This is a genomic window from Halostella pelagica, assembly GCF_004762015.1.
Lineage (GTDB): Archaea > Halobacteriota > Halobacteria > Halobacteriales > Natronoarchaeaceae > Halostella > Halostella pelagica.
In genome coordinates this window covers 54,747-112,417 of sequence record NZ_SJES01000010.1, presented here as the reverse complement: position 1 = coordinate 112,417, position 57,671 = coordinate 54,747, and the positions used below count along the sequence as shown (strand labels likewise).

Here is a 57,671-nt window from a genome sequence, read left to right as displayed (position 1 = left end):
TCGATGGTGCCGTCGCCGTCGGTGTCGATTGCCTGACCGGGATCCGTCCCGTCGTTGTCAGACGTCTCGGTACCGTCGTCGATACCGTCGCCGTCCGAGTCGCTGTTCAGGAAGTCGGTGCCGAGCGTCTGTTCGGTCGCGTCGTCGACGCCGTCGCCGTCTGCGTCGGTGTCGAGGAAGTTCGGGTTCCCGTCGCCGTCGGTATCGGCGTCCGTCTCCTCGCGGTCGCTGATCCCGTCGCCGTCAGACTCCCGGTCCAGGTAGTTCGCCAACTCGTCCGCGTCCGCGTCGTCATCGGTCTCGGTGTTGTCGGGGATACCGTCGCCATCAGCGTCGGTGTCGCGATAGTTCGGTATCCCGTCGTTGTCTGCGTCCTTGTCGAGGTATGCCGGTGGGGTCGAGACGGAAAGGCCTGTGTCGCTTTCGGCTCTGTCCGAAATCCCGTCACCGTCGCTGTCAGTGTCCAGATAGTCCGCTGTCCCGTCACCATCCGTGTCGACCGACCGCCCACCGTCGGACTCGGCTAGGTCGGCAATGCCGTCACCGTCGGCGTCCTCGTCACGGTAGTTCGCCGTTCCATCGTCGTCGGGGTCTCCAGTTCCTTCTGTGCTGTCCGGGATTCGGTCGTCGTCGCTGTCGGTATCGAGCGCATCGATGGTGCCGTCGCCGTCAGTGTCGACTGATTCACCGGGCCCCGTGCCGTCTGGGCGCGTCGTCTCGACGTCGTCAGTGATTCCATCTCTGTCGGAGTCCTCATCACGCGGGTCGGTTCCGAGAGCTGACTCGGTGCTATCCAGAACCCCGTCGCCGTCCGAGTCGTCGTCCCTGAAATTCGGCGTCCCGTCGCTGTCGAGGTCGTTCGATCCTTCCGTTCCGTCTCCAATGCCGTCACCGTCCGTATCGCTGTCGAGGTAATCGGGCGTGCCGTCACCATCCTGGTCGCCGGTTCCCTCCGTGCTGTCGGGAATCCCACCACCGTCGGCGTCGGTGTCGAGGAAGTTCGGCGTGCCATCGCCATCGGCATCGCTCGCAGTTTCGGCACTGTCGTCGATACCGTCACCGTCCGAATCGAGGTCGAGGAAGTTCGGTGTGGTATCGCCGTCTTCGTCGGACTCGCCTTCGACCTCGTCGTCGATACCGTCCCCGTCCGAATCGGGGTCGAAGTAATTGGGCGTCCCGTCGTTGTCTTCGTCGTCCGTTCCCTCGACGTCGTCGTCGATCCTGTCGCCGTCGTTATCGATATCGGCGTTGTTCCCGGTCCCGTCGCCGTCGGCGTCGTCGCTGCCCTCAGTACTGTCCGGAATACCATTGCCGTCGGCGTCGGTATCGTGGTAGTTCGGGTCCCCGTCGCCGTCGGCGTCACCGAACCCATCGACGAGGTTCGGGATACCATCGTTGTCGTCGTCGCCGTTGGGATCGAACCCGCCCCCAACCTGGTTGTCGGGGTCGAGGTAGTTCGGCGCCCCGTCGTTGTCCGCGTCGTCCGTGCCTTCGTTGAGATCGAACGCGCCGTCGTCGTCGCTGTCGGCATCGAGGTAGTTCGGGATGCCGTCCCCATCAGAGTCGCTTTGTCCCTCAGTCGTGTCCGGGATCCCGTCTGCGTCGCTGTCCGTGTCGAGGAAGTTCGGAACCCCGTCGTCGTCGGTGTCCTTGTCGCTGTTACCGGCACCTGGGTCGTTGGTGTACTCGTCAACATCGTCGATACCGTCGCCGTCACTGTCGGTATCGAGGAAGTTCGCATCCCCATCACCGTCGGCGTCTGCTGCTCCTTCAATACGGTCCGGGATGCTGTCACCGTCGGCGTCCGTAGCCCGGTAGTTCGCCGTTCCGTCCCCGTCGGCGTCGCCGCTTCCCTCCGTGCTGTCAGCGATCCCGTCGCCATCGCTGTCGGTGTCGCGCGCGTCGATAGTCCCGTCACCGTCCGTGTCGACACTGTTTCCGTCGTTCGTCTCGACAGCGTCCGAGATCCCGTCGCCATCGGAGTCGCTATCCGTTCGATCCGTACCTAGATTCGACTCCACATTATCGGACAGTCCGTCACCGTCACTGTCGGTGTCCAGCGCGTCGATGGTCCCGTCACCGTCCGTGTCGACGGCCGTTCCGTCGGGTGCCTCCGTCCCGTCACTGATGCCGTCTCCGTCAGTGTCGCTATCCTGGGTATCGGTTCCAAGTGAATCCTCTTTGCTGTTCGTCAGTCCGTCACCGTCGGGGTCGCCGTCCGGCCCGTCCTGGTCGTCCGTGTCGAGGTAGTCCAGAACCCCGTCGCCGTCGTTGTCCCCGTCGCTGTCCCTGCTGTCCGGGACACCGTTTCCGTCGCTGTCGGTATCGAGGTAATTCTGCGTCCCGTCGCCGTCAGCGTCACTGGTCCCCTCCTCTGCATCGTTCCGGAAGTCGCCATCGCTGTCGAAGTCCGCGTAGTTCGGCGTTCCGTCGGCGTCAGGATCGCCAGTTCCCTCCACCGAGTCGTCAATGCCATCGCTGTCCGCGTCGGCGCTCAGGTAGTTCGCCGTGCCGTCACTGTCAGTGTCGCCGGTTCCCTCGGTGTTGTCGAGAATGCCGTCACCGTCGGAATCCTCGTCTCTGTAGTTCGCGGTGCCGTCACCGTCTGGATCGCCTGTCCCCTCCTCACTATCGGAAATACCATCCCCGTCGCTGTCCGTATCTTTTGCATCAAGCCTGCCGTCGCCGTCCGTGTCGACGTTGTTTCCATCGTTCGTCTCGACGTTGTCGGGAATCCCGTCGTCGTCGCTGTCGCCGTCGTTGGCGTCAGTACCGAGCGTTCGTTCCTGGCTGTTGGTCAGGCCATCACCGTCAAGGTCGCCGTCTGGACCGTCCCCATCTTTCGGATCGCGGTAATCGGGAGTACCGTCACCATCGTTGTCGCGAGTTCCCTCGTTCGTGTCTTCCGTGCCGTCGCCGTCGCTGTCGGTATCGAGTGCGTCAATGGTGCCATCGCCGTCCGTGTCGACTGCCTCGCCGGGGCCCGTTCCGTCTAGTCGCGTTGTTTCCACACCGTCGGGAATCCCGTCGTCGTCGGAGTCCGCATCGTACGGATCGGTGCCGAGGGCGTCCTCGTCTTCGTCGTCGATGCCGTCTCCATCAGAGTCGAGGTCTCGATAGTTCGCTGTCCCATCATCGTCGGCGTCTCCAGCACCTTCAGTACTGTCGAGGATCCCATCACCGTCACTATCGTCGTCTAATGCGTCGATAGTCCCGTCACTATCTGTATCGATAGCAGACCCATTGTTCGTCTCACCACTATCGTTGATGCCGTCCCCGTCACTGTCGGCGGCGTTGGGGTCAGTGCCGAGCTCGGTCTCAGTCTCATCAGTCAACCCATCGCCGTCAATATCAGTGGCAGCGACGGAACTACCGATTACGACACCAGTCAGGACCGAAAGTGATAGAGTGAGTGCCAAAAAAGCGACACCCAATCGTAGCGAAGTATTCACTGTTACGCGTTTAAAATGACCCCAAGCACATAAGTGTAATATTACTATAACTAAAGCCAGAACTAACACTTAGGTAAGTGGATCACATCGCAGAAACCATTCAGCGAAGTTGGCCGAATTGGTCTCCGTTTAGAGATAGTTTGATAGTTCCATAGTCTGACGTGGGTATCAATGGCGTTCCAGCTTACGCCGTCGCTATTGGTCAATATTCCTATTTTCCTGCTTGCGGCTTCACTGGCAGGGTACGGAGGTGTTCTGTACCTCCGAGAGGGACGTCGCCAGGAAGTGTTAGCATTCGCAACGCTAATGACCGCAACCGCGCTCTGGCAACTCGCAGATGTCCTCAGACGCCTCTTCACGGACCTATCGCCAACAGTGTGGGTGTTGCACCTTACTCTCGTGGTACTCATTCCGCTGTTTACGTGGTCGTTAGTGTGGTTTGCATTAGCGTATACTGACTCGAGCCAACGCCGTATTCGAGTGGTCTGGGGCCTATTTTTTGCCCACGTTCTCGTAATCGGCACGATGACGGCCCTCAACCCTGAATTTCTCCAGACAGTCGATGGGATCGTATATCAGGGCCCGATGACCGTGCTGAACGTGACATTTGAGAGATGGACTGTCCTAGACCGAACGTTCACGACAGCGGAAACGATACGCAATCTGTATCACCATGTGATCTGGGTGGTCAGCGGTGCTATCCTCGTTCAGTACACACTGAGGAAGCGGGCAGACGTCGCCGCCGGACAGGTGGCCTCATTGGTCGTTGGCATCGGGACCCCAATAGTCGTACGGCGTCTGATGTCTGTCGGAGTGCTTCCGCTGGTACTGCCCCTCACTGATGTTGCATTTGGCGTCCTCGCTGTCTGCTTGGCCGTCGCCGTGTTCCGATACCGGATGCTCGATCTCGCCGCCGTTGGCCGCCAAGAGTTCGTCGAGGGAATGGACGACCTGCTCGTATTCCAAAACGACGAGAACGAGATCGTCTATAGCAATCCGAGAGCACGGGAGGTGTTCGAGGCCGGAGAGGGATGGAGGAGAATGGACGAGAGCAATTTTTTTGCACCATATTACGACCGCATCGAGGCAGCCCGTGGCAATGAGACGACACGATACAACACGATCGAACTGGATGACGCGAGCCGGTATTTCAACGTCAAGAGGACCACAATCCGGACACGCGCTGGAGACATCGGGGGCCAGGTAACCACGTTTAGAGACGTTACAGAACTGGAAAAGACGAACCAACGACTCGATCAGTTCGCGTCGATGGTATCACACGACTTGCGTACCCCGCTAAATAACGCAGTAGTTCAAACGAATCGTCTCGCACAGGACCAATCCGACGAACGTGTCGAGGCCCTCCAAGAAGCGCTGGATCGAATGGAATCGATGATCGACGATATGTTGAGGCTAGCCCGCGCTGGAGCGGAAATAGAAACTGCTGAGGAGTGTTCTCTGGGCGAACTCGCCGAGGAAGTCTGGGGAACCGTCGAGACGAGTGGCGTAGAACTGGACTGTCACGTTGAGGATACGACTATCGAAGCAGACCCTGTCCGCCTGTTCCAAGTGCTGGAGAACCTCTTTCGAAACGCACTCGATCACAACGACTCACCACTGACTGTGCAAGTCGGGACGCTCGACGAGCGTGGCGAACTCGCTAGCGCCGACGAGTCCGTTGGCTTTTTTATCGAAGACGACGGGTGTGGCATCCCCGAAGATCAACGGGACGTGATTTTGGAACACGGATACACTACGAACCGAGATGGAAGCGGATATGGACTCTCCATCGTGCGACATATCGTCGACGCACACGACTGGGAGATTCAGGTTACCGACGGGACCGATGGTGGCACTCGATTCGAGATTTCCGGCATCGAAGCCAGATAACCATCGCCGCTTTTCGTGGGCTCACCTGGCTGATCGGAAACAGTGGAGTTCGGCGCAGTCGTCCGGTACAGTAGTGTCTCATCACCGCCGAGCGAACGTCATTCAGCGAATGGACGCAACTCGGTCGCTGTCTTGAAGAAGCGGTTCGAGCGTCTGTTTGTGATCCGTCGAAAGATCGAGTCCCTCAATCTTGGCTGTGCAATTTTTGTATCCGTTCATCTTCGTTGCAGCCTTCCCGTGCGTCTCTGTCAGTGCGAACTGCTTTGATCGGAGAGTCAGATACGTTCGCGCTGTTGAATCTAACGCTGCTCGATTGAGCAACAGCTCCACCCGTGTTCTCATTTCGTCTTCCTCGACCGGCTTGTGGATATAGTCATCATAGTCCAGTTCATAGAGATCGTTGTCAGGTTCGACACCACTAACGCACAACAGAAGTTGCTGTTCGTGCTCCGCTCTGATTCGAGCTGCGACAGTATCGCCTGACATCCCCTCCAATTTTCGGTCGATGATGACGAGATCGGTGTCAGCAGTATATGCTTCGAGTGCCTCTGTACCGGTCGAGACGTACTGTATATGGTAACTCCCAGAAAAATAGTTTGCAAAGATATCTGCGACCATTTGTTCATCTTCAACGATCAGAACTGTTGCTGCCTCTTCTCCATAGTGCTGTTCCCACGCTTCTAACACCTCTATGGCAGGGATAAGTGCCCGTCCTTTGCTGGACAGTATGTACACCGTTCGACCACCCCCTTCAACTGTCTCCGTCTTCGTTAAAACATTCCGCTCACAGAGATCAGACAGACCATCCGACAGCATTTTTGATGAGATACTTCCAAGGGAGCTTTCGAGTTCCGAATATCCCGCTCCTTCCAATTCGTTAACAGTATAAATGATACTCGGGTACCATTTATAAGCAAATATTTCTGTTGAAGCTTGTATCTGGCTCATTGTTATTTTGAATCCTCTAGTTAAGTCGATTACACGACTAATTGTATCTACTGGGTAAGAATCTCGCGGTTTATCAGAAGCTCTTTGAACCAGACTATCGCCAACCATCCTATTGTTCGACCACACAGTAGCCGAAGACAGGATAATCAATTGGGTGAAAATGAAGTTCTCAATGAGAGTACCAGCTAAGTAGTTAATCGAGATTAGATCTCTGGGAAGCTATGTGATATCCCCATCGTATGCATTGAGGCGGCCAGTCTCAACTACTCGCCGAGCTTGGATGTCACAGTTTCCGAGGATGGGCTAGTTTTGGGTCGAATCTCCGTCGATTTGAGATGCTTTCCACTGATCAAGCGTCGACTTCGGACCTTAGCGGGCGTGTCAACCAAGCGAGCATGAGAAACTACACGGATTTTGGCGCTACTGTACGGTGTCGCCACTCCCGAGCGGCGAACCCAGTAGGAAATCGGTCGCTCAGTCGGGTGGTATCAATGCCGAGACGACGACCTCGACACACTCACCGGCCGTCAGCACGGGCACGTGATTCATTTCCCCGTCGACGCCCGCTTTCAGGAGAAAGTCCGTCAACCGCCAGATATTATACAGCAACACCGCGAACACGAAATAAAACAGTCGAACTCGATAGTCCTCTGAGGACGTTTTCGCCAGAAAATCACTCTTGATGCTCATGTACTCGTTTTCGAATGGACCATCAACCCTCCGTATCGCATCACGGAGAGTAACCCCCTCACGAAGGTCGTTTCGGAGATCTATGTCGACCATGTACGCATGAGTCATTTGGCGGTCGTGTTCCATCAATCAGGGTATCGTTCAGAGCCAAAAACTAGATATTCTCTCGTCGAACGAGGTTCGTCGTTTGCACACCCTACTGCCAAGAGAGGCCCTGAGAAACCGTTGGCGGCGCGAGCGGACTCGGCGGGAGTTCGCCGCTCGGATCGGGGTCGTTGTATGCCTTCGGAGCCACGTCGTTCGGGGCGTTTGGATAGAACAACGAGGCAACGGCGTGGATGTGCTCGCGGCCGACATCGAGTTCGAACTGTCCACCTCCAAACATCTGGATATCATGCTCTCGGCAGTACTCGATTGTGTCGAAGAGCGACTGGACCGAGCCGAATCGGGATGGCTTGATGTTGAGCCACTCCGGTTCCCACGGGAGGTTTTCGACCGTCTCGACACCTCGAATCGGGTAGTCCCACGTCACACGGGCGTCCTCACCTTCGAACAGTGGTCGCGTTTCCTCGTTGAGTTCCGGGTCTTCGATGAGTGCCTCGGGAAAGCCCTCGATGATTCGCTCGTAAAGTTCTGGATCAGCAGGCTGATCCACTGTTGTCCCGTGGTATTGACCTTTGAGGTCGAGTGTTCGGACGGCGTCGGTTGCCGCGAGTCGCTCTATGACCGCTGTCGGCCACTCCGATGTCGGGTCGAGTTTGAACTCTAGTTCGGGGTTGCGGTCAAGCCAGTCGAGCACGACGTCGCCGGTCGGCGGCTCCTCCAGACGCGTACTCACGACGAATCGAACGGGGTCGTACGCGCGGCCGAGGCGATCAGCGAGGTTCGTATCGGACTGTTTTAATGCGAGGTCGAGCGCGGCGCTCTCGAACGCCCACTGTCGATAGTTGCGGAAGATCGATTGATTCGGTTCAGTACCGTGAAAGAAATCGATTTCGGACACCTGGCCCGAAAACTCGTCGAGAGTGTATTCACCCGTTATCGGGAAGTCCCCCGCGGAACCGTTGAGGGCTTCGTAGGCGTCGTTGTCGTACGTGACGTCCTCGCCACGCCCGGTTTCGCCATCGCCGTGTAACGAGACGATGGTCGTCGCTCGGGAGAAACCACTGGACGTGTCCCGCTCGCGCTGTTCGAGATTGTAGCCCTCGATTTCGAGTTCCAATTCGGAGACCTGATCGTACAACATGATGAGTCATCATTCGACCCGAGGCCGTTAATAAGTGTGAGTGACAGGCCTCGAACCTGATAACACTCGTGTCAGGAGTTCATCTTCCCTTTGGTCGGTGCTCGCTGAGGAAGGGGGCTTAGCGCCTGCAATCTGCTAATTCGACGGGCCTTGGCGAATTTGTTCCCGGAGGGTGAAACTGGAAGTGTCTCTTTCAGACCCGTCATCGGAGTAGAGTACGACGAGATCTCACGTACACCACCTTCGATCCAGAGCGCGATCCTGTTCGATACCCATATCCGTGACTACCGTTCCACCCTTCCCGAGATCGACGTCCCCATGCTAGTCTGTGCGGGCACCGCAGAGACACGAGACAGCGTCGACGCTGTTCGTTCTGTCGCGGAACGCGTTCCCGATTCGAGGGTCGAGCTGTTCGAGGCAAGCGGCCACGGTCCACACTACGAGGAACCCGAGCAGTTCAACCGAATCCTCGACCAGTTCGTCGATTCCCTTTGAGAGACACGGGAATCGCAACAGCGTCGAACATGTCTTTCGAGCGGTAAAACGACGAACGCCCTCGTTCTCAAACTGTTTCAGCCACGCCAGGGCGGAAACTGCTGATGAGTAGCTCAACTCATTCGTCTTCCCATGGAATCAGCTAATTTGAACGCGACCCCACGAACGCACCCGGAACGCGCGCAGCAAGACGTGCCGGGTAGTATTGATGGAGCCCGTGTCGACGCTGGCACTGAATCAGTGGGGCGCGGCCGAGTTCGATTATTCGCTCTGCTCGTGGTCAGCGATCCGGAACATCCACTCCTCGGTCTCCCAGTCGACGTCCGGTTCCTCGAGGAGTTTCGCCTCGTTGAGATCGAAGACTCCAACCTGTTCGTCTGTTCCGGGATCGCGGAGCACGAACTCGTGACTGACGTCGTTCTCCGAGAATCGCGCCGTGTCGTACAGTCCGGCATGGAACATCTGGCGCTGCGCCGCGCCGCCGCCGGGAGGGGTATCGGAAAGGACCAACGTGACGATCCTGTCGTCGACCTCACTGTCGAGGTTCTCCGAGAGCTGACCTGCACCCTCGAACTCCTCGATTATCGACCGCAGTCGCTCTCCTTCGACGACGAGAAGCCCGGCATCGATAGCGAACCCGCGCTCCGTCTCCTTGGGGTGGTCGAGGTACTCAGGATACGTCCGGAGCCCCGCATCCCAAGGCTCCTCAGTCCCGTATTCCGTCCATTCTGCGACACGTGATTTGACTGTGGTTTGGATCATAGGACCACCCCGTTAGTTGCTCTAATTAATTTTCGAACGAGACGAGCATCCGCTTCGTCGTGGAGTGCTTCATCCTACCCGATGGTCCATCTCGCAACTCAGTATACGGCGTCGACGGTGCCCGTGGCAGCATCGAGGTCGACCATGTCCCGTGCCTTGGCGAACAGTTCGCCTTCTTTCATGACGGGATACCGGTAGGCGTGTTCGCGGTCTGTTTCCTCGGCGACCCACTCGATCCCGCCTGCTGACGAAACGCGGACCAGATTCCGGGTCGGGGTCGCCCCGAACTCGTTTCCGGCGTCGAGTTGCTCTGGCTCTAGGACCACCATCAGGTCGTCCTCGAACGGTAGCACTGTCGAGACTGGTCCCGGGAGGGAGAGGCTCCAGCCGGCATCGTGAGACACCTCGCCGTCGTAATCGACCGTGAACCCGTCGTCGGTGAACGAGTGCACCCGCTTGCTTTCGTTTGGCATCGAGAGCACGTGGTCGTACTCGACCCGTACCCTGGCGTAGAGGTCGTCGTCCGGGAGTGCTTCGTGGCTATCGACGCCGGGCTTCCACTCCTGGTCGAGCCAGCTCAGGTGCAAGGAGACGATGGGGGAGTCGTACCCCGGGTGTGAGATGGTAGCCAGCTCGCCCGGTTCGAGCGGACCTTCAATCTCGAGCAGATCGCCGTCCCGTCTTACTGATAGTTCGGACCTCCCTCGTCGAATCTCGGTCACCGTGTGGAACCGCGCGCTGTTGTAGTCGCTCCCCTCTGGGAGGAAGTCCTCGTGAATCCGGATATCGCCGAAGTCGGGGACGGTGAGATATCGGAACATGTCGAACGGGTCGTCCCACGCTCGTACGACGGCATTCTCGAACAGCATCACCTGGTTCGTACGAAGCGTATCAATTGAAAGTTCGGGCGGTGAAGACATCGGCAATCTGGAATAACAGGCTACATAGAAGCTGGCTGGCGTAGCCGGTTCGGATGCAATCGACGGGACGGCTCGGCGAGACCCGTGTTCCAGTGTTCCGAGCGTTTCGGTCGTGGTCCCGTCGTCGCCGTTCCGAGTTCAGTCGAACCGTCGAACGAGGTGGCCCGTCGTAGCGTCGAACCTCGCATTCGGGCTGCTCCACTTCAGCGTGTACAGGTCGTCGTCGCAGATGAAGGCGTCGCGAATGCTGACAGTCGAGTCGTCGCCTTCGGCGTCGACGATCCAGTCGAGGTCGCCGTGCTCGTCGATCCTCGCGACCGGTCTGGCGTCGGGAACGACGACGTCCGGGTCGTCGACGCCTGCCTCAGATGGGTCGAACACGAGGATGGCACCGGAATCGTGTCCGTACCCGTATCGTATCGCGTTCGAGAACGCTATCTCCCGGCCGGAGTCGTGAGCGACTCGGCCGTCGTAGGCGAATTCGAGGGTCGTGTCCGGAAGGCGACGAACAGTCGGGGCGACCGACCGTTCGTCGGTTCGGGTTCCGTCGTACGTCCAGTGGACGACCACCGTCACGGTCTCGGTCGGCGTTGCGCTGGCGTCCGGAAGTCGATCCACCGGCAGGGTCAACGTCGTCTCTCCGTCCGCTCCGCCGGTGGGAGTGTCCAGGGATACCGTCGCCGTCTCGTCGTCGACCCGCTCGACGGTGCCGCGCCACTCCGAGAGCGACGCAGTGGCGAACTCGACGAACGAACGGTCGCTGGCCGCGATACCGGTACGCATCTGATACTTGGTTCCGACGAACGGGATCTCTTGCGGGAGCGCGTCGTGCGGAAGGACGACCCGGTAGTCGACGGCGGCGCTCTCGAACGTTCCCAATCCATCGTCGCTCACTGCCGAGAGCGTCGCGTCCCACGTGGCGACGGAGAGCGCCGGGTCCTCGAAGACGCGCTCGACAGCGGCCGCATCCGGCTGGTCCGAACGGGTTCGTTCGAGTTCGGCCAGCGATTTGTCGGTCCGCCAGAGTGCCCGTGCCGGGTCGTGTTCGAGCCGAACGGAGATCCCGTACGTCGATCCGTCCTCGAACCGGTCGTCAGGACTGTCGACCTCCGGAAAGCACTCCCAGTCGTAATAGGATACGATAGCTGCGAACAGGTCCTGGTCGACCGCCGGGTCAGGATGATCGACGTGGAGCGTATTGCTCCCGTAGGTCGCTGCCGACCGTATCTCGGTCCGCCGGAATCCAACGTCGACCGTCCTCTCCACCGGCTCGGCCGTGACCTCGTACTCGACGTAGAGCGGACCGGTACCATGCATCGACAGTGGCGTGTAGTCCCTGTGAACGTAGCACTTGAGCGCGTTCCAGTGTATGTCCGCTATCGGTCCATGATTCTTCTCCCACTCCGCGAACGTGCTTAGAGATGCAAGCATTGAGGACGCTCATTTATGCAGTGCTCGCCGTCAGTAAATATGACCACCGGAGGCCGGATGTCCGTTCCGGACATCTCTGAGCGATAGTGAACCAGGAGTTCGACGTGCACCCCGTCGAGTCCGTGTCACCGCTGGCACTGGATCGATGAGGCACGGCCGCGGTCGGTTATTCGCTCTGCTCGTGGTCTGCGATTCGGAGCGTCCACTCCTCGGTGTCCCAGTCGACGTCCGGTTCTTCGAGAAGCTTTGCCTCGTTGAGCTCGAAGAGCCCCACCTGCTCGCCCGTTCCGGGGTCACGCAGCAGGAACTCGTGACTGATATCGTTCTCCGAGAACCGCGTCGTATCGTACAGTTCGGCATCAAGCGTCCAGCCCTCCCTGGCGTCGTCGCCGACCAGACCGTCGCAGAGGGATAGCCTGACGGTTCTCTCCCCGACCGTCTTCGTCAAGGACTCTGATAGCTGATCTGTACCGTTGAAATCCCGGATAATCGACCGCAAGAGTTCCCCTTCGAGGATGAGTAGCCCTGCTTCGACAGGAAACATGCTGTCGTCCTCGTCGGGATGATCCGGATACTCGGGATACACCCGAAGTCCCGAATCTCCCGATTTGTCCGTCCCGTAGTCGGTCCACTCAGCCACTCGCAGTTCGACTTCTATTTCAATCATGCCGTGCCGATTCTCTTCGGGTTTCTTATTTTTTGGGGAGTCGCTCGGCCTCTTCGTCTTATTCATCGTCGACCGCTTCGTCTGGACCGATTAGCGCTCCTTGTTCGGTGACCACGAACTCGAGGTTCCCGTCTTTTCCAGTGATATAGATCGGCGTATCTCGGTCGCGCATCTCGTCGATTATCTCTTTGTCATCGATATATTTCGTACTCGCGGAAACGACCACGGTATCCGGATTGGTCTCCAGAAGTGCTTCGCCGTTAGCGGAGTCACTCCCATGATGACTGAGTTTCAGCACGTCGACGTCGCCGAAGTCGTCGGAGAGCTCTTCTTCGAGTGCCTCACGGATGTCGGCAGTGAAGAGGAAACTCTGCGACTTGTACTCTACCCGGAGCACTATCGAGTTACAGTCCAGTTTCTTCTGACATGTGATCGCCGATTCGTCCCTTGGTCGATCATTCTCGGGTGGGTTGAGTACGTCCAGTTCGACACCCGTACCTAACGCTAACTCGGATCCGTCACCGCGTGAAAGTCGCTCCACGGGGATGGACATCCCTTCGAGAGCTTGCCGCACTCGTTGTTGTGTCTGTCCGAGATCGCCGTCGTCGTCCTCTGCCCATGAGTCCATTTACATATAGTTTCCCGATGGTAATCTCGCCACTCTCGTGAGCATCAAGTAGCCCCGAAAGACCGCTGAGATGGTCCGAGTGATTGTGCGTAATCACGACGTAATCGAGACGGTCGACACCGAGTCGAGAGAGTTCATCTGCTACCCGATTCTTCGCCGGGCCAGTATCGATTAGCATATTTTTACCGTTCGGCGCCTCTAGAAGGATGCTCGTTCCTTGTTGTACGTCCAGATAGGTGACTTCGAGATCGTCGTCCGGACACCCGTCTCCTTCGTTATCGTCGTCGTCGAGAGCCAGCGAGAGTTGCTCCATGTTCGCGAAGGTGTCGGACGAGCGGGTCGCGACGCCGGCGGTGGTGCTGATGGAGTCGTTGTCGCCGGTGGGGAGGTCGCAGGCGTTGGTGAACTCCTCGTCGAGTGCGACCTCGGCGACGTCGTCGAGGTCGCCGCTGGCACCGGCGAGCAGGAGCTCGCTCATCCCACCGGGACTCCCGCCGCCGTTCGGGACGTTCCCGCTCATCGAGGGGTCTTGCGTGTTCGGCGTGAACCCGGGGCCGACGTGGCCAGGTCGTCGAGTGCCTGGTCCGTTCGTGCTTGCCGAGTGTGTTCGGCGATACCCGCTCACCGAAGCGCTCAGAACAGTGTAAAGTGGTCAGTGGCCGTATCGGTTCCACAGTTCGATCGCGTCGACCTCGGCCGCCGTGGGTGTGGCGTCGCGGTCGTACTCCAGCGAGAGCGAGAGGTGTCTCTCGTCCGCAGAGTCGACGAGCGAACTCGGCACTCCGTCGTCGGGTACGATGAGCGTCCCAGAGACTTCGGCTGAGTTCTTCCAGCGCAACGAGAACCGGGTGTCTCCATCAGATTTCCTCTCGTCGGTGATGGAGAACGTGGTCCGGTTCGACGCCGGATGGGCCTCGTCTCCTTCGAGTGCCTCCAGGTCGGGGTCGACGGCGGCGTACGTCTCGAAGTACGCGCCCTCGAACCGGCCGTAGTACGGGAGGCGCTCTGCTGGATACGTCACCGTCATCGTCGGGAACGCAGCGTCGGCGTCCACCGGGTCGAGCGCAATCGTCGCCGCGTCCTCCGCGAGAGCGACGACCTCCCCGTCGAACGCCCATACGTCCGCAGCCGTTGCGACCATCGCTGCGTCGTCGGACCTACCGACGTTCGGCGGGCGTTCCGACCCGAAGCGCAAGTCTCTGATTGTCGGCGCTGACAGGATGCCTTTCAGGGCCTGTTCGTGGTCGTACTGGATGGTCGCGGCGAGGTAACAGGATGCATCCTCGTCCCTCAACGGGTCAGGCACGTCTTCGAAGCGAAGCGCCAGATCTCCTTTGGTCTTCTCCGCGAACTTGGTCGATGCGTCTACAATCGAAATGTCGAACCAGCATTCCCCCTTGCTCGGCTTCCGGTCCGATTCCGCTACGAACGTACTCATCCCGGTGTCGGTCGGCACCGGTCTCTGCGGTTTCGACTCGTGGAACTCGAAGTCGAATACGAACCGTGCACCATCGTATCCGGCTCCCTCGGGAAGTATCCACGCCGGAATCTCTATCACTTGCCCTTCATCCTGAGGAGCACCTGGCTCTCGTGTGAGCCAGATCATGGCGATGCCTTCACTATACTCGCCGATTTGATGCAATAGACCGTATCGATCGAGTTCCAAAATCATGGAGGGTTCAGTGTTATACTGCGCTAAAGAGAACTTGATACTTCTGGTAGATCGTATCTGGTGTGGAATCCGGACGAGTTGGACGAATACTTTCACTGCATTCGTCCTCGTCGTCTTTGAATTCCTGCTCGATGAGTTCTTCCGGAACTGAGATTTCGATCCGGTCTTGGAGGGACTGGTAGAGTTGTCTTCCCCAGAATGTAGTATATCGACTCTTGCACGGCCGTCCAGAACGCAACGCGTTGCCGAGCAGTCCATCGATCCGTGTCTGGTGATTCTCGTTCGATACGTGATTCAACGCTAGACGTGCGGACCTTCGCCCCGCTTTACTCAACCGCTGTATCGATTCCACAGTTCGACGGGGTCAGGTTTCCCGTCCACCGGCGTCGAATCTTCATCGTATTCGAGAGAGACGGCGACGCGAACCGAGTCTCCGGTGTCAATGTCGCCGAAAGCGCCTGTCGGGACGGTTAATCGTTCCGCTGTGTCACCCGTGTCGAACTCGATGGTTGTTTCACCATCTTGGGTCCTCGTAACATCGCCGACATAGCTCCGTATCCGGGGTTCCTCGCGGTACTCGTCTGCTACGAACCAGTCTGTGCCATGGACTTCGATGACGACGTCGAATCGCGCTCCCTCGTAGCAGCCGTAGTACGGTACCGTTGCGTTCGATAATGTCAACCCTCCCTGTACGCCGCCGTCGTCGGCCTGAAGATGGAGCGTACTCGAACGATCACCGACGTCGGTTACTTCACCCAAGAACGCACGGGTCGGAACATCGGTCTGTTCTAGCGCATACACGCCATCCGCGGCTGCGACGTACACGGTCCCGTCACGATGACAGTGGTCAACGTAGCCTGCGGTCTCGTACCGCCATTGCAGTCGGCCGTCCGTCGCAGCAAGTGCCGTGGAGCCGGCGTAGAGATGGTTTTCGGTGGCGGTCACCTCGCCAAGACTGTGGTCGAATTGCCTGCGGACTTTACCGTCTGTCGTCGCCAGTTCGACGCCGTCCTGCCCGTGCTGTGAGACGTAGATGGAGTCGCCGGCGCTGGCGAGACTCCCGATACCCGGCCCCTCCACGTCGACGCGCCAGACTACGTCTCCGGTTTCGGCATCCAACCTGAAAACCGCTGGTTCGCCGGTCAGACAGACCACCGAATCGTCCAGCACGATGGGCTTGGCTCTGACGGGACTCTCCGCGTCGGACTGCCACATGAGGGTACCGGTCGCCGCATCGAGGGCATACACCGAACCATCGCGGGATCCAACGTAGACGACTTCGTCGCGAACGCAGGAGGTTCGTATATCGTCGCATCTGCTTCGAAGGTCCAGCGAACGGTTCCCGTGTCTGCATCGACAGCGACGAGCTCGGGCCCCTCTCCCGCGTAGAGCGTCCCTTCGTCGAACAATAACGTGGATGCAGCTACGTCCGCGAGTCGATGCCCAGTTCCGGTACGAGTCTCGAGGCAGTGTAAGCCATCCGTATCTCGGACGTAGAGCGATTCTCCGTCCACGGAGAGCGTCAGCGCCGAGACGTCACGCAGGTCCGTTCGAGACCACTGTGGAACGACTCCAGGCGTCGTCCCTGTCAACCCTCGTTGGCGTTCGTGGATACGCTTCGGCGACGGAGCCCGAGCCTCCGAGAGCGTGCGTTCGTGGTCGTACGCAATCTGGAGTGCAACTGTTGTCTGGGCTCCTTCCGCTAGCAGCGAATCAGGGAGCGCTGCACTATCGAGAGCTAGCTCGTAAACGTTACTCTCATCCGTTCCATCTGGGGTCCGGAACTTCCGAAGGACGAATGTACACTCTCCCCGACTGGACACTGCCAAATTCTCCGCCTGGCAATACGTCGTGGACGTGACGTCATCGACGAGGACGTCCACGTCAGGGTCGGACTCCGTGAACGTCACCGTAACGTCGAGGTACATTCGTTCGGCTCGGGCGACGGTCGGAAGGACGGACGTGGGTATACCTAGCGACGCGTGATCGAACTCCGTCTCCGACTGGAAGACGACCCGACCGCCTCCCGGTTCCACATCTTCCGTATAGCCTTCCAGATTGAGAGTCGTATCCATGCTGTTACGTCCGGACGGGTCCAGTTTCAACCTGGCGAGAGGCTGTGAACGCTTGAACGGCTCCGGTCGTGGCGCGTATCTCTCTGTTTCGCTTGGTCATCCGCTGCCGAACGTTTCCTCGATTTGCGTCTCACGTCGAAGAGCACCCGTTAGTTCGTGCTTGCAGAGTGTGTTCGTCGACACCCGCTCCCGAAGCGCTCGGCACAGGGGACAGTCGTCAGTGGCCGTATCGGTGCCACAGTTCGACCGCGTCGACCTCGGCTGCCGTGGGTGTGGCGTCGCGGTCGTACTCCAGCGACCACGTGAGATGCGTCTCGGCGTCGTCCACCGCGCTTGGGACCCCGTCGGAGGGGATCGAGAGCGTACCCGTGACGTCGTCCAGGACGGTCGCGTGCAGCGCGAATTCGGTGCGCTGGTCCGTCTCGTTCACGTCGGCGACCGTGAACGTGGTGCGGTTCGACGCCCGATGCGTCTCGTCGCCCTCCAGTGCGTAGAGGTCGAGGTCGACGGCGACGTACGTCTCGAAGTGCGCGCCCTCGAACCGCCCGTAGTACGGCAACCGCGCAGCCGGAAACGTTACGATCATCACCGGGACATCGACGTCGTCGCCGTTGTCGTCGAGAGCTTCAGCCTGCCCGATGGTTCACCTCACAACTCAGTAGAGGGCTTCGACGGTGCCCGTGGCAGCATCGAGGTCGACCATGTCCCGTGCCTTGGCGAACAGTTCGCCTTCTTTCATGACGGGATACCGGTAGGCGTGTTCGCGGTCTGTTTCCTCGGCGACCCACTCGATCCCGCCTGCTGACGAAACGCGGACCAGATTCCGGGTCGGGGTCGCCCCGAACTCGTTTCCGGCGTCGAGTTGCTCTGGCTCTAGGACCACCATCAGGTCGTCCTCGAACGGTAGCACTGTCGAGACTGGTCCCGGGAGGGAGAGGCTCCAGCCGGCATCGTGAGACACCTCGCTGTCGTAATCGACCGTGAACCCGCCATCGGCGAACGAGTGCACTCGCTCGTTCTCCTCGAGATCTTCGGGGAGTTCGCCCGGTCGCCATTCTCGAATCGTTTCCGGAGAGAATCCCGTCTTGCGGACCGAGAGCGCGTGGTCGTACTCGAGTTCCAGCTGAACGTGGAGTTCGCCGTCGGGGAGGTCGTCCGGGGTGTCGATTCCCGGCTTCCAGTCCAGAGCGAGAAAGGTCATATCGAGAACCACGATGGGCATCTCGTAGTCAGGGTGGTGGAGGTTCGCGAGCTCTCCAGGTTCGAGTGGCCCCTGCAGTCGGACGACACCGTCCCCCCGATCGACCGATAAACCGGAGCTACCACTGTCGATTCTCACTGTCGTGTAGAACTGCGCACCACAGTAATCGCCGCTGGTCGGGAGAAAATCCTCGTGAACGCGAACGCTCCCGAAGTCGGGGACGTTGATATGTCGATATACGCCAAAGTCCTTTTCGTAACTCCGGACGAGACTGTTCTCGAATAGCATCGCGATTTCCTATCTCTTAGAATAGACTTGAGCGTTGGGGAGATGATCGCTGATACAGGGGTTGTCCCGCCACTACAGTTCGACAACGTCGAAGTGAGTATCTCGACTCGGTGGCTTGGAATTTCTCGGACACGGAAACCAGCCTCATGCCCGTACGAGGAGATAGTCTTCGTCTAGTTCCGTGCAAATGCCACGGGGGATGCAGAGGCCGAGTCATGATGGACGTGCGTTGCCGATTGCGGAGTGAGGCGGTCAGTGGCCGTATCGCTTCCAGAGTTTGACTGGGTCCGGTTTCGCACCCGCTGGTGTCTCGTCTTCGAGATAGTCGAGGAACAGCGCGATGTACCCCGACCAATCACCAGACGAATCGAGCGGAGCAATTGGTTCGTCATTTAAACTCAATCTACCCTGGCGTTCTTCATCGCCGATGCCGGAGAGCGTGATAACTCCATCACCCGACTCTTGTGCGCGGTACTCGAAGGTCGTCGGCGACTGCCTCGGTCGTCCGCCTGTGACCGCCGACAGCGATTCGTCGAGTGCGAGGAAGACGTCGAAGGCGGCTCCTTCGAACCGACCATAGTAAGGCAGCGCCTCCACGGGAAGATCGACCCATCCGACATCCTCGCTGGAGGAGGACGAAAGCCTGAGCGAACCAGCGTTGTCGATCGAGTCGACGGAGCCCCTGTACGTTCGTCGAACTGCGCCCGTCGGTTCGAGCGCGTGCACACTACCGTAGTCCTCCGTGATGTGTTCGTTCGGTGAAAATACCGTCCCGTCATGGACATCGAACGGGGACCGGGCCATGTTCGGCACTTCGTGTCGCCACGACGGTGTTCCAGTCTCGAGGTCCAACGCACGGACGGTGTCCGCACCATGGGTCTCCTCCTTCGTGACGATGTACACTGTGTCGTCCTCGATGACTGGCGGTACGTCCCGAGCACTCCCGTTCGGGAGCGTCCGCGTCCACTCCTTCGTCCCGTCGCGAGCGTCGAAGGCGACGATGGTCCCGTGTAGCGTGATGACGACGACGGTCCCCGCGCCCGCGGCCGGTCGAGTCTCAACGGTGTCGTCCACGCTCGCAGTCCAGGAGTGCTCGCCCGAGCCGGTATCGACCGCTCGGATGTGTTTCCCGGCTGGGAACACGACGCTGCCGGTGGTCGCGACCGGTGGCGTCTCCACCCCGGTCGTCGAAACCGACGTGATTCGGTCGCCGGTCCGGGCGTCGAGTAGCGTGACCGTCCCGCCATCGGGACCGGCGGTCGCGAGCGTGTCACTTTCGACATCGAGCGCAAGCGCCGAAATCGAACCGTCGAACGGCTTCATCCACTCCCGGCGACCGGTCTCTGTGTCCACGGCGTGCACCTCGCCCGTCGACGTCGCGACGTACAGCGTCCCGTTTTCCCGGGGCGGGAACGTCTCCAGGGCGTCACTGACCTCATACGTCCAGTGCGTTCTGCCGGAGTCCGCGTCGAGCGCATGGACGCGCTCGAAGGACGGATACACCGTTCGCTGTGGATCGGCCTCACCACCCGACGCCGATTCGCTCTCTGACAGCGCTCTAGACCAGATTTGGGCTCCGGATTCGACGTCCAGTCCCACGGTCTCGCGAACGGTGGGAACGACGACGGTATCGGCGACGGCCGATGCCGCGAACCTGCAGCGGTCCGTCTCGAGTGGTGTCGCCCAGCGCTCGCGGGCCCCCGGCGTCGTCCAATCGAGCACGCCCGCGCTCACGTGAAGCCTCTTTGGCGTGTCGGTCGAACGCCGAAGAGTCGCGGCCAGATCGTAGTCCAACTCGATGATGACGTACCCGGAATCACCGTCGGTGGTCAACCAGTCCGGTGCCTCCTCGAGCGACCCCTCGACGAAGCGAGAGTCGCCGAGTTCGAACCAGTCGCCACAACACCGGATTTCGGTCTCCAGACGCGACCCGAAGTCGGTAACGGTGCCTTCGACGCCGCTTGGCTCCTTGCTGAACGTCATCTCGACGTCGCAGCGCGCGCCACCGTGCCTCGCCCACCTCGGCAAGTCGTCCGTTGGCAGGGTCAGGAACCCCTGTTCGTCGTCGAAATGCAGGTCCGGTGATCGCTCGGCGAACGAGACGACCGTCTCGAATCTAGTCGACTGAGTCATTTGTTGGAATCAAACGAATACTGCGTGTCCAGCACGGCCGAACGTTCCAACTCTGGTCACATCAAATCCCCTCCATTCGGATACTGGACGCCGTTGTCTCTTCCCGATTGTCTACAACATCGTCTTCGGGAGAACCACCCCCCATCGACGGACCAGTGTTCCCTCAGTCCAGACAGCTATCGCCCTGTATGTAGAGCTACTCGTGGCGTTTCTGCCGGAGTCTACTGGCGTCGGGTTTGGCAGCTTCTGGCGTTGCCTCGTCGTCGTATTGGAGGTATATCGAGAGGAACGCTCTGGTACCGGTCTCCTGAAGGGTCGCTGGCATCGTTGCTGTACTAATTGCTTCAACAACCGTCGCAACCGGTGCCGGTATCATCAGTAACGCAAATCGCGTGATGGCCCATGCCGGATGGCTCAAACGGCTCTCCGGCGTTGTGATGATCGTTGCTGGAGTCGGCCAACTCTATCTCTCGCTCATTGTATACTGAACAATTATCCAATGATGATCGATCGTCGAAGGATATGGCTTCTCTCTTCAGAGAGGACGTTGTTCAACGTATTCGCGTGTCTTTCCCTGCAACACGTATTCAGTCTGTTGGAGGTCTTCGATCGTCCCCGAACCAGTGATGAACATCGCCGTCTGTAGTTCAGCGATCAGGTCCTCGACTCGTTCGATGACAGCGTCTGGCCCGTCTGTAGCCGGTTTCAGGAACGGTTTCGCCAGCCCGCCGGCGAGGGCACCTAATGCAATTGCTTTTGCCACGTCTAATCCTGTCCGGACACCCCCACTCGCGATTACGCACTCGTGTTCGGCAACACACTCGATCGTGCTCACAGCGGTTGGGATACCCCATTCTCGGAATAGGGTGCCGATCCGTTTCTGTCGTGGTGCATTCGCGGCCGCTGCACGGTAGGCTTCGATCCCAGACCACGTCGTACCGCCTTTTCCAGCGACATCAATTGCGTCAACCCCTGCCGCGGTTAGCTTTCGGGCAGTCTCCCCGGAGATTCCGTTGCCCGTTTCTTTGACGATGATCGGCACTGAAAAGCCCTCAGATACTTGTTCGATCGCAGCTAAACAGTCCCGTCCATTGACATCCCCTTCTGGTTGGGCGGCTTCCTGGAGAAAGTTCAGGTGGACCGCGAGCGCATCGGCTTCGATCATCTCGACCGCACGTTCAACTGTTTCGATGTCGTACTCCCGGAGTTGTGCCGCGCCAAGATTTCCGTAGATGAACGCATCAGGCGCGGCATCGCGGACGACGGTATACGATTCAAGCACGCTAGTATCGTCGAGTTCGAGGCCAGCTCGCTGGCTTCCGAGCCCCATCGCGATGCCAGTCTCGCTGGCAGCACGAGCCAACGCCCGATTGATTTCTGTGGTGTTTTCGTGCCCCCCGGTCATACTCTCGATGAAGATTGGAGCGGATAGCTTATGTCCCAGAAATTCGATGGACAGGTCGATAGCGTCGTAATCGAGTTCCGGGAGCGCGTCATGGACGAGCTGAATGTCTTCGAAACCTGTGCCTGTGGTTTCGACGTCTCGCTCCTGTACGATCCGGAGGTGGTCGTCTTTTCGATCTTCAGTCTCCGATGGTCCCTGCCCTGTCATTAACTGAACTTGCAAAAGGAGTAGCAAAAGTACACTGGTATTTTGACTGTTCAGCGTATTGGGTACTCTTGGGATGTAGTAATCGCCCCCGCGATGTACTCTAAATCAGCATATTGGTCGGTACATCAAGTCGATGCACAGAGGAGCTGATCAGGAAGCATTTGATTGTGCAGCCGGTTCGGGGTGTCTAATGTAAAAATCGCCGATCGTTCTACACGGAACAACTTCTAGTCCATTGGAATAGATATTCTGTAGTTACAATGACGTGGCAACGCATATGCGTCGAGAACACCAGTCTCAACTACTGAGGAACTTAATCGAGTTGAGAGCTAGGACTGAATGCATTTGTCCTTGGACGGTTGTACTGAACGGACCTCTCGTGCTGAATACGCACACATACTGAACGCGAGCGACTCCGATTACTGTCAACAATGGCGGTCTCGCACTCGCTCGGGTAAGCCCATCGCCCACAGCTGGGGCACTCCGCGAGCCCTTTCGGCACCTCAGCGTCTAACTCCAGCAGCGCCACATGGATCTGCTCGCGGGCGGCTGTAGCGCCCGCGTGTAGGCCTGAGCCAGCGGGCGGATCGTGCAAGATGAACTGGCCTATCGAGTCGTATTCGTCGTGGTCAAACCAAATTCCGACACGACGCGTACGTCCGATTCCAGCCCAGTGAGCGATGTTCGGTCGTACAGCGGCGTCGAGTCGTACACGGGCCACTTAGCGTACGAACGCCGAGCGATACGTCGAAAGACAGTTCGCTGGAAATCACGAGCCAACGCCACGCTCAGAAATCCTCGGTGAAGACTCTCACCTCGCCTTCGTTGGTAATTCCGACATCAATAGTCGTCTTCAGTTCGTTCTGGTTCGTACACTCTTCGAGAACCCCATAGAGATGTGTATAGAGCTCTGGACGACAGTAGGCGATTTTGATGCCAGCTTCGTCTGCATGTGAATAGACGCTGGCGACCATCTTATCGAAACTTGTCCCCGAAGAGACGGAAAACTGGATCGGCGACCGTACCGTCCGGACGAGTTCCAATGTTCGACGAGCCTTTTCGATGTTCTGTTCTGCCGCTCGTTCGATAGCACTGATATTCGAGTCGGTTGTTCCCAGTCGGTCCGCAACTTCCTGCTGTGTCTGCCCTTGCTCTCGGAGTTCGAGTATCTCCACCTGCCGCTCAGTCAATGTCGTCGATTCTGCAGAGGTCATACAGGGTCAAACAGATGTGTTTGAGATAAGTTTTTCTCTCAAACGGGTCTCGATCTTGTATGAATGACTGATGGATCCCCTACTGCGCGACGACGATTTCTCCTGACTGCTGGCACGGCGGCCGTCGCTGGTATTGCGGGCTGTACAAGTTGGACCAATCAAGATGGGAGTCGATCGACGATCACCATCCTCGCGGCTGGCAGCCTCCAGAATGCACTAGCTAACGGGCTCAAGCCTGCTGTAGATGTCCCAGTTAACATCGAATCGCACGGCTCGGCGACGGTCGCTCGAATGATCGACGAGGGACAACGTGACCCCGACATCGTCTCGGTCGCCGACGTGGCGCTGTTCGAGGAGCCGCTGTCAGCTCCGTGGTACTCCGTTTTCACCAGCAACTCCGTCGTCATTGCGTACAATCCGGACACGGCTGGCGGGGAACGTCTGGCCGACGCCGGAACCAAGCGTTGGTACGAACCAATGGTCGACGGGGATGTGAACATCGGTCGAACCGACCCTGATCAAGACCCACTTGGATATCGTGCCCTATTCATGCTCGAACTCGCCTCACGCTACTACGACGATGCATCGAATCTCAGAGAACAGATCCTTCAGCAGGATCAGATCTATCCCGAAACATCGTTGATCAGCCAGTTCGAAACCGGTTCCATCGACGCTGCTATTGCCTACCGCAATATGGCCGTCGAACGCGATTACGAGTACATCGAGTTACCGGACCAGATCAATCTGAGTAATCCACAGTATACCGAGAATTGGTACTCTACAACCTCATACACCCTGCCAAACGGCCAGGAAGTCCACGGTGGGCTCATCAGTTACGGCTCGACCATTCGGCACATGAGCGACGCTGCAGTTTCCGTGTTCGACGTCCATACGACCGGGAGTTATCTCGAAGAGCACGGATTCCTCCTACGCGATCAATTCCTTTCCTATACGGGCGACGTGCCCCAGAGTGTCAGACAGGTAACCGACCAATCCAGCGAGACTGAATCCCGACTCGGCGGACCAGATAAAGAGCTATCGTCGACGGTCTCGGACATTACTGTCCTGGTTTGAATGGCGACAGGTTCACACTCGAACCGATCGGGAACGGACACATTCGGGTTCGACTGGCTCAGCGTTGCGCTCGTCCTCGGGGGCGTGCTACTCCTGTATTACGTTGTGCCGATGGTGTCGTTGTTTCTCTCGGTACCGGCCGGAGAGATCCTTGCTCAGATGAACAATCCGACCGTCGTGGATTCGGCGACGACATCACTTCTGTCGGCGTCGATTAGCACAGTCATCGCCACCCTGTTCGGCTTGCCGCTCGCGTACTGGCTCGCACGCACCAACGGGGCTGTAACGAAGATAGTTCTCGCAGTCGTGGTCCTCCCGTTGGTGCTTCCCCCGACGGTCGGCGGAATCGTATTGCTCACTGTCTTCGGCCCCAGCTCGCCGCTCGGTGAAGCCGCGATTGCTGCCGGGTTCCCACTCACACGGTCGCTCGCTGGGGTGGTACTGGCCCAGACATTCGTCGCGTCGCCGTTCGTGGTCGTCACCGCGAAAGCGGCGTTCGAGGGCGTCGACCAGACGCTCGAATACGCCTCTCGCTCGCTCGGAAAGAGTCGATGGACGACCGCCCGTAATGTGACGCTGCCCCTTGCTGGACCGGGGATTCTCGCTGGCATAACGCTTGCCTTCGCACGAGCGATCGGTGAGTTCGGCGCGACGATGATGCTGGCGTACTATCCACGGACGATGCCGGTTCAGATCTGGGTGGCGTTTATCGAGCTCGGCCTGGATAACGCTTATCCGGTGGCGATACTGTTAGTACTGATCGCTGCCGCGGCCCTGTTGATTCTCAATACCGTTGCCTCGAACCCATGGGAATGACACTCGAACTCTCTCGACTTCGAAAAGCCTACCGCCAGTTCGACTTCGGTCCGATGGATCTGACGGTCGAGGAAGAAGTACTCGCCGTCTTGGGACCGTCTGGCAGCGGAAAGACGACGCTCCTCTCGCTAATCGCCGGGAGCACCAGCCCCGATTCGGGATCGATTCAGCTCGATGGGCGAGAACTGGTCGGCTTGCCGCTCCAAGATCGACACGTGGGGATGGTCTTCCAGGAGGGAGCGCTCTTCCCCCACATGACCGCCCGCGAAAACATCGCGTACGCGGCCACAGCCAGCGATCGCGTCGACGAACTCGCGACGCTTTTCGAATTAGAGGACGTGCTCGATAGAAAGCCTCCAACCCTCTCCGGTGGAGAACGACAACGAGTGGCCCTCGCACGAACGCTGGCAACTGACCCTGACGTACTCCTCCTCGATGAGCCGTTGTCGAGTCTCGACGCGCCGATTCGGAAACGGCTTCGAGACGAACTGCACAGCCTGTTCGAATCGCTTGAAATCCCGGTTCTCTACGTCACGCATGACCAGCGAACCGCAACGGCACTCGGTGATCAAATCGCTATCGTTCGAGACGGTGACCTCGAACAGGTGGGCTCGCCGTCGACGGTGCTTACTCGACCGACGAACCGATTCGTCGCCCGCTTTACCGGGAATGAGAACCTCTTTGATGGGACAGTGATCGACCGAACAGCAGACGGAACAACGGTTCAGCTCAGTGATATCCAGTGCCGAACGACCGCGTCAGATATCCATACGTCGACGGTGACGGTCTGTATTCATCCATCGCGGGTAGAAATCGAAGCCCCCTACATTGCCGACGGTGACCGAACGGTAAATACGGTCACTGGAACAGTTGCTCGCTGGTTGAATGAGGGGAGCGAATACCGGATCGATATCGAGATTGAAGCGGGGTCGTTCACTCTCACGGCGAACGTTCGTCCGCCGACGTTCGAACGACTGGCGCTTGAGAATGGCTCAGAGGTCCAAGTACTGATTCCACAAGATTCGATACATCTGATCCCCGGACGTGACTAGTTTCGAGCCGAATACACGCTGATTCGCGCCTAGTCGGGCACTCATAGAGAGAACCATATGCATTGAGACGGCCGGTCTCAACTTTCATCGGGCCTTGTTCTGCACGAGGTCATTCGTCGCCGAGTTCCGAAAGCCGAGCCTGGATTTCCTCAGCATCTGCCTCAGAGAGCGCCTCAACACCGAACTGGACGAGAAGAGGGTAGAAGTGGCGGTTTTTCTTGAACTCATTCTGACCTGCCTTTCGTAGTTTCAGTTGGGACTCGAGGTAGGTATCCTCCATTTCGTCAAGCACATTGTCTGGGATATAGATCGTCCGCCCGTTCCACTCGTCCTTGATATTCTCCTTCGTTTTTCTCGTTTCGTTCGTTTCACTCGTTGAAGTCGGTTCAGTCGTTTCGGTTGACGAACTGGTTTCCCTCGTTTCACTCACCTCACTCGTTTCGCTGGAATCGACCTCATCATCTTCCTCTTCATAGTTGCCCTCAATTCCAGAAGCATCGCCCCAGCCGTCGGTCATGCTTCAACCTCCTCAAGAACAGTCTTCTCAAACGTCTCGTCGACCCGGTCGGCGATTTCGGTGAACAACTCGCGAGCATCCTCGACGCGCTTGTTTTCCTTACCGAAGTCGAAGACGGACACCCCATCACGGATCGACTGAGAGAGGTCCGTGCGCTTCGGGATCTCGAAGACGGGGAGCGAGTACGCTGATTTGATCTCCTCGATCGTATCTCGGTGCTCGGCGTTCTGTTCGACCCGATTGCACACGATCGCGAGTCTTTCGATGTCACCGTACGCCTGTTCGAGCGAACTCAGTTGCTTCGCGAAAATTTGGAGACTATTGGCGTTGAGTTTCTCGGGGATGACCGGGATAACGACGTTACCGGTCGCGACGAGAGCGTTATCGGTGAGGACGTTCAGGGAAGGCGGCGTGTCCACGATAATGTAGTCGTAGTCCCTGTCGAGTTCATCGAGAGTCATCTCTAGTCGCTCTCTGCTCTTTGGCGCTTCCAGCAGCGTCTGGATGTTCTTGTTGTTCGCGAGTTTCTCACTCGCGGGGAGGATGTCGAACTCCCCGTGCTCGACGATGATGTCGTTCACTGACTCCATCTGATCGAAATCGAGCACGTCGAAAAGCGTTGTGCGGTCGGTATCGTAGTACAGATCGTTGTAGCCAAGCGAGCAGGTAAGCCCTCCGTGATAGTCGATATCGACTAAGAGGACATCATGTCCCCGGGCGGAAAGCGCGCCGCCAGTATGAATGACGTCGGTCGTCTTTCCTGCGCCTCCTTTCTGATTCGCCACGGTAATTCGTGCGGTGTTAGTGTCGGTCATATTCTTCGTTTCCCTCAGTTAGTTCGTTTTGCTCGTTTCGTTCGTTTTGATCGTTGAGTTCGGTGCGTTCGGCGAGGGTGTTTCACTCGGTGAGAGGATTACTACGATGTTAAAACCAACTGTTCGTTGTACTCGTTGAAGCAAACACACTCGTTCCCATCAACTCGTTCGTTCTATTCGTTTTGTTCGTTCCTCTCGTTCTGTCCATCAAGTTAGGGTAGCCAGCTCATCCCTCACCAGTTCGTTCCTCAAAATGCGTTCAACACATTCATTTAGCTCATTCAGTTCGTTTTGCTCGTTCCATTCGTTTTATTCGTTCCTCATATTCTGTCACTGGGGTCTCCAAAACTATCTTGCGTAAGGCAGATCGCCGAACAGGAGGGACTACTACACCAGATCCATCATCCGACGAAGTTCAGATTCAATATCCGTCCTCTGACCCAACTCCCAATTAAATCGCTCCTCCACGCCAGTGTCAGTGAACCTGAGTGACGCCCGCACATCACGACTCCGGTCGTGTTGCCAGAGTGCGAGAGCGTACGCGAGCATTTGAGGTCGATAGTGCGCTACTAGCTCATCCGAGGTAGTCGATGAGAGGTCGTTAGTCTTGTAGTCAATAATGTGGTAGGCGTCTGGAGTAACGAGCAGCCGGTCGATATCACCGACAATTCGTGACGCACCAATTCGGGCGACGACAGAGTACTCGTCGTAGGTCTCTTGGACTCGGGCATCGGCCTCAACCTGGTCTACAAATTCGACTGCATCAGCAGCGTGATCAACAACATCGCAGAGGTCCGCTTCTGTCGGCTCTTCGCCAGCCATCCGACTTAGACGTCGAATCAGAGTGGGCCACTCGTCTCTCGGTGGGCGGAGTTCGTTGAGCCGGTGGACGACCGTCCCAAACGTAGTGGGACTCAGCCCGGCTGACTCCCCACTCTGGGTGTAACTGTGACCGTCTGTAGACGTCTCCGCTACCGCATTCACGAGAGTCGTGGCCGCGATCCGTTTCGCCGGCGTTAGCGACGGCGGCGAAGGAATCGATATCTTCGGTGCTGAATCAACAGCGTCGTCGTCGGTGTGCCAGTCTACTGGGCGCGGCGGCGTGCGAACGGTATAGCTGGCTCCATCCATTTCACCACGGGCCTGTCCGTCCCGAATCGCCTCGGCCACGAGGGCTCCGTCGAGGAGGACTGGCTGAAGCCAGTCCCGCCAGCGAACCGCATCGACGAAGGCTGCTGGCTCTCCGAGCTCGATTGTACCGGACTCGTCGACGTCGATGTCGTGCGTGCCGCAGAGAAGGAGGTGATCCCGCGTTCGTGTACACGCAACGTAGAGGAGCCGTTTCGACTCTGCACGCTCTTGTGGACGCGACCGTCGGTCCGCGTACTCGTGGACAGCGGTCTTCTCGATCGAGAACGCATCGTCCGGATTCGGCCCACCGACTGCCGGCACCGGCGGCGCGTCATCAGTTCCGTCCACGAGTCGAACGTAGCCATGGTCGTCGACGGAGCGACCGAAGTTGAGGTCGCTCCCGAGGTCGGGGACGGTGACGATCGGGAACTCAAGTCCCTTCGCGGAATGGATCGTCATAATCCGGACGCCCTCGGCGTCACCCGGAATATCTGCCTCCCCCTCCCGAGGGTCGATCTCGGCCTGGCGGTCGATGCGGTGGAGCAACCCGGCAGCAGTATGAACCCCGTTCTCGCTCCAGGTGCGGACCTGATCGCGGAACTTCTCGACGTTCGCGACGGCCTGCCGACCGCGTTCGTCAGCACTCACGCTCGCCAGATACCCAGTATCGTCGATCACACGAGACAGCAGTCGGTTCCACGAGAGCACACCATCCTCAGACGGCGTCGCGCAACCACTGAGAGTCCGCCACGTCGTCAAGAGGTCGAAGGCGTCCGCCAGCTGTGGGTCGTCCGTCTCGGCGAGCGCGTCCCACACTGAATCGGCCTCCGCGACCGCTGGTGCAAGGCGATCATCTGCGAATCCGAACAGCGGCGACCGAAGAACACCGTAGAGGGAGACGTCGTCCTGCGTGTCACCGAGCACCCGGAACAGGTTCGTGAGCGCCTGTACCTCGGGCGTATCGTAGAACCCGACGCCACCCACGACCGTGTAGGGTATGTCATACTCCTCAAGCGCCCGTTGATACCGGTCCAGGTGGGTTCGCCGGCGGAGGAGGATCGCAACGTCGTCAGGCGTCGCATCGCGATGCTCTCCCGAGTCTGGGTCTTGCACCGTCGGCGGGTCGTCGAACAGACGGGTCAGTCGAGCGGCAAGGGCTTGCGCTTCCGCCTCAATAGTGTGATCCAGGGCACCCTCGGCGACCGGATGGTCGTCGCCGAAAAGCGCCGCCGCCGTGTCGGCGTCGTCGGGCACCACGAGATACTCTACGCTGCCGGTTAGTTCCTCGATGTCTTCGATTCGGTCGCGCTGCGTGCTCAGCTCCTGTGGTGGCGCCTCGTAGGGTTCGTGGACGTTACCTTCCGGCTGGAACAGGTGGTCGAAGAGTTCGTTCAGGAAGGACAATGGCTCGTTTAACGTCCGAAAGTTCCCGGAGAGTTCGAGCGCAGTCGGGCTCTTGGCATCGCGATCCTGAACGTTGTCGACGCCACGGGTTGCGTTGACGGCCTGTAGTTCCGCCCGCGCGTCCCCGAACGTCGTCACGTCGGCACCACGGAACCCGTAGATACTTTGTTTCTCGTCGCCGACGAGAAAGGCGTTCGACGCTGTCCGCTCGCCGACGCCCGTGAGGAGCTTTACCAACTCCCACTGGCGCGGGTCCGTGTCCTGGAACTCGTCGACCATCACGGCCGCGAACTGCTCTCGAAGCCGCGCTGTGACCGCGTCGTTGCCTCGCAGATACTCGAGCGTCGTCTCGATCACGCCGGGGAAATCGAGCGTATCGCGCCGCTCCTTCTCGGCCGTATAGGCCGAGAGTACGTCGTCGAAGACACGCATCAGTGCGAGCGCGTAGTGAGCGCTGTTCGCTTCCAGTTCCCCAGGCGTCGTCTCGACCGCATCCTCGTGCTGCTCGACGGCCGCGATTATCGCGTCGATGGCATCTTTCAGGTCGTCGTAGACGTCCCCGTACTCGCCCCAGTCGTCTCGATCACCGACGACGTACCCGGAACTGCTGTACAGACCTCCGTTTTTCTTCTCACACGCCTCGTAGAGGTCGAGGATTGCTCGCTGGCACTTGCGGGGATTGCTTTCTTCGGGGTCCTCAGAGAGCGTCGTCGCGATTTCCGTGAGCGTTCGGTAGGCCCGAAGCCCATCATCATCAGAGACCGCGGCCTCGCGATCCACGCATCCCGCCACCGTGTCTATCTGCTCTAGGAGTCCGTCCGCATACAGGGTTCGGCGGGCGTCGACCACGTCCAAATCACAGACCTCCTTCCAGAGGACGTCGACGTAGTCGTCGACCTCGGCGTCGCGCCACTCCTCGAGAACTGCCTCGCTCTGCGGGCGTTCATCGAGCAGCCCCACGAGAACGTCGACAAGTTGGTCACGGCCCCAGAGATGGGCGAGAAGGGAAACGTCGTCGGCATCCTGGTTGCGCTCTAAGAACTCGGTCACTACCTCGCGCTGGAGTGTCGCGGCGCTGTCCTCATCGAGTACGTCGAACCCGAGCGGAACGGGAGCCTCGACCGCCCGTTCCCGTAACAGCCGAGTACAGAACGCGTGAATGGTGTGGACGTAGCCGTCCTCCAAGTCATCGAGGACGTTCCGCCAGCGCTGATACGTCGCCGGTGAGTCGGCGGCCTCGAGTCGATCGTAGACCTCCTCCCGGACGCGCTCAGTCAGTTCCGCGGCCGCCTTCCGAGTGAAGGTGATCGTGACGATGTTCTCCGGCGTGAGCGACGGGTTTTCGGTCAGAATCGTCACGTACCGCTCGGTCAACGTCGTCGTTTTCCCGGTCCCGGCGCCGGCGGTGATCGCGACGTTTCGCCCCTGAGCGAGGGCGTCCTCCTGTTCCTCGGTGAGCTGGATGTCCTCGCGCTCCTCAGTCATCGCTCATCACCGCCTCGATATCCTCGTCGTCGCGAACACGGAGCGGGACGTAGGCAGCGCCGTCATCGCGGACCTCGTCGACGAACTCTCGCTTGCGATGATGGCGAACGTCGCACGCGCGACGGTAGTCACAGTACCGGCAGTTCGCACCGCGAGCGGACAGGAGCGACGTATGGAACTGTCCGTTGGCGATCGACTCGTCGATCCGTCCGAGCCACTCAGGGACGATATCGTCCAAGAAGCGGCGGAGTTCGGCCTCTGAATCGAACTTCGACTCGACACCGCGTGGAACCTTGAGGTCGTTGGGAGGTCGCACCTGATAGTACGTCGCCGAGAGTAAACCCTGGTCGAACAGATCCCCGTCGACGACATCGTCGGCGGCGAGCAAATAGATAGGGAGTTGAAACTTCGTGCCGCCGGTCGTCTTCGTCATATACGGTGCCCGCCCGGTCTTGTAGTCGTAGAGCGTGAGCGTCGGTTGCTCGCCGTCCCGGCTTACGTCGACGCGGTCGATGTACCCGCGAACCGAGACAGTCGACCCGTTCGGACGTTCGACGGTGAACGGACCAGCATCCGAGTCGGGGAGCCCCTCGCCGAACGGAGCTTCGAACAGATGCGGACGGGCCGCACCATCCCGAGAACGTTCGTTGTCGAGAAACGTGGCGAACAATCCCTCTTCGGGGGCTTCGTGGGGCTTGACGCCCGATTCGTAGAGGGTATGCCCGCCGTCGTCCAGTCCCGCGAACAGTTCCGCCTTCCACCGCTCGTAGAATAGGCCGTCGTAGTCGAAGTCAGCGTTTCGAAGTTCCTCGACGGCGATCTCCTGAAGATGCGCGGTCAGTGTGGCCCGGTCAAACGCGGCGAGGTCGACACCATCTTCGGCCTCGTCCTGCAGGTCGGCGTAGAACCGTTCGAGGACGTCATGGACGTACGACCCGGTTTCGAGCGGCGTGGGGACGACCTCGACGTCGTCGGGGTCCTCGATCCCCAGCACGTTGTCGGCGTAGAACTTGAAGCCACACTCGACGTATCGCTCGATCCGACTCGCACTGTAGGGTTCTCGCTCTGACGGTGGATAGACCTCCGCGACGGTTTCGGGAGCCAAAACCCCGTCGTGGTCCGTGAGGCCTGCAGTCCCCCTGTTGGCCGCACATCGAAGACCGCGGTCCGTGCGCTTGGTCTGCTCAGGCGAGAGATCTCCTCGGTCGCCGGCACGACTAACCGCTGCACGCCGGTCGGTCGTTTCGGCGACGTGGCGGAAGAGGTCTTCACGAGAGCCCACACGGTCGTCGACACCGTCCTCGGGTTCGATGCCGGTCACGCGTTGGAGTTCATCGAGGACCGGCGACCGGATCACGGTTGATTCGTCGTCGCCGGTCTCGGGAGTAGTGATCGTGAGCGCGTCGACGTTCGCGAGCAGAGTCGCGAAGAGATACCGGCCTCGGAGTCGCTCGTCCCCCGTGTCGAACCTGGGATGGGCGTCCGTCATCTCCTCGAAGAAAGCCGGACGTTCCGGCGTCACCGGGAAATGTTCGCTGGTCAGTCCCACGAGGAACACCTTCTCGAAGGACCTCATCCGGGCGTCGAGCATCCCCATCACTTCGACGTGGCCGCCGGCAGCGCCTTGCGGAACCCGAATCGGCACGCCGTCGAAGGCACGAGTGAACAGTGCCAACGGGGAGAGATCACTACTGACAGCCGCCAGAGATTCGAACGAGGAGAGGACCTCGTCCACGAGGTCGTAGGCCCGCCCCTCGACGGCTTGCTCGGCGCCGCTGGCGTAGTCTTCCGTCGCTGTCTCCAGGTCGAACCGGTCGTCCAGCAGTCGTCGGAGCGTCTCGGTTGCGCCCTCGATGTCGCCCGTTCGGAGCGTCTCGAGCGTAGCTAGCAGATCCTGGATCAGCGCCGCCGCCTCATCGTCGACATCGTCGAGGAGAGGTGACACCGAAACCGTGTCGCGCCGGCGGGCAGCTGCTGTAACGGCGCTGGCCAGGTCACTATCGACGACATCGACCAGCGGATTCGCCAGTAGCGAGGTGAGGTCCTCAGCGCGCGGGTCGGGTTCGGCGAGGTTTAGGAGGTCGTGTACGACACTCCCGGTGAACGTCCGGTTCAGCTGCGAGGCGGCGGTCGTGACGTACGGGATGTCGAACGTATCGAACGTGTCCTCGACATACCCCGAATAGGCCTCGGTCCCCGGGACGACGACGGCGAGGTCGTCCGGGTCGCGGCCATCGGCCAGCTCGGTTCGGAGTTCGCGGGCGACGAAGCGAATTTCGCGTTCGGGCGTGGGGAGTTTCCGCCATCGGAGAGAGTCAGAGACCGAGATGACGTCTGGATCTGGCCGATAGAGGGCCTCAGTGATCGTTCCGAAGGCCTGTCCGGCCCCATCAGTGGGCTCTAGTTCTACCGTCTCGAAGTTCAGCGATTCGTAGACGTCTATGGCGTCTTCCGCGACCGCGTCGACCCCGGTCTGGCCCCCCTGATGGAGCGGCAGTAGCGCGATTATCGGGAGGTCGTCGACGAGGCGTTCGACGACGCGCCGTTCGACGGGGCGGAACTCGTGATACCCGGAGAGGACGACGACGTCCAGTTCCGGGAAAAGTTTCGAAAGCGGCTGGTCTGCCGTCGAGACGGCGTTGAACATCTCCCCACGGGTACAGACCCACTCGTCGACGTGGTCAGCATGGAGATCCCTATAATGGCGGTAGGCGTCGACGGTGGCTGTCGCTATACGGTCATCGAGAGGGGATCCCTCGAACTCCGCTGCCAGCGCGTCGGCGGTCCCGATGCGGGCGTCGTCGAAGAGTGAGAACCGGCTATTGAACGAATCAGCGAGTGCGGCGGATGCAGGTTCGCCGGCAAGAACACCAGTAGTCTCGGCTGTGGTTCTGTCTAATGCGAACTCGGTTAGCCGGCGGTTCAGCTGTCCGGTGAGTGGTTGAACCGGGCCGTAGAGGTTCTCGTACCACTCGCGAACGACCGCATCAAGCGTCTCGGCGCGAAGGCGAAGGGGATCGTGGGATGCGGCCCAGCTATCCTCGACCATACTCCGGCGAGCGTCGTTCCGCGTTATGTAGAGTATACTCCCCAGCGAATCGGTTGCGATGTCACCAGCCCGCTGAAATGCCCGTCGTTCCAATCGGGCGTGTTTCGGACCGGTGAGAAGCGTTGAAATCATCGATACTCCCTACCAACATATCGGCCATACTTCACTCTTGGTGTGACTGACAGCTTCGGGTTCCTGTACCGGGAGCGGGCAGGTGAAATAGGGAGGACCCGGCAGGTCAGTCGACCGTAACACTCGAACATCAGCCGTTCTAACCGTCATCCACTTCCAGTTGAAACGTCCATTCGAGCAACCAGTGAGTGTACCCAGGGTTTGGGTCTCGGTTTCATCGCTCTGAACGCTAACCCGGGCAGTCTCTTTTGGGTGTTTCTTTCCCAATGGGCCTTGTTTAGACGCAGAGTGAGTGAGTCATTGTCTCACTTACTACTACGAAGCAGGTGGTTGATCTCTCTGTGAGGTACAGTCTTTCGCTCACAAAATACATCGTCTCCGAGGCGAAATGGGCACTCATATGCCCTCCAGACGAGCGTTCCTGAGTACGGTTGGAACTAGCGTGTCGCTCGCCCTTGCTGGGTGTCTAAACTCACCTCAGCGAGTCGAGGGGTATGTACAATTCAAAGTAATTGATGGTCTCATAGAGGATTCAGGTCATACTACAGAGATTCCGATAATCAATGTGGATGCTAGCTATGAAAACGATACACCCCCAGATCTCGTTTACCTCAACGAGAAGTGGGCAGATCAATTTCCGGTACCCCGAATGCCGACCGTTTCGGATTCCCTTCATCGCACACTCACTGAACGGTTTGATTCTGTGCGCTATGTAGTCGGAACAACCAGTCCCGGATGGGCCGAAGACGACGAGTCGGTCGGTAGTTTTAATGTTTCCACAACGCGAGAGAATTTTAATCGAGTACAAGTTCACTCCAAGGTTACAGCTTCGTCCGATGGTACATACCTAACAATCCACTCGGTTGACGGACTATGGAACTTTGATTCGAATGAGTAATTGATGTTCTATGTTGCACGGCCTTAGAGAGCGAGTTCGAGATTCCGCACACTTGCTTTCAACACAAGTTCACGGAACTGACCGAACCAGGTTCGTGCCCGAAGGGTGTCGCCATACCGCTGCTTGAGCGCAAAGAAGACAGCCTCAGCCACTGATCGACGGTGATAGACATCATCGTCATGGCGAGCGTTGTGTGCTATATCAAGCGGAGAGAACTCCCGGTTTTGATAACTGGCCGAACACCGGACTCCCGGAGTTCCGCACGTAGATCGTCCCAGTCATACCCTTTGTCAGCGGCGATGGTCTGTAGTTGGTTGATATTCCGCGTGAGTACCTGCCACCCGACGTGGGTGTCGTGAGGCTGCTTCATCGAACAGTGAATATCCAAGACAGTACTGGTTTCGCAGTCCACCAACGCTGTCGTCTTGACCGATCTGAAGGTGTATTCTGTCCGGTTTGCGTAATGACGGTTGGCCGAGTGACGGTCGAAGGCCGTTGCATCGATAGCCTGTACATCACCGGTATCGTGGAGAGTAGCAGAAAGCCTCAAAAGAGTTCACCAGATTGCAATCTTGAGCTGCTGCTTCCGGACACATACGGTCGTAAAGTCTGGTAGCTCACTCGTTTTGAGGTTCATTTTCTCGACAATACCGGGCATCTCATGAAGAATATCGAGGAGCCGTCGATAGGGAAGGTCAAGATATTCGCGGAGACCGTGGATTACCACGATTACCCAGTCAGCGTACCCGCCGTCACCTTTCTTGACTGCTGGAGAAGGATCGCCAGAGACAGCCCGTTGCGCTAGTTTTACGAGGCGATCTGTGAAGCGTGAGAGACGAGAGGCCACACTACTCAGGTTGACTCAGAGGGAAGTTAGATCACCGAAATGGATGGTTTTCCCGGCATCTAAACAAGGCCTTCTCAATGTAAAGACGTCGTCGTGGTCAGGAGAGTGATGCCGACAGCCATGACGTAGCCCGTGGCGAACCAGTGAACCAGGCCAGCGTCAAATTCCTGGGGACATTACCTGATACGCTACTACTCGCACTAAAACAAACATCCGATTGGGTCCAATCTCGTCTACGCGTCCGGGTTGACAGGGCCTTTATATTGGGATCGGACCTTTTCGCCATCCCGCCACTGCCAGTAGTAGTAGCGGTTGTCGTTTATCTCCTTGATCGTGATCGTCGCTTTCGACGGGACATCATCTGGGAGGTCATCGGGGCGCTCGTCGATCTCGTCCTCCTCTGACTTTTCCTCGAGACGGGCCTCGCGAGCTTTGTGTTCTGCGAGTTCCTCGGCGTAGCGTGCGACGTGTTGGAGTTGGTCTGGAGAGTAGCCGCTGAGTGTGTTGACGATGTCTGTCGGGAGTTCCGCCGGCGGCGTGGGTGGCTCGTCGGACATCAGCAATTGCCTCGTGTTAACCAACAGAACGCCTTCAGATAAAGTTTTGTTGGTTAATCAGATATCGTCTCGCCGCTGGCTGAAGAGTACGAATAGCAAATTACTCAGAAATAGACCGTGCCGCTAGACATCGTCCGGGCGGGGCGCGTGCGCAGTACCGGTCAGGGTTTCGAGTCCGAACATCTCACGAGTTCCGCGTTGTTTTGCGTTGCCAGTTCTCTACTCAACAATACTACTGGCGCGCAATTACCAACGGGGTGCGTTGAAACACCATCGTTAGTTGGCCTTTGCGTCGCTCGTGGACTCAGCGCTGTCTGTGCCGAGCGAGCGCGCGTACCCCTGGGCATAGGCGCCGAGGAACATTCCGGCGATTGCCCAGAGGATAGGGTAGTTTCCGATGCCGACGCTCGCGTATGCTGCGCCCGGACAGATTCCGGAAAGGCCCCAGCCGACGCCGAAGATTGCACCCCCGAGGATGACGTTCCGATCGAACGATTTCAGTCGTCGTTTGTAGGCGTCACCCGTGAGAGGCGCGCGGTCGAGGGATCGCGTTGCGACTGCGAACGTGATTCCGGTGACGACGGCTGCACCGCCCATCACGAACAGCAGGCCGAAGTCTTCGAACTGGAGGAAGTCCAGGACGATCTCGGGCTTGGCCATCCCGCTGAACGCGAGCCCGAACCCGAAGATGAGGCCCCCGACGTAGATGAGCGGGAGGAACAGCGGGTTCCGTTCGCGGTCGCTCATGGCGACACCCCCAGCGCCTGCACCAGTTGCGCAGTGCCGATGGCGAAGGCGAGGAACGTCGCGACGTTCACCAGCGACGTGTTCGACAGCGAGCCGACGCCACAGACGCCGTGGCCGGACGTACAGCCCTTGCCGAGGCGTGTGCCGACACCGACGAGGAAGCCGCCGCCGAGCAGCCGCCACCACTGGACGTCCGTCGTCCAGATGCCGTCACCTGCAACGAGCACATACACTGCGGCACCGCTGATAATGCCTGCAGTGAACACGAGCCGCCATCCGCGAGACTGAACGTACTTGAAGCGATTGAACCGTGGAATCGCCGAGACGTACGATAGCGTCGATTCGAGGAACGTGCTCGCACCCGCGATAATTCCCGTCGCGAGGTAGATCGTGGCGGCTCCCAGTCCGACGAGCAGACCGCCAACGAGATACTGCGTTACCCCGCGCGGAAAGAGTTCTCCGAGTGCGAGAAACGGTGTGAGCGTCTCTATCATTAATCTGTTAGTGCTTCCTCGCTCGCCGCGCAGTTGTTCGGCCCGAGCTCCAATTCGAAGGCTTCCTCGTCGTCGGGGGAGTCTCGACCGAGGTTCGTGGCGATGATCTCCTCGTAGTTCGCTGGTCGCGGCGGCATATCCGCGACGATGAACTCGACGAACTCGTCTTCGTCCATCGTGAGTGCATCCATCCGCTCAATCAACACCCCGAGTTCAGCCGTATACGTACCGTCGTCCTCAGATGTCGCCGCGTCGCTGAAGTGAGCGGGGGCGATGATCGTCTCTTCGGATAGCGATAGGACCTTCTCGTGGAGGCTCTCGTAGAGCGTTCGTGCGGCGTCCCTCGCCGCCTCGGGATCTTCGAGGTCCGGTCGAGCGACGCTCTCGGTGAACACTCCATCGCCGGTTAACAGGACGTCGCCGACCTTGTACGCGGTCATCCCGGTCGTGTGACCGGGTGTGTGGACGACCTCGATGTCCACGTCGCCGACGGTGAGCGTCTCACCGCCTTCGACGGTCTCGTAGTCGCCGTCGTACTCGATGCTACGCTCGGCGGCTGGTTCGGGAAGCACCGGCGTTGCGCCGGTCTCCGTGGCGAGATCACGAATGCCCGAGATGTGGTCTGCGTGGATGTGTGTATCTACTGCGTATGCGAGTTCGACTCCGAGCGTCCGAACGTCCTGAACGTATTCGTCGGTGAACGCCCGTAGCGGGTCGATGACTGCGGCCTCGCCGTCGGAGGCGATGAGATAGGCGAGACAGCCACTCGACGCTCGTTGATACTGTGCAACCGTCGCGTCAACGTTCGTGTCTAATTCCTGGGACTGGTAAATGCGCGCCCAGCCCTTCATACCGCGTTCGAGGTGGTCGACGTCGTAGCCTCCCGCTTCGAGGAGTTCGGCGACCATCTCACTGGATCCGCCCTTCGCACAGAGGACGGTGATACGCCGGTCGTCCGGAAGGTTCCCGTGTAGGTCCTCGGGAATACCGTCGAGCAACTCGAAGTACGGATAGTTCACGACGTCAACGGTCTCACCGTCGATACGCCACTCCTCGAAGTCGCCCTTCGAGCGCACGTCGAGGACGAACACGTCTTCGCCGTTGTCGATGCGCTGTTTCAATTCCTCGGGTCTGGTCGATTCGACCGCCTCATCGGTATTCGTATTCGGGTGGTTCCCTTCGGTCATCTCACCTCCTTCTATCGGCTGCTGCCAAATAAGGGTTTGTATAGTGATTCACACAACACACAATATTAAATCCCCTATTCTAAGGCCATACAGCCTGAAAATAGTATTCAAGTGCTATTTAGTGAGCCCAGTTGTGTTCTAAACGGGAACTACTACCGACACGCTTTTCATAACGGAGCCAATATTGGGTAGTGAATCCAATACTATGACCGAGTACGAAACCACCGATACGCTCGACGTGAAGGGTCAGAACTGTCCGATGCCGGTCGTCAAGACCAAACAGAACGTCGACCAACTCGCCGAAGGAGACGTCCTCGAAGTCCTCGCTACCGACCCCGGTAGCATGAGTGACCTGGGCGGCTGGGCTGATACAACTGACGGCGTCGAACTCCTCGACCAGCAGGAGGGCGACGACGTGTACAAACACTACGTCCGGAAGACGGAGGCATAATGAGCACCGACACCACGCAGACAGCAACGTCCGGCGATGAGGAACCTTCGCGTGCGGAACTCGCCGCGCGTGTCACAGAGCTGGAAGAACAGATTGCCGAAGCCACAGGTGAGGACAGCCAGCCGAAGATGTCCATTATCGCGACGAAAGGCACCCTCGATATGGCGTACCCGCCACTCATCTTGGCGAGTACCGCTGCCGCGTTCGACTACGAGGTGACAGTCTTCCATACGTTCTGGGGGCTAGACATCCTCCACGAGAAGCGCTCGAAGGATCTGAAGCTGAGCTCCGTCGGCAACCCCAACATGCCCATGCCGAACGCCATCGCTGCGCTTCCTGGCATGGACCGCATGACGACGAAGATGATGGAAAAGAAAATCGACAATAATGACACGGCGACGATCGAGGAGCTCATCGACACGTCGCTCGAGATGGGCGTCGAGTTCCAGGCCTGTCAGATGACCATCGACCTGATGGATTACGACGAGGACGACTTCTACGACGGTGTGACGACCGGTGTCGGTGCCGCCACGGCGATCCAGGATATGGCTGACGCCGACATCCAACTCCTCATCTGATTCTCCTGATCCTATTGGAGCCCGATTCTGTAGACACTATACGGGATCGTACAATATGCCCAAGATGACATCCAACGGCACTATGAACAAATACGAGACGGTCAGTGACCGAATCACGAATACGTTCCTCCACATCGGGGAGATCACTCGCAGATGACTTCACCATCGGACGACGATATTGGGGAGAGTCCTGAAACAACGGCGTCACCGTATATCGGTGCGGGCCTGCTCGACGAAGACATGGGACCGAGTTCTGCGATGGCTCACCTCTATCGTGGTGAGATCCATCGGATGAAACTCTGGCGCGAACGACTCGACAGGACGACCAACTGGGCGGTCATCGTGATTGCAGCGCTCCTCACGTGGGCATTCTCGAGTCCGAACAACCCCCACTACATCATCTTTGTCGGTGTCGCAACGTTGACGGTCTTCCTTGTTATCGAGGCACGACGCTACCGCGGCTACGATATCTGGCGGTCGCGTGTCCGCACACTTCAAGAGAACGTCTGGGCGTATGGCCTCGATCCTGATGACGGCCTTGCTGATGATAACTGGCGGGAGACGCTCGGCAACGACTACAGGACGCCGACACTCAAAATCGCCGCTGAGGAGGCTATCGCTCACCGTTTGCGGCGCATCTACCTTCTTCTGTTTATCGTACTTCTTGCCGCATGGATCGTCCGTATTACGGCGTTCGCTCCCGAACCGTGGACCGAAACAGCGGCAATCGGGACGATTCCGGGTCCGATAGTCGTGGGATTCGTCGCCGTCTTCTATGCGGCAGCATTTGTCGTCGCTCTCCGGCCGCGTACTTGGCATGCGAGGGGCGAACTCCGCTCTGAAGACCTCCGAAAACGATGAGACCCGGGTCACTGATTGACAATAGGGGACGGTCTCCATCACAACCCTGCCGCAGTAGCGCCCGCAGATATGGTTGGCTTCTGTGAATCCGTTGCTGCCAACGCCACACACACAACAGTAATCAACGTCGAACGAGTATTGTACAGTATGGGTTACACAACACAGAGCCAGATTGACGGTGCATTCGACGATGTCGTTGAGCAGACGATAAGCGCCCTCGAGGATGAGGGATTCGGGGTTCTTTGTGACATTGACGTTCAAGCGACGTTCTCGAAAAAGCTCGACAAGGAGTTCCGCCAATATCGAATCCTCGGCGCGTGTAATCCGGAACTGGCGTATGACGGGCTCGAAGACGAAATCGAACTCGGAGCCCTCCTTCCGTGTAACGTCATTGTGTACGAGGATGACGATGGAACGGTCGTAGTGAGCGCAGTCGATCCATCAAAACTCGTCGGAATCACCGACAACCCCGCCCTGGACTCGATCTCCGAGGATGTCTCGGATCGGTTTGAGCGCGTCCTCAATTCCCTGTGAGTGGGCTCCCGACGACACGAATGCGGTTCCTCCAGGCATTGGGGGATCCACTATCGGAGGCATGATGGCCGACCAACGTCCACCATACGCTGGCCTGCTCATCGACGGTAGACTGCCGACCGATTCACGGACGTTCGGCGTCCAAGAGGGACAGCGTATCCGCTTTCGATATTGTTACGGTGGGAAATTAGCCGGTGGGTCCTACGTCGAGGATACTTGGCCTGGCATTCCCGACGCGGAACGTGATTACATGTTTGTTACTGGTACCCGACCAGTGAAGAGGGTACAGGCTTCGGGTTAGCGATCGTAAATCGGTGGCTGACGCGTACGGATGAAACATCGACAGAAGATCTAATTCGAGCCAGCGCATCGCACGGCACAGTTCGGGTCTTCCCGAAGATGACCCCATGCCTACGGCGAGACGATCAGAGTGTAGCAACGGTCCTTCACAGTGGTCTTATCGGTCATCTTTACCGGAGTCACCCGGCTGGGAGTCCGGCGAATTTACCTCGCCTTGGGGGGGTGTGGCACTACCCTCTCTCGAGACACGTTCCGTGATATCGATGCTAGCCGCGATCTCCTTTCGATGACCGAGTATCCCGGTCGGTTGCTTCAACATCAGATAGATCAGAACCAGCCCGACGATCACGAACCGAAGGCTGGCCAAGTTGCTGAGTGTGTAGGCGAGCAGCGGCTCGACTCTCAGAGCGGCGAGCCCGGCCACAGCGTCAGGGAAGGTATTGGGCGCAGTACCGAGTGAGAAAACCGTTTCGACGATCCGGCTGACGAACACCGGGCCCTGAAACAGCAGTCCGGCGAACAGTGCCCCGCCGATGACACTGCCGGTGTTCGAACCGGCACCGCCGATAATCAGCGCGATAAAGATATAGAACGTGAGCATCGGCGTGAACTGGGTCGGGGTTATCAGCGACTGACTACCTTGCCACAGAATACCTGCAAACCCCATTAACGCACAGCCGAGCATGAACGTCTTGATCTTGAACCAGCGAGTGTTTTTCCCGAGCGAGCGCGCGACGAGTTCGTCGTTTCTGATCGCTTTGAGAACTCGCCCGAACGGGGAGTTAGCGATCCGTGACAGGAGGACGTAGTACAGGACCAGAAAGCCGATGAGGATCAGTGTGTACGTGATATCCACCACAAGGGCCTCGTCTAATCCAATGGCACCGAACGCTCCGAAAACCATGCTTCCGAACGCCGTCGTTCCCGCTGAGTAGTTGGAGGGATCAGTGTAGTAGAGAGACAGGACGGGGTTGGTCGGGGCGGGAATGCCCCGCGAAGCGCCGGTACCCATCTCGAATCCGGCTACCGAAAACGTCTGGAACAGCTGCGAGTTGTACGTGATTCGGATGATCTCGGCGAAAGCGAGAGTAACGATAGCGAAGTAGTCGGCCTTCAGACGGAGGGCGGGCAGTGCGACGACTCCACCGGCAACTGCTGCGACGGTCATGCCGCCGAGGATACCGACCCATATTGGAAGCCCGAGCCCGGGGACACCGCCAGCAGGCGCATTGACGGGCGCAGTGAGCATCGCCATGGTGTACACTGCGACCGCCATGAAGCCCGCTACGCCGATGTTGAGTAGTCCCGCGTACCCCCACTGTAAGTTGAGAGCCAACGCAAGCAGGGCGTACACCGCCGCGAAAAAGGTAATCTGCTGAAGGGTACTAACAATGCCTGCGAAGTTGAGACCCAAGACGGTGCCGAAGACGGTGAACAACGCGTACAACCCGGCCATCACACCGAGCATCAATGCGGCATCGTCGGTGAGGAGCCAGTCCCGAATCCGGTCAGTGTACGACATTAAAGCGCCCTCCGTTGGATGAATCCGGTGGGTTGCTCCGGCGTGACGCCGAGAGTTCTCGCTATTCGGTTCAGCCTGACTCTCCGTTGGTTTTCCATCGGTGATGACCCCGAGAGCAGTTTCATCATGCCGTGGTCACCCCCCCGAACAGCCCGTTCGGGCGAACGATCAATACGACGATCATGAGAGCGAACGCGGCCGCTTGAGTGAACCCGGAGGGCAACCAAACGAGCGAGACGGTGCTCGCTACCCCGATCAGTAGCCCGCCGAAAATAGCCCCGTATATCGAACCGATCCCGCCGAGTATCACGGCTGCGAAGATCAACAACAGCAGCGTCCAGCCCGTGTTGAAGGCGAGCGTTCCGGATTCAAGCGTCATGAGGTAGCCGGCAGCGCCGGTTAGTCCACCGCCGATGACCCACGTCGAGCGAACGATTCGGTCTGTCGGTATCCCGGTAACAGACGCGAGATCGCGGTTGTCCGCCATTGCCCGCATCGCGATCCCGAGTTTCGTGTACTGCAACAGGTAGTGGACGGCGAACATCAACAGCAGAGAGCACACGGCGACCGTGATCTCGTGAGCGTTGATCTGTAGCCCGATACTCGAGATGCTGAACTTCGGCTCTGCAGTCGAAGTGAGTCCAGTCGAATTCTGCCCCCAGACGAACGCGATCAGATATCGCAACACAAGCGCCACGCCGAGACTCGTGAAAACCAGCGTGATCCCCTCTTCGTCGCGCAAACGGCTGTAGATCAGTCGGTCGATCGCCACCGAAAGGAACACGGTAAATACGATCGCGACGAGGAGACCGGCGAGGATCGCGATGGGCGTCGTAGCGACGCCGGCACCGACACCGACAGTAGTTGCGTCTCCGGCGATACCGATCAAAAAGAGATCTCCGAGTCCGAACGCACCGAATCCGGCGATCATGTACGACGTGATCCATCCTGCGAACGCTCCTGTCGTGAGGTAGTCTCCGTGTGCGAAATTAGCAAACCCGAGAATACTGTATATCATCGAAAGACCGACCCCGGCTAATCCGACGATGAGCCCGAGTACGATCCCGTTTTTGAGAAATATCGCCAGATTGCGTGCGGGCAACGCGCCGCTACTCAGTTGCCGGACCAGATCAATTAGCAGAATGAGTACGCACACCCCGAGGACAACGAGAAGGGGGCGGTCGCCGACACTGTCCCGTAAGCCGGAGTAAAAATCACTCATCTGCATCTACTTGCTCTGTACTGAGGCACTCATTTAATCTCTATAAAACTTGGGGCCACGGCACTGTTGCGAGCGGTGAAATAATCCCGTGGCGCCCGGCGCTTAGTCCAGTGGTAACGACGTCGGTACGGGGAAAGCATCTATACGGTATCCGGCACAGACCAATCAGTCGATACTGATCTGGTCTCCAGTTTCGAGGGCACCGTCGGAAGTGAACCAGTACTCCGAATATGTCCCCGATTCCACGTCACCGTTGTCGTCGAACGTGATATCGCTGGTCACGCCCTGATAATTGATATCGTCCCCGTTCATGGCCATTTCGACGCCTTCGGCCAGATTATCAGCTGTGACTTCCGTCCCCTCGGGATTCGCTATCTGTCTCATGTTGTCCTTGATAGCGGCCCCGTCGTTGGAGTCAGCAGCGGCGTTCGCGAGCATCAACGTCGCCGTCGCATCGTACGCTTGCCAGGTGAACTGCCCCGGTTCGCTCCCGTACTCGTCGTTGAAAGCCTGATTGAAGTGGTCTAACGAGGGACCGGTCCCGACAGACGTGACTCCTGTGATGTTGGTGAGATCCGCGTTGACGTTCTCGGGAATCGCCGGATTGTAGATCCCGCTCGTCGCTAAGATCTCCGTGTCGGAACTGAAATCGGAGTAGAAGTCGCGGAGTATTTTGATCCCGTTTTCAGTGAACGCGACGATAAACAGCGCGTCAGGGTCGCCCGACAGCGCTTGAGTTAACTTGGAAGTGTACGAGGACTGGCCGCTCTCGAAGGAGACCTGTTCGAGAACGTTCCCATCGAACGCGTCCGCAAACGCGTTAGCGAGTGACTGCCCGTACGAGTCGTTAATGGCAAACGTGGATATGGACGAAACGTCCATCCCTTCGTTTGCGAGTTGGGCGACGGCCTGAGACATGAGCGCGTCGCTCGCCGATGTCCGGAACAGGAGATCGTTGTCGTCGACGTCGGTTATCGTGGGCGCTGTAGCGAGCGTACATTCGGCGATCTGATTCGGCTTGCAGACGTTCTGTAGAACTTGGAGGGTAGTTGCCGTGGACAGCGGGCCGCTGATAGCCGGATAGTCAGCGTCCACGAGCGACTGTGCGGCGCTGACTGCCGCTTGCGGGTCCGTCTGAGTGTCTTCCGTTTGGATATCGATCTCGGCCTCGATATCGGCGTCGTTGACTTGTTGAGCGGGTAACACTGCTGCGTCGCGAGCGGGCTCCCCGACGGAACCGAGTGGTCCCGTGAGCGGTTGCATGACTCCGACTTTGATCGTGTTTCCGCTAGCGTTTTCGTCACCGCTCAAACAGCCTGCGACCCCGAAAGCACTCACAGCCCCAACAGTGGCTATGAACTCGCGGCGCTTCTGATTCGCTACCATAACCCATGAGATACTGTGAAGGGATATATAATTAATGGGCGACGAGCCCTGCTTTCGGTTGCAAGAAAAGCGCTGCTCGCCGCTTCCGCCGCCCGAACGACCGAAACGGCCTGAGTTTCTGATGAGAGTTTTCGGTGCCGGCGTCGGTCAGGTTCGATTCACCAGCGGTTCGTTTCGTACGGTCGCGTCGAAGCGTTCGTTTTGGTACTCTACCGTAACGCTAGTTCCGGCCGCAGTGTGCTCCGGTTGCAGGTACGCGTAGGCGATACAGGCGTCGATATCGTACCCGTATCCGGCGCTCGTCACGTGACCGACCCGACGTGTTCCATCAAACACCGGAACTCCATCCATCACGACGGCACTGCGATCATCGAGCGTGAGACAGGTCAGTTCGACACTCGAATCGGTCTCTCCAGTCGGACGCAGCGCCGCACGACCGACGAACTCGGTGTCGAAGTCCACTAAGTCGTCGAGACCGGCCTGGAACGGTGTGAACTCCGCGTGTACGTCGGTTCCGTACGCTCGTTGCCCCGCTTCGAGTCGGAGGGTGTTCAACGCGCCATCGCCGACTGCGACGATACCGTGATCTTGGCCGGCCTGCCAGAGAGTATTCCAGAGGTTCCCGCCGTATTCTGTCGGAGCGTGGAGTTCCCACCCGTCCTCACCCGTATCCGAGTCCCGCACCGCCGTGACGGGGACGCTCTTCACGTGGGTGTCGCGCGCTGTCGAGCGACCGAACGTACTGAGGTCGGCGTGCATAACGGATTCAAGCGTCGCTCGGGCGTTCGGTCCGTAGATTCCAATCACACAGCTTCCGGATACGTCGTCCGAAACGGTCACCGAACTGTCGTCCGGTGCACGCTTTCGGAGCCGATTGACCTGGCACATGCCTGCAGCGCCACCGTCGAACGAGACGCGGAACCGGTCCGGTTCTACTCGCGAAACCGTCCCGTATCCGACTACACCTCCACGTTCGTTCAGCATCGTGGTCTCCGCGACACCTCCGACCTTGAGATCCATGTCGTTCGTGAAGACCCACTGTAGGAACGGAAGCGCGTCTTCTCCAGTGATAGTGACGGTCGTCTCGCTCGTTCGGTCGGCGATACCGACACGGTCTCTGACGGCCTGGTGTTCGGCACCTTCTATTCGCGACCAGTTTTTCGCCTCCCACCCTGATCGCGAGGGCACTGCGTAGTCATCTAGAAGAGAGTCGTTCGCACCGTACCAGCGGGGCCGTTCCCAGCCGGCATCCTCGTAGAACTCCGCGCCGAGTTCCTTTTGGTGCCGGTAGACCGGGCTCTGCCGGAGATTACGGTGGGTCTGGAAAGACCCGCGGGGATGGTGGATATCGTAGACGGTGTCGTACACTTCGTACGCGCGGTCGTGAACGAACGAGGGGCTTTCGGCGTGGGACCCGAAGCGCGTGATATGCATATCGTCGATATCGAGGTCAGTCTCGCCGTCCTCCAGTAGATCAGCCATCACTCGACCGGCACCGCCGCCGTGAGTCAACCAGATAGCGGCCGCAACCCAGAACCCATCGACGTCGGGGGATTCGCCCATGATAGGCATGTGGTCGGGTGTGAACGAGAACATACCGTTGAACCCTTTGACGATCTCCTTCCCCTCGAAGTCGGGGAAGAGCCGCGTCGCCTCCCGCCAGGCGTCTTCGAAATCCGACTCGGTGAAGGAACGCGACGACGGCTGTTTGAACGGGTCGTGTCGAGAGCCCTGATTCGGAACGAAATCGTACACCGGTTCAGTCTCGATCGCGTCGTCGAGGCTTGGGATATCAGACGAACCGACGATTATCGGGTCGTGGTTGTAGTTGCCTATCCCGTAGCCATCGCCGTGCTGTCGGAAGTACAGGTCGCCGTCCCAGTGGCGAACCCAGGGTTGCTCGACGTCGTGTTCCCAGCCGTCGAGTGCTTCGATGGAGTCGGTTACTCCATACTGGTGGGCACAGGGAACGAGCGGGATCGGAACGTCGACCATCTCGCCGATCAACGGTGCCCAGATGTTCCCCGCGACGAGGATATCGTCTACCCGTACCCGTCCCCGGTCCGTGACCACAGTCTCGACGGCTCCGTCCGTCGTTTCGATATCCGTTACTGTCGTTCGCTCGTGGAACGATACTCCCCGGTTCTCGGCGTCCGTTTTTAGCCCGTCGAGCAGCGAGACTGTATCGATACGACCGTCGGTCGGGACGTGAAACCCGCCGATGAGGTCCTCCGTCTCGATAATCGGCACGTGTTCTTTCACCTGGTCCGGGGTCAGCAGCTCCGCCCCGTCGATATCATTGGTACGTGCTTGGTCCATCCGACGGTTGAGATACTCCCAACACTCGTCAGTCGTCGCGATTTCGATAGCCCCGTTCTCCTCCCATCCTCCGGCGGCATCGTATATCTCGCGGGTCTCCTTGGCGATCGTAGCCAGGGTGCGGTCGGGGCTCGTCTGGGTCAACCCGGCGGGGGCGTGGACGGTCGAGCCGCCTGTTTTCGGGATCGGCCCCTTGTCGACGACGACGACATCCGAACTCCCTTTCTTCGCCAGGTGATACGCGGTGCTACAACCGACAACACCCGCGCCGACGATGAGGGTCTCTGCTCGGTCGGGGAGCTCGCTCTGCTCGTTCATGAATGAAAGCTATTTTCCCCGTATCGATAATAAAACTAGCGCGTTCCGTTCGGTCCCCCGACATTTGTAAATTGGCTTCACTCGGAGTTGATAATCGCTATCGGCACAGTGCCTGCTCAAAAGCGGTCCAGTGAAAAGAGATCGATATCGTGAGAGGTGGTCCCGTCAGCGGCGAGGTCGGCTGCGATCTCACCGACGACGCTCGCAAACTTGTAGCCGTGTCCGGAGAAACCACCAGCCACGACGACATTGGAGTGGTTCGGGAGTCGGTCGATGACGAAGTTCTCATCCGGGGAGTTCGTGTAAATACACGTCTTTAGACCCATCGTCGGGCCTGCACCGTCTCGGAGATAGCTGTCCGCGAAGTCGCGAAGGACTCGTTCGTCGCGGTCAGTCGGCTCGCGGTCCATCTCATCAGGGTCGACGTCCTGTTCGAAATGGTGATGGCGGCCGATTTTTACGCCGGGGACACCGTACACCGGGGTCCCATAGTGGAGGTTCTCCCCGTCGGACACACCGAACGCAGGGAACGAGTCTATCGAAAACAAGTCGGGCTTTTCGGGTTGGATCCAGGCGAGTGCCTGGCGCTCCGGAGAGAGGCTGAAGTCGTCAGTCTCGACCAGTTCCCCGGTCCATGCACCAGCGCTAATGACGAGGCGGTCGGCGGAGTACGACCCCTTCTCGGTCGTGACGCGAACTCCGTCCGTGGTTGACTGCCATCCTTCAACTGCCTCTCTCCCGTGGATTTCTGCGCCATGAGCGTGCGCTCGTTCGACGTGCGCAACGACGCTGTTCTGGGCATCAACGAACCCACCGTCGGGCTGGTACACCGCCTCGAATCCGTCCGGAAGCTCGAACCCCGGAACCCGCTCGGACAGTTCTCCGGCCGATAGCTTATCGTAGGGGAGGGAGTGTTCCTCACAGGCCTCGGTCGCTCCGGTGACCAGTTCAGACGTCGGTGGACCCGCGGAAACGGAGCCGGTTTTGTACAAGAGGCGTTCGTCGCGTTCCGTCTCTAGCTGTTCCCAGAGTTCGTATGCACGGTGCAGAAGGGACACGTAGGACGCATCCTCGTGGTACGCCTTCCGGATCACTCGCGTACTCCCGTGTGATGACCCTTTGGAATGCGGTATATCGTACTGTTCGAGCCCGAGAACGTCGATCCCTCGCCGCGCCAGGTGATACGTAGTTGCAGTTCCCATGCCACCCATACCGATAACGATGACTTCGAATTTATCTTGGTGACGGCTCATCTCTGCATAAGTAAATTTGGAAGTAGCAATAAAAATTGTGGCACCAAGGCTACGTCCCTCTACTGCCGCTACTTCTCCTTGCGACCCGCTTGGTATCGGGGTACCTTGTCCTGATCCACACGTTCGTTCGGAACACCAGAACACCGTAAACGCGAGGTCATAGATTTGGGCTCTAATATAGCGGTTTCCTCGTTTCGGACCGGTTTCGTTCACGAGAACAAAACACGCCTGGCAGTAGTAAGAGAGTCAAGTGCAACTAACACTCACCGCAGAGCGTGTTTCTCGATGTCGCACACTCCGTATCTGCGTCACGCAGTGTAGTTCGATCAGATCGGCAGGCTAATTTACACTTCTATGGCTGTAATTCAGAGCAGTCATCCCATTCGGGGGATCGTCTCAGATATTCGTTCGTTCGTATTCCTCGATCTTTTCTTCGAGTTCAGCGGCTTTGTCCCTGAGCGCTGTCGGAATCTTTTCGTGCAACAGATCACCCTGGATTCGGTACGCAGGTCCCCCGACAGACAGAGCCCCGAAGATGCTTCCGTCCGGGTTATTGACGACAGTACCGACACCTCGCAGTGAGTCTGCCGCTTCCTGGTCATTGTACGCGTATCCCCGCTTTCGCACCTCCTCTAGCGTGGCGTAGAGTTCCTCCATCTCTGTGATCGTGTGTTCCGTGAATTCGGGGGTCCCGTGCCTCTCGATGACGAGTTCTACGTCCTCGCGCGGAAGAGCCGCGAGGATGGCTTTCCCTGCCGCTGTGCTGTGCATGTGAAAGTAGCCCCCGGATTTGAACGGATCGTTCGGATTCGTTGAATTGTGAATCGTCAGTAGCCTTCCGTTCTCCACGACGGTGAAATCCGCGTTCTCGTTGACCATTTCGGCCAGGTCTTCGACGGTCTCGCCCGCTAACTCGAACTTCACGTTATCCCCACGAACGTGCTGTCCAAGATGGAATAACCGCAAGCCGAGATGATACCTGTTGTTCTCTTTGGCCAGTAAACCGTGCTTCTGGAGCGTCGACAGGTGGGCATGGACAGTACTCTTCGCGATTTCCAGTTCCTGAACCAAGTCGGAGATAGTCGCCCCATCCATCTCTTTTACGGCTTGAAGAACGGTGATCGATCGCTCTGTCGTCTCCAGGACCCTTCCGATTTCCCGTGTTCCCTCGTCAGCCATGAGACTAACCACCATCCATCACGTTAAGAATGTTCGGGTCTCGTGAACGGGTAGTTATCGATCGAGGAGACGAGTAACCGAATCGGTCTATTACTTTTCACGGACATCCCGCTGTTCTACGAAGATAGTTCGTAGGGGGGTACGAGAGGGGCAATCTGGCCCCTTACGCCGGCAGATTCTATCACAGACTCTCGACTTTTCCCCACTCTGCACCGTGGTTGACCCTCGTTAGAGACTATGGGACGCGGAATCTCGTTCCTACATTTCCTCGATCACAACGTATATTTGGTTGAGTGTATCATACTTATTTGACGACGGTCAGTGACTCATTCACACCCACAGTGATCGTCGTCGTTTGCACCCCAACGACGTGACAGTTGTACCGCCTCCCCTACGTACAGTACTCCGTGACTGTAGTAGAGACGTAGGGGACTTACGCTATTTACTGCAAGCCACAAGTACATACGATTACGTCGATCGCAAACTCCGGAGTTCGCTGAATAATCGAAGGAAAAACTATCGGTGTGAAGGAGAAACTACCGGTGAACATTTCCGGCCGAGACGGAGACCAGGGTAGGGGACAGATGGTCGCCGGGACGCGTATCCAGAGTTTATTCGGACATTGATGTAATCAGAATCACAGGACTCCCAGTCAGCAGCACCGGGGTCCCTCCGTGTCTTACCTTGGCACGGGACAGGACACGCAGGGTGATGGCAGACGGGATCGCCAATGCCGTTGTGGTGCACTTGAACGACGGCCTCATTACTGGCAGTCGGTTTACTGTCCGCCGTTCACTGCGGTATGGTACCGCAACCCGTATGAAAGTTACGTTAGAGGCAGTCTTGTGATCGTGACTCCTGTATTTCTGAAGGGGAGACGGAAATCGGCGAGATGCCTTGCGGTATTCTGGTCTGCTCACCGACAACTAGCCAGTCTGTTACAGCAAGTCATCCGTACTGCTAAGGGGGATCAGAAAGAACTGGTGCGTCCACATAACCGAGAGACCTTAGACAGAGTCTACTAACTCCGAAGAAGTGGAGTCATACCACCGCCGTAATCAAAAACCGCTGTAGTCAATAACAGGTGTAAGGAACGCTTCGGAGACTTTACCCCGGTGGTCGCATTCGCGTGGTAGGGTCAGTACTTACTCGGAGTGATGTAATAGAAGAAGTGATCCCCGGGTAGTGGTTACAGCCCGGAGCTACTCTTGAAGAACTCGTCTCGATAAAGACGGACATGACGGAGTTGCACCGGTCTGCCGAGAATGAGTAATTATCGTTCGAAACTGGCCTCACCCCCTCCCCCCGTGATCGATGTGTAAAACCATGAGGTGGGAGTGGGGGGCAGAGTGCGAAGACAGTATACACACCCCAGAAACCCGGTATACGCGGCGGACAAGCTATTAGACCATAGAATAGCGTCCATAACTTTACTTGCTTCTAGTATACCCTAGCTTTATGTATCAGGCGTAATAACTAAATCCGTAGTAGGCCTAGTTGCGAGGGTTGAAGGAGGGTAACTCCATCTACCCGAGTGCTTGTCTACCCTTTCATAGAAATCAGCTACCGTGTGTTCTCTCCGATTACACATGTTTCGTGGCCTCTATCTCCAACTAAACCTCTCACTCCGCTTTCGGGTACCCTCCTCACCTTGGCGTTTACACTTCGATCACGGGGGGAGGGTGTCCCACAAACGTCACGCCTCAGTCTTCGCTCACGTTTCTAGGCAGTCCGACCAAATACGTCCCGTTTCTCGGTTTTTTCTTGTGTCAGTCGCGCTTCGCAGGCTTCGAGAGACGCTCGTATCGGTTAGAGTTTGAATCTACACCTGATTAGAGACTGAGTTTGCACATCGACCACGGGGGGTCCCCAGACGTTCTCTCCGGAACCGTCGGTCCACGAACCCGACCGTTTCCTTACTGATCGTGGAACTCCTTCAGTTGGGAGTTAACGACGGTCCGGAGGAGTTCATCTTGACTGGCTATCGCTTCTAACCTGGTGTCGTCGACTATCCGGTCCATCATCGCTTCGGGATCGCCCGTGAACGTAAATTCCATGTACATCCCGCCGCCACGCCCTCGGCTCTTCCGGGAGGTCGAGATGAGACCGTACGTGGAGAGCTCTTTGACGTACTTGACGTAGGTTTCGCGAGTCATCTGGTCAGCATCGAGTTGATCGGTCACCCATTGATAGACTTTGAAGCCGACAGGACTGGGAACTGAACTCCGGGAACGGTTCGAGTGACAGGCGACGACAGCTGTCGCATACAGCGAGATCTTTTTCTGCGTCGTCAGTCCCTCTACGAGTTTCAGCGACCGGTCTTTGTCGATTTCTTCCTGGGATTCCCGAACGTGATCTTCGGTAACTCTCCCATCACGGCGATCGTCGGCGAGATCGCCTGCGCCCCGGAACAGGTCGATCGCCTTCCGGGCGTCGCCGTGGCTCTGTGCCGCAAACGCCGCTACGAGCGGGATCACGTCGTCTTCGAGCGCATCACCACGGAATGCGTCTCGGCGATTTTCGAGAATTTCCCGCAGTTGCGTGGCATCGTAGTCGGGGAAGTAGACGTCTCGCGGATTGAACGAACTCTCGGCACGGCCGTCGATGTCTTCCATAAACTTCGGATCGTTCGTCAGGGCTGCAACCGACACGCGGCCTTCGATATCGTTGGTGTTACTCGCTCGCGATAGCTGGTACAGGAGTTTCGAGTAGGCGGGTTCGTCGTTCGCTCGCCGGCCGACCAAGAGGTCGATCTCATCGAGGATGAAAATCACCGAGTCGTAGTGCTCGTTGATGAGTTCGTACAGGCGTCGATACTTGCGTTTCGTGGACACGCCCGTCTCGGGGACTCCGACCCTCGCATCGACGTCCGTCGCGACGGTCTGGACGAGTTCGTACACCGCCTGGTCGAGTGTATTGATAGGCTGACAATTAACGTCGACCACGCCGAAGCGCTCGCCTTTCGATTGACAGAGTTCGATGATCTGTTGCGTGACTGCTCCGATGATTAGGGATTTCCCCGTCCCAGCGGGGCCGTACAGCAGCATATTCGGCGGACGGTTTCCTTGGAGCGTCGGACGCAGAAACGAGACGACGGATTCGAGTTGGTCGTCGCGACCGACGATTCGTTCCTCGTCGATGATCGTGTCGGGTTCGACGAGATCACGATTGACGAACACCGATGCCTCCCCTTCGTCGTCGAGCATATCCCGGATCGACCGTTGAGTGCCGCCCTCAGCAGTTTCTCCGTCCGCATCTGTATCAGTCTCTCCGGCAGCTGCATTGCGAGCGGCTTCACTCTGTGTTTCGTCAACTCTAGAACGAACCCCTTCGTCGAAGGTAGATTGTCCCGTCCCGTCCTCCTCACTACCGGTCATACGCTTTCTGCACGCCGGAGTGTTAAAAAGATTCACCTCCGTCGATGTTTATCCGGGGAATACGCCCAGGCTATCCCCCGTATTCACGAGTTGCCTACTCTCCGGGATACGACCGACAACGAAGTCTATACGAGACGAGCCCCCGTGATCGAAGTGTAATCGCTCTCCTGCACGCCCCCCGTGATCGAAGTGAAAATCTTCGGGTGATACCGATAAGAATAGTGGGCGAGGCCAATTTACACTTCGATCACGGGGTGCGAATCGATAGAATAGGACCTCTTCCGACCACATCCTCTCTATTCGTCAGAATTGACCGGCCGTTGTACAGAGAAGGAACTGAATCGCCATCCCGCCACTGCCAGTAGTCGTAGTGGTTGCCATTGGTCTCCTTGATCGTGACAGTTGCCGTTGAGGAAACGTCATAGGGGAGGCCGTCAGAACGCTTTTCGATCACGTTTTCGTCGTTTTCCTCGGGAACGTCCTCGGTGGGTCGCATTAACCAACATATACGCTGAAAACGCAGTTCTGTTGGTTAAGATAACGTCCGACTTTGAGCCCTGTATCCAGAAGTTGACAGTTCGGATCGGATGGCCCCGTCGCTGTGTAATGTCGAGATACGGCCTCGAAGGCACCGAAATCTTCGTCGAACACAGCGGTTCCCCCTATCCTGTTACCTCTCTACGGACGCGAAGGAATAGCTACAGAAATGCGACTCCCAGTGTCTCGCTCAGCGCCCGATCGTCCCTTGTCGAGTGATCGGGGCGTCAGGGTTGATACAGAAGGCGACGATGGTCGCGTCCTCGGTGGCCGTCACGGACACGTCACCCTCGTCGGTCACGAGTCCGCTTTCGGTGTAACCGATCCTGGTTTGCTCCTCACCGGCTGTCACTGCACCGTCGAACACGTAGAGGTAGGTGTCCCACTCCGGGCGGGACGGCAGCGTGACGGTCGCGCCGGCGTCGAGCCGACAGTCGTAGAAGTTGACGTCGTTCCGGACGTAAAGCGGTGCGTCGCCGCCCTCAGGGCCGAACAGGTGCCGCCACTCGTTGGACACTGAGTCCCGTATCGGCTCGTGCTGGATGCCCGGTTCGAGATCGAGGCTATGCGGCCGGACGAAGATCTGGAGCATCCGCAGCGGCGGGTCGTCCTCGTACGTTTCCTCTGCATGCCAGAACCCGCTACCGGCGTTCATCACCATCAGGTGGTTCGAGTCCGTGACGAGTTCGTTGCCCTGACGGTCGTCGTGGCGCATCACGCCGTCCGGCACCCACGAGATGATCTCCTCGTTGCGGTGTTGGTGCATCCGGATCAGCGTCCCCGGATCCATGAACGAATCGACGACAGTCGCCAGCGGGCCGTATCCGTGGTCGTCGTGACCTGGGACGGCGCGGCCGGGGAAATCGAGATGGATCCTGAACCCACCCTGGTTCTGCGAAACGTCCGTTCGCGCCGCTGTATAGATCCGAGGTTGCGATCCCGCTGACGTTGAATCGCTCATTACCCCCGGTAGGTCAGCAGGTGCTAAGAATGTTAGGCCGTCGCTGTAACCCAACGGTTATCTCTCTCAGACCCCGAAGAGAGATATGGATCTCTCTATCGTCGACCTCTCTCCCGTCCCCGACGACGGCACCGCCAGTGATGCCTATGCGAACACCGTCGAAGCCGCACAGCAGGCCGAACAACTCGGCTTTTCGCGCTTCTGGGTGGCCGAACACCACGGCATGGCGGACTCCATCGCCGGCACGACTCCCGAGGTGTTGCTCGGCCACCTCGCCGCGGAGACTGACTCGATTCGACTGGGATCGGGGGCGGTGCTTCTCAACCATTACAGTCCGTTCAAGGTCGCAGAGGAGTTCGGTGCGTTGGATGCGCTCGCGCCCGGACGTATCGACGCGGGCCTCGGACGGGCGAACGGGTCGCCTGCCGCCGACCGAGCGCTCGGGACGGACCGGCGCGTTCAGAATCCCGACGAGGACCACGCGGAGAAGATCGAGGCCGTCGTCACTCATCTCTACGACGACTACCCCGACGAACACCCCTACAGCGACCTGACGATTCCGCGCTCCGGTCGAGGGGCCCCCGTGCCGTGGGTCCTCGGATCGAGCCCATCGAGCGCCTCTCTCGCTGGCGAACTCGGGCTCCCGTACTGCTTCGCCGCGTTCATCCGCCCCCAGTTCGCCACCCAGTCGTTCGAGCAGTACCGCGAACACTTTCAGCCGTCACGGTTGGCTGGCGGTATCGACGAGCCGCAAGGAATGATCGCAGTGAATGCGGTCTCTGCCGAGACCGATGAGGACGCGGCACGACTTCGCGCAGTGGCCGAAGCGTCGTACAAGCGGATGCAACGCGGCGAGGTCGGAACGAGACCATCTGTCGAGGAAGCAGTCGACGAACTCGGTGGAGTGCCGGAACCGACGCCTGACACACTCGATTCCGACGAGTGGCCGCGCGCGATCTCCGGAAGCCCGTCGACGCTCGCCGGTCTCCTGGAGCAACTTACGGAACGGGTCGGCGTCGACGAGGCGATGATTCAACATATCGTTCCGGAACACGACGACGCGCTCCGTTCGCACGAACTGATAGCCGAGGGCATTGGACTCCCGTGAACTGCCTCGGGGGTCAAGCCCCGAGGCCTTCGGCCTGTAGAACCCGGCCTCCCAATCGAGCGATCTGGTTGGAACGTCCGAGTATCCACTTGTTCTCGCCTACTTCTTGTACCCTTTGTGATCATTATCGGGAAAAGGACATATATCTTCGAACGCACCGAAACGGTGTGTATATCTACACTTGTACGTCTCCAATCGGATCTACTGGTTGGGTTGAGATCAGTAGTAGCTATCCC

At 58.4% G+C, this 57,671-nt stretch carries 44 protein-coding genes and 5 pseudogenes (1 of these 49 only partly in view); 13 read left to right on the top strand and 36 right to left on the bottom strand.

All coding sequences use genetic code 11. The features are described 5' to 3' along the window. A protein-coding gene (locus EYW42_RS18330; RefSeq protein ID WP_259371304.1) for a hypothetical protein crosses the window boundary here: on the bottom strand, positions 1–3,452 show its start. Its footprint begins 9,250 nt before the window's first position; the window shows 3,452 of its 12,702 coding nt (coding positions 1–3,452); its start codon is at positions 3,450–3,452; its stop codon lies beyond the left edge, outside the window. Between the two features lie 171 nt (positions 3,453–3,623). On the opposite strand from EYW42_RS18330, the gene EYW42_RS18325 reads away from it, so the two are divergent. Next, positions 3,624–5,342: a sensor histidine kinase gene (locus tag EYW42_RS18325; protein WP_135536891.1), complete on the top strand. Its 1,719-nt coding sequence runs from the start codon at positions 3,624–3,626 to the stop codon at positions 5,340–5,342. A gap of 102 nt (positions 5,343–5,444) precedes the next feature. On the opposite strand, the gene EYW42_RS18320 is transcribed toward EYW42_RS18325, so the two are convergent. The 3 genes and pseudogenes from EYW42_RS18320 to EYW42_RS18310 all read right to left on the bottom strand — a co-directional run bounded on the left by EYW42_RS18320 (position 5,445) and on the right by EYW42_RS18310 (position 8,226). Beyond that, positions 5,445–6,290, bottom strand: a complete 846-nt coding sequence (locus tag EYW42_RS18320) for a response regulator (protein ID WP_161972979.1) — start codon at positions 6,288–6,290, stop codon at positions 5,445–5,447. 474 nt (positions 6,291–6,764) lie between these two features. Beyond that, positions 6,765–6,992: pseudogene (locus EYW42_RS18315) on the bottom strand (transposase); the annotation flags it as partial. Between the two features lie 184 nt (positions 6,993–7,176). Next, positions 7,177–8,226, bottom strand: a complete 1,050-nt coding sequence (locus EYW42_RS18310; RefSeq protein WP_135536889.1) for a hypothetical protein — start codon at positions 8,224–8,226, stop codon at positions 7,177–7,179. Positions 8,227–8,544: 318 nt separating this feature from the next. Here EYW42_RS18310 and EYW42_RS20020 point away from each other — a divergent pair, with 318 nt between their 5' ends. Together EYW42_RS20020 and EYW42_RS18305 are read left to right on the top strand one after the other, a co-directional pair. Continuing rightward, entirely contained in the window at positions 8,545–8,721 is a 177-nt protein-coding gene (locus tag EYW42_RS20020; RefSeq protein WP_202613967.1) for an alpha/beta fold hydrolase, read from the top strand. Further along, positions 8,717–8,833 (top strand): annotated as a pseudogene (locus tag EYW42_RS18305) (IS6 family transposase); the annotation flags it as partial. The gene EYW42_RS20020 and the pseudogene EYW42_RS18305, both read left to right, overlap by 5 nt. Positions 8,834–8,982: 149 nt before the next feature. Here the strand turns inward: EYW42_RS18305 and EYW42_RS18300 are convergent. The 12 genes and pseudogenes from EYW42_RS18300 to EYW42_RS18250 all read right to left on the bottom strand — a co-directional run bounded on the left by EYW42_RS18300 (position 8,983) and on the right by EYW42_RS18250 (position 20,498). Beyond that, on the bottom strand, positions 8,983–9,483 hold the full coding sequence (locus EYW42_RS18300) for a hypothetical protein (RefSeq protein ID WP_135536888.1): 501 nt from the start codon (positions 9,481–9,483) through the stop codon (positions 8,983–8,985). 98 nt (positions 9,484–9,581) lie between these two features. Then, positions 9,582–10,352, bottom strand: coding sequence for a hypothetical protein (locus EYW42_RS18295; RefSeq protein WP_135536887.1), 771 nt, complete (start codon positions 10,350–10,352; stop codon positions 9,582–9,584). 189 nt (positions 10,353–10,541) lie between these two features. After that, positions 10,542–11,834, bottom strand: a complete 1,293-nt coding sequence (locus EYW42_RS18290; protein ID WP_135536886.1) for a hypothetical protein — start codon at positions 11,832–11,834, stop codon at positions 10,542–10,544. A gap of 166 nt (positions 11,835–12,000) precedes the next feature. Further along, positions 12,001–12,501 carry a hypothetical protein gene (locus tag EYW42_RS18285; protein ID WP_135536885.1) on the bottom strand — a complete coding sequence of 167 codons (501 nt, stop codon included), beginning with the start codon at positions 12,499–12,501 and terminating at the stop codon, positions 12,001–12,003. A 58-nt stretch (positions 12,502–12,559) separates the two neighbouring features. Next, positions 12,560–12,898 (bottom strand): hypothetical protein, encoded by a 339-nt coding sequence (locus EYW42_RS18280; protein WP_135536884.1) that lies wholly within the window; start codon positions 12,896–12,898, stop codon positions 12,560–12,562. 121 nt (positions 12,899–13,019) lie between these two features. Continuing rightward, positions 13,020–13,649: a ComEC/Rec2 family competence protein gene (locus EYW42_RS18275; protein ID WP_135536883.1), complete on the bottom strand. Its 630-nt coding sequence runs from the start codon at positions 13,647–13,649 to the stop codon at positions 13,020–13,022. 132 nt (positions 13,650–13,781) lie between these two features. Then, positions 13,782–14,735 (bottom strand): hypothetical protein, encoded by a 954-nt coding sequence (locus tag EYW42_RS18270; RefSeq protein WP_135536882.1) that lies wholly within the window; start codon positions 14,733–14,735, stop codon positions 13,782–13,784. Positions 14,736–15,131: 396 nt separating this feature from the next. Beyond that, positions 15,132–16,106, bottom strand: a complete 975-nt coding sequence (locus EYW42_RS18265) for an outer membrane protein assembly factor BamB family protein (protein WP_259371305.1) — start codon at positions 16,104–16,106, stop codon at positions 15,132–15,134. Continuing rightward, positions 16,097–16,729, bottom strand: a pseudogene (locus EYW42_RS20645) (outer membrane protein assembly factor BamB family protein); the annotation flags it as partial. The gene EYW42_RS18265 and the pseudogene EYW42_RS20645, both read right to left, overlap by 10 nt. Before the next feature lie 364 nt (positions 16,730–17,093). Beyond that, on the bottom strand, positions 17,094–17,462 hold the full coding sequence (locus EYW42_RS18260) for a hypothetical protein (protein ID WP_135536880.1): 369 nt from the start codon (positions 17,460–17,462) through the stop codon (positions 17,094–17,096). A 69-nt stretch (positions 17,463–17,531) separates the two neighbouring features. After that, positions 17,532–18,365, bottom strand: coding sequence for a hypothetical protein (locus tag EYW42_RS18255; RefSeq protein ID WP_135536879.1), 834 nt, complete (start codon positions 18,363–18,365; stop codon positions 17,532–17,534). A gap of 252 nt (positions 18,366–18,617) precedes the next feature. After that, entirely contained in the window at positions 18,618–20,498 is a 1,881-nt protein-coding gene (locus EYW42_RS18250) for a PQQ-binding-like beta-propeller repeat protein (protein WP_135536878.1), read from the bottom strand. Positions 20,499–20,815: 317 nt separating this feature from the next. Between EYW42_RS18250 and EYW42_RS20640 the strand changes: the two are divergent. Then, positions 20,816–20,986: pseudogene (locus EYW42_RS20640) on the top strand (cytochrome C biogenesis protein); the annotation flags it as partial. 47 nt (positions 20,987–21,033) lie between these two features. On the opposite strand, the gene fni reads toward EYW42_RS20640, so the two are convergent. Both fni and EYW42_RS18235 read right to left on the bottom strand, forming a co-directional pair. Further along, positions 21,034–22,110, bottom strand: coding sequence for a type 2 isopentenyl-diphosphate Delta-isomerase (fni, locus tag EYW42_RS18240; protein WP_135536877.1), 1,077 nt, complete (start codon positions 22,108–22,110; stop codon positions 21,034–21,036). 788 nt (positions 22,111–22,898) lie between these two features. Beyond that, complete coding sequence (locus EYW42_RS18235; RefSeq protein WP_135536876.1) at positions 22,899–23,324, bottom strand: Tfx family DNA-binding protein; 426 nt, start codon at positions 23,322–23,324, stop codon at positions 22,899–22,901. A 63-nt stretch (positions 23,325–23,387) separates the two neighbouring features. Here EYW42_RS18235 and EYW42_RS18230 point away from each other — a divergent pair, with 63 nt between their 5' ends. Genes EYW42_RS18230 through EYW42_RS18220 form a run of 3 tightly spaced genes read left to right on the top strand, consistent with a single transcriptional unit; the run spans position 23,388 to position 26,266 of the window. Further along, positions 23,388–24,398: an extracellular solute-binding protein gene (locus tag EYW42_RS18230; protein ID WP_135536875.1), complete on the top strand. Its 1,011-nt coding sequence runs from the start codon at positions 23,388–23,390 to the stop codon at positions 24,396–24,398. Then, complete coding sequence (locus tag EYW42_RS18225; protein WP_135536874.1) at positions 24,399–25,214, top strand: ABC transporter permease; 816 nt, start codon at positions 24,399–24,401, stop codon at positions 25,212–25,214. Continuing rightward, positions 25,211–26,266, top strand: a complete 1,056-nt coding sequence (locus EYW42_RS18220) for an ABC transporter ATP-binding protein (RefSeq protein ID WP_135536903.1) — start codon at positions 25,211–25,213, stop codon at positions 26,264–26,266. Before EYW42_RS18225 ends, EYW42_RS18220 begins: the two co-directional genes overlap by 4 nt. 109 nt (positions 26,267–26,375) lie before the next feature. On the opposite strand, the gene EYW42_RS18215 is transcribed toward EYW42_RS18220, so the two are convergent. The 5 genes and pseudogenes from EYW42_RS18215 to EYW42_RS20635 form a co-directional block, all read right to left on the bottom strand. After that, positions 26,376–26,783 (bottom strand): hypothetical protein, encoded by a 408-nt coding sequence (locus tag EYW42_RS18215; RefSeq protein ID WP_135536873.1) that lies wholly within the window; start codon positions 26,781–26,783, stop codon positions 26,376–26,378. Continuing rightward, positions 26,780–27,598 carry a ParA family protein gene (locus tag EYW42_RS18210; RefSeq protein ID WP_135536872.1) on the bottom strand — a complete coding sequence of 273 codons (819 nt, stop codon included), beginning with the start codon at positions 27,596–27,598 and terminating at the stop codon, positions 26,780–26,782. The genes EYW42_RS18215 and EYW42_RS18210 overlap by 4 nt, the downstream gene beginning before the upstream one ends. A gap of 387 nt (positions 27,599–27,985) precedes the next feature. Continuing rightward, complete coding sequence (locus EYW42_RS18205) at positions 27,986–31,618, bottom strand: UvrD-helicase domain-containing protein (RefSeq protein ID WP_135536871.1); 3,633 nt, start codon at positions 31,616–31,618, stop codon at positions 27,986–27,988. Next, on the bottom strand, positions 31,611–34,667 hold the full coding sequence (locus tag EYW42_RS18200) for a PD-(D/E)XK nuclease family protein (RefSeq protein ID WP_135536870.1): 3,057 nt from the start codon (positions 34,665–34,667) through the stop codon (positions 31,611–31,613). The genes EYW42_RS18205 and EYW42_RS18200 overlap by 8 nt, the downstream gene beginning before the upstream one ends. 1,053 nt (positions 34,668–35,720) lie before the next feature. Continuing rightward, positions 35,721–36,247, bottom strand: a pseudogene (locus EYW42_RS20635) (IS5 family transposase). Positions 36,248–36,358: 111 nt separating this feature from the next. Between EYW42_RS20635 and EYW42_RS20630 the strand changes: the two are divergent. Beyond that, positions 36,359–36,502 (top strand): hypothetical protein, encoded by a 144-nt coding sequence (locus EYW42_RS20630; RefSeq protein ID WP_375137137.1) that lies wholly within the window; start codon positions 36,359–36,361, stop codon positions 36,500–36,502. 275 nt (positions 36,503–36,777) lie between these two features. On the opposite strand, the gene EYW42_RS18185 is transcribed toward EYW42_RS20630, so the two are convergent. The 4 genes from EYW42_RS18185 to EYW42_RS18170 form a co-directional block, all read right to left on the bottom strand. Beyond that, positions 36,778–37,101: a hypothetical protein gene (locus tag EYW42_RS18185; protein WP_135536868.1), complete on the bottom strand. Its 324-nt coding sequence runs from the start codon at positions 37,099–37,101 to the stop codon at positions 36,778–36,780. Positions 37,102–37,377: 276 nt separating this feature from the next. Then, on the bottom strand, positions 37,378–37,848 hold the full coding sequence (locus tag EYW42_RS18180; RefSeq protein WP_135536867.1) for a YeeE/YedE family protein: 471 nt from the start codon (positions 37,846–37,848) through the stop codon (positions 37,378–37,380). After that, positions 37,845–38,342: a YeeE/YedE family protein gene (locus EYW42_RS18175; RefSeq protein WP_135536866.1), complete on the bottom strand. Its 498-nt coding sequence runs from the start codon at positions 38,340–38,342 to the stop codon at positions 37,845–37,847. The genes EYW42_RS18180 and EYW42_RS18175 overlap by 4 nt, the downstream gene beginning before the upstream one ends. Further along, entirely contained in the window at positions 38,342–39,529 is a 1,188-nt protein-coding gene (locus EYW42_RS18170; RefSeq protein ID WP_135536865.1) for an MBL fold metallo-hydrolase, read from the bottom strand. The genes EYW42_RS18175 and EYW42_RS18170 overlap by 1 nt, the downstream gene beginning before the upstream one ends. Positions 39,530–39,734: 205 nt before the next feature. On the opposite strand from EYW42_RS18170, the gene EYW42_RS18165 reads away from it, so the two are divergent. From EYW42_RS18165 to EYW42_RS18150, 4 genes are all read left to right on the top strand, one after another. Further along, positions 39,735–39,980: a sulfurtransferase TusA family protein gene (locus EYW42_RS18165; RefSeq protein WP_135536864.1), complete on the top strand. Its 246-nt coding sequence runs from the start codon at positions 39,735–39,737 to the stop codon at positions 39,978–39,980. After that, complete coding sequence (locus tag EYW42_RS18160) at positions 39,980–40,558, top strand: DsrE/DsrF/DrsH-like family protein (protein WP_135536863.1); 579 nt, start codon at positions 39,980–39,982, stop codon at positions 40,556–40,558. The genes EYW42_RS18165 and EYW42_RS18160 overlap by 1 nt, the downstream gene beginning before the upstream one ends. A gap of 153 nt (positions 40,559–40,711) precedes the next feature. Beyond that, positions 40,712–41,419, top strand: coding sequence for a DUF2270 domain-containing protein (locus EYW42_RS18155; RefSeq protein ID WP_135536862.1), 708 nt, complete (start codon positions 40,712–40,714; stop codon positions 41,417–41,419). A gap of 147 nt (positions 41,420–41,566) precedes the next feature. Then, on the top strand, positions 41,567–41,953 hold the full coding sequence (locus tag EYW42_RS18150) for a DUF302 domain-containing protein (protein WP_135536861.1): 387 nt from the start codon (positions 41,567–41,569) through the stop codon (positions 41,951–41,953). A 457-nt stretch (positions 41,954–42,410) separates the two neighbouring features. Here EYW42_RS18150 and EYW42_RS18145 read toward each other — a convergent pair whose 3' ends face one another. The 9 genes from EYW42_RS18145 to EYW42_RS18105 form a co-directional block, all read right to left on the bottom strand. Continuing rightward, on the bottom strand, positions 42,411–43,775 hold the full coding sequence (locus EYW42_RS18145) for a branched-chain amino acid ABC transporter permease (protein WP_135536860.1): 1,365 nt from the start codon (positions 43,773–43,775) through the stop codon (positions 42,411–42,413). A 124-nt stretch (positions 43,776–43,899) separates the two neighbouring features. Further along, positions 43,900–45,003: a branched-chain amino acid ABC transporter permease gene (locus tag EYW42_RS18140; protein WP_135536859.1), complete on the bottom strand. Its 1,104-nt coding sequence runs from the start codon at positions 45,001–45,003 to the stop codon at positions 43,900–43,902. A 159-nt stretch (positions 45,004–45,162) separates the two neighbouring features. Continuing rightward, positions 45,163–46,383 carry an ABC transporter substrate-binding protein gene (locus EYW42_RS18135; protein WP_135536858.1) on the bottom strand — a complete coding sequence of 407 codons (1,221 nt, stop codon included), beginning with the start codon at positions 46,381–46,383 and terminating at the stop codon, positions 45,163–45,165. Between the two features lie 147 nt (positions 46,384–46,530). Then, positions 46,531–49,020: a GcvT family protein gene (locus EYW42_RS18130; protein ID WP_135536857.1), complete on the bottom strand. Its 2,490-nt coding sequence runs from the start codon at positions 49,018–49,020 to the stop codon at positions 46,531–46,533. Positions 49,021–49,136: 116 nt separating this feature from the next. Beyond that, positions 49,137–50,273, bottom strand: coding sequence for an N-methyl-L-tryptophan oxidase (solA, locus tag EYW42_RS18125; protein ID WP_135536856.1), 1,137 nt, complete (start codon positions 50,271–50,273; stop codon positions 49,137–49,139). A gap of 396 nt (positions 50,274–50,669) precedes the next feature. Further along, on the bottom strand, positions 50,670–51,452 hold the full coding sequence (locus EYW42_RS18120; protein ID WP_161972978.1) for an IclR family transcriptional regulator: 783 nt from the start codon (positions 51,450–51,452) through the stop codon (positions 50,670–50,672). A gap of 1,916 nt (positions 51,453–53,368) precedes the next feature. Beyond that, on the bottom strand, positions 53,369–54,658 hold the full coding sequence (locus EYW42_RS18115) for an orc1/cdc6 family replication initiation protein (RefSeq protein WP_135536902.1): 1,290 nt from the start codon (positions 54,656–54,658) through the stop codon (positions 53,369–53,371). A gap of 418 nt (positions 54,659–55,076) precedes the next feature. Continuing rightward, positions 55,077–55,325 (bottom strand): hypothetical protein, encoded by a 249-nt coding sequence (locus tag EYW42_RS18110; protein ID WP_135536854.1) that lies wholly within the window; start codon positions 55,323–55,325, stop codon positions 55,077–55,079. Positions 55,326–55,556: 231 nt separating this feature from the next. After that, positions 55,557–56,327 carry a pirin family protein gene (locus EYW42_RS18105; RefSeq protein WP_135536853.1) on the bottom strand — a complete coding sequence of 257 codons (771 nt, stop codon included), beginning with the start codon at positions 56,325–56,327 and terminating at the stop codon, positions 55,557–55,559. Positions 56,328–56,412: 85 nt separating this feature from the next. On the opposite strand from EYW42_RS18105, the gene EYW42_RS18100 reads away from it, so the two are divergent. After that, positions 56,413–57,435 carry an LLM class flavin-dependent oxidoreductase gene (locus EYW42_RS18100; protein ID WP_135536852.1) on the top strand — a complete coding sequence of 341 codons (1,023 nt, stop codon included), beginning with the start codon at positions 56,413–56,415 and terminating at the stop codon, positions 57,433–57,435. The last annotated feature ends 236 nt before the right edge of the window (positions 57,436–57,671 follow it).

Coding starts and splice junctions, on each gene's coding strand:
- EYW42_RS18170 (WP_135536865.1), bottom strand. CDS start 39,529: ATGACCGAAGGGAACCACCCGAATACGAATACCGATGAGGCGGTCGAA.
- EYW42_RS18115 (WP_135536902.1), bottom strand. CDS start 54,658: ATGCTCGACGACGAAGGGGAGGCATCGGTGTTCGTCAATCGTGATCTC.
- EYW42_RS18130 (WP_135536857.1), bottom strand. CDS start 49,020: ATGAACGAGCAGAGCGAGCTCCCCGACCGAGCAGAGACCCTCATCGTC.
- EYW42_RS18220 (WP_135536903.1), top strand. CDS start 25,211: ATGACACTCGAACTCTCTCGACTTCGAAAAGCCTACCGCCAGTTCGAC.
- solA (WP_135536856.1), bottom strand. CDS start 50,273: ATGAGCCGTCACCAAGATAAATTCGAAGTCATCGTTATCGGTATGGGT.
- EYW42_RS18155 (WP_135536862.1), top strand. CDS start 40,712: ATGACTTCACCATCGGACGACGATATTGGGGAGAGTCCTGAAACAACG.
- EYW42_RS18180 (WP_135536867.1), bottom strand. CDS start 37,848: ATGAGCGACCGCGAACGGAACCCGCTGTTCCTCCCGCTCATCTACGTC.
- EYW42_RS18295 (WP_135536887.1), bottom strand. CDS start 10,352: ATGCTGTTCGAGAATGCCGTCGTACGAGCGTGGGACGACCCGTTCGAC.
- EYW42_RS18260 (WP_135536880.1), bottom strand. CDS start 17,462: ATGATCGTAACGTTTCCGGCTGCGCGGTTGCCGTACTACGGGCGGTTC.
- EYW42_RS18145 (WP_135536860.1), bottom strand. CDS start 43,775: ATGTCGTACACTGACCGGATTCGGGACTGGCTCCTCACCGACGATGCC.
- EYW42_RS18200 (WP_135536870.1), bottom strand. CDS start 34,667: ATGGTCGAGGATAGCTGGGCCGCATCCCACGATCCCCTTCGCCTTCGC.
- EYW42_RS18325 (WP_135536891.1), top strand. CDS start 3,624: ATGGCGTTCCAGCTTACGCCGTCGCTATTGGTCAATATTCCTATTTTC.
- EYW42_RS18215 (WP_135536873.1), bottom strand. CDS start 26,783: ATGACCGACGGCTGGGGCGATGCTTCTGGAATTGAGGGCAACTATGAA.
- EYW42_RS18270 (WP_135536882.1), bottom strand. CDS start 14,735: ATGATCTGGCTCACACGAGAGCCAGGTGCTCCTCAGGATGAAGGGCAA.
- EYW42_RS18255 (WP_135536879.1), bottom strand. CDS start 18,365: ATGCTATTCGAGAACAGTCTCGTCCGGAGTTACGAAAAGGACTTTGGC.
- EYW42_RS18275 (WP_135536883.1), bottom strand. CDS start 13,649: ATGAGCGGGAACGTCCCGAACGGCGGCGGGAGTCCCGGTGGGATGAGC.
- EYW42_RS18160 (WP_135536863.1), top strand. CDS start 39,980: ATGAGCACCGACACCACGCAGACAGCAACGTCCGGCGATGAGGAACCT.
- EYW42_RS18105 (WP_135536853.1), bottom strand. CDS start 56,327: ATGAGCGATTCAACGTCAGCGGGATCGCAACCTCGGATCTATACAGCG.
- EYW42_RS18320 (WP_161972979.1), bottom strand. CDS start 6,290: ATGAGCCAGATACAAGCTTCAACAGAAATATTTGCTTATAAATGGTAC.
- EYW42_RS18120 (WP_161972978.1), bottom strand. CDS start 51,452: ATGGCTGACGAGGGAACACGGGAAATCGGAAGGGTCCTGGAGACGACA.
- EYW42_RS18100 (WP_135536852.1), top strand. CDS start 56,413: ATGGATCTCTCTATCGTCGACCTCTCTCCCGTCCCCGACGACGGCACC.
- EYW42_RS18300 (WP_135536888.1), bottom strand. CDS start 9,483: ATGATCCAAACCACAGTCAAATCACGTGTCGCAGAATGGACGGAATAC.
- EYW42_RS18210 (WP_135536872.1), bottom strand. CDS start 27,598: ATGACCGACACTAACACCGCACGAATTACCGTGGCGAATCAGAAAGGA.
- EYW42_RS18250 (WP_135536878.1), bottom strand. CDS start 20,498: ATGACTCAGTCGACTAGATTCGAGACGGTCGTCTCGTTCGCCGAGCGA.
- EYW42_RS18135 (WP_135536858.1), bottom strand. CDS start 46,383: ATGGTAGCGAATCAGAAGCGCCGCGAGTTCATAGCCACTGTTGGGGCT.
- EYW42_RS18185 (WP_135536868.1), bottom strand. CDS start 37,101: ATGTCCGACGAGCCACCCACGCCGCCGGCGGAACTCCCGACAGACATC.
- EYW42_RS20020 (WP_202613967.1), top strand. CDS start 8,545: ATGCTAGTCTGTGCGGGCACCGCAGAGACACGAGACAGCGTCGACGCT.
- EYW42_RS18285 (WP_135536885.1), bottom strand. CDS start 12,501: ATGATTGAAATAGAAGTCGAACTGCGAGTGGCTGAGTGGACCGACTAC.
- EYW42_RS18140 (WP_135536859.1), bottom strand. CDS start 45,003: ATGCAGATGAGTGATTTTTACTCCGGCTTACGGGACAGTGTCGGCGAC.
- EYW42_RS18110 (WP_135536854.1), bottom strand. CDS start 55,325: ATGCGACCCACCGAGGACGTTCCCGAGGAAAACGACGAAAACGTGATC.
- EYW42_RS18310 (WP_135536889.1), bottom strand. CDS start 8,226: ATGTTGTACGATCAGGTCTCCGAATTGGAACTCGAAATCGAGGGCTAC.
- EYW42_RS18290 (WP_135536886.1), bottom strand. CDS start 11,834: ATGCTTGCATCTCTAAGCACGTTCGCGGAGTGGGAGAAGAATCATGGA.
- EYW42_RS18175 (WP_135536866.1), bottom strand. CDS start 38,342: ATGATAGAGACGCTCACACCGTTTCTCGCACTCGGAGAACTCTTTCCG.
- EYW42_RS18205 (WP_135536871.1), bottom strand. CDS start 31,618: ATGACTGAGGAGCGCGAGGACATCCAGCTCACCGAGGAACAGGAGGAC.
- EYW42_RS18225 (WP_135536874.1), top strand. CDS start 24,399: ATGGCGACAGGTTCACACTCGAACCGATCGGGAACGGACACATTCGGG.
- EYW42_RS18165 (WP_135536864.1), top strand. CDS start 39,735: ATGACCGAGTACGAAACCACCGATACGCTCGACGTGAAGGGTCAGAAC.
- fni (WP_135536877.1), bottom strand. CDS start 22,110: ATGACAGGGCAGGGACCATCGGAGACTGAAGATCGAAAAGACGACCAC.
- EYW42_RS18235 (WP_135536876.1), bottom strand. CDS start 23,324: ATGACCTCTGCAGAATCGACGACATTGACTGAGCGGCAGGTGGAGATA.
- EYW42_RS20630 (WP_375137137.1), top strand. CDS start 36,359: ATGAAGAATATCGAGGAGCCGTCGATAGGGAAGGTCAAGATATTCGCG.
- EYW42_RS18230 (WP_135536875.1), top strand. CDS start 23,388: ATGACTGATGGATCCCCTACTGCGCGACGACGATTTCTCCTGACTGCT.
- EYW42_RS18150 (WP_135536861.1), top strand. CDS start 41,567: ATGGGTTACACAACACAGAGCCAGATTGACGGTGCATTCGACGATGTC.